The sequence below is a fragment of the Butyrivibrio sp. LB2008 genome (genome assembly GCF_000621565.1).
Classification (GTDB): Bacteria; Bacillota; Clostridia; order Lachnospirales; family Lachnospiraceae; genus Butyrivibrio.
This window is the reverse complement of the sequence record NZ_KK211308.1, coordinates 173,015-228,628: the sequence shown is the minus strand read 5'-3', so window position 1 is coordinate 228,628 and position 55,614 is coordinate 173,015. Positions and strand designations below refer to the sequence as shown.

Annotated in this window: 73 protein-coding genes (2 of these 73 only partly in view); 67 read left to right on the top strand and 6 right to left on the bottom strand. The window is 40.6% G+C overall.

What is annotated here, in order from left to right:
- The 22 genes from T356_RS0117595 to T356_RS0117490 form a co-directional block, all read left to right on the top strand.
- Positions 1-497, top strand: partial view of a hypothetical protein gene (locus T356_RS0117595; protein ID WP_026515637.1) — the end only. Its footprint begins 985 nt before the window's first position; 497 of the gene's 1,482 nt are visible here — the last part of the coding sequence; its start codon lies beyond the left edge, outside the window; the stop codon is at positions 495-497.
- 108 nt (positions 498-605) lie between these two features.
- Entirely contained in the window at positions 606-1,607 is a 1,002-nt protein-coding gene (locus tag T356_RS0117590; protein ID WP_026515636.1) for an asparaginase, read from the top strand.
- A gap of 42 nt (positions 1,608-1,649) precedes the next feature.
- A complete protein-coding gene (locus T356_RS0117585) occupies positions 1,650-3,302 on the top strand; it encodes a ribonuclease J (RefSeq protein WP_051563536.1) in 1,653 nt (550 codons plus the stop codon).
- 332 nt (positions 3,303-3,634) lie between these two features.
- Positions 3,635-5,074, top strand: coding sequence for an MBOAT family O-acyltransferase (locus tag T356_RS0117580; protein WP_026515634.1), 1,440 nt, complete (start codon positions 3,635-3,637; stop codon positions 5,072-5,074).
- Between the two features lie 16 nt (positions 5,075-5,090).
- Positions 5,091-6,104: a hypothetical protein gene (locus tag T356_RS0117575; RefSeq protein ID WP_026515633.1), complete on the top strand. Its 1,014-nt coding sequence runs from the start codon at positions 5,091-5,093 to the stop codon at positions 6,102-6,104.
- A 152-nt stretch (positions 6,105-6,256) separates the two neighbouring features.
- Positions 6,257-6,586 (top strand): PadR family transcriptional regulator, encoded by a 330-nt coding sequence (locus tag T356_RS0117570; protein WP_026515632.1) that lies wholly within the window; start codon positions 6,257-6,259, stop codon positions 6,584-6,586.
- 32 nt (positions 6,587-6,618) lie between these two features.
- The gene (locus T356_RS0117565; RefSeq protein WP_026515631.1) at positions 6,619-8,004 is read left to right on the top strand and encodes a permease prefix domain 1-containing protein; all 1,386 of its coding nucleotides are present in this window, start codon (positions 6,619-6,621) and stop codon (positions 8,002-8,004) included.
- A 68-nt stretch (positions 8,005-8,072) separates the two neighbouring features.
- Positions 8,073-8,255, top strand: coding sequence for a hypothetical protein (locus tag T356_RS0117560; protein ID WP_026515630.1), 183 nt, complete (start codon positions 8,073-8,075; stop codon positions 8,253-8,255).
- Between the two features lie 36 nt (positions 8,256-8,291).
- Complete coding sequence (locus tag T356_RS19980; protein WP_051563535.1) at positions 8,292-8,567, top strand: PadR family transcriptional regulator; 276 nt, start codon at positions 8,292-8,294, stop codon at positions 8,565-8,567.
- A 106-nt stretch (positions 8,568-8,673) separates the two neighbouring features.
- Positions 8,674-9,288, top strand: a complete 615-nt coding sequence (locus T356_RS0117550) for a permease prefix domain 1-containing protein (protein WP_026515629.1) — start codon at positions 8,674-8,676, stop codon at positions 9,286-9,288.
- Positions 9,267-10,142: a hypothetical protein gene (locus T356_RS0117545; protein ID WP_026515628.1), complete on the top strand. Its 876-nt coding sequence runs from the start codon at positions 9,267-9,269 to the stop codon at positions 10,140-10,142. The genes T356_RS0117550 and T356_RS0117545 overlap by 22 nt, the downstream gene beginning before the upstream one ends.
- A complete protein-coding gene (locus tag T356_RS0117540) occupies positions 10,127-11,536 on the top strand; it encodes a permease prefix domain 1-containing protein (RefSeq protein ID WP_026515627.1) in 1,410 nt (469 codons plus the stop codon). Before T356_RS0117545 ends, T356_RS0117540 begins: the two co-directional genes overlap by 16 nt.
- A 56-nt stretch (positions 11,537-11,592) precedes the next feature.
- Entirely contained in the window at positions 11,593-11,922 is a 330-nt protein-coding gene (locus T356_RS0117535; RefSeq protein WP_026515626.1) for a PadR family transcriptional regulator, read from the top strand.
- A 44-nt stretch (positions 11,923-11,966) separates the two neighbouring features.
- Complete coding sequence (locus tag T356_RS0117530) at positions 11,967-13,352, top strand: permease prefix domain 1-containing protein (RefSeq protein WP_026515625.1); 1,386 nt, start codon at positions 11,967-11,969, stop codon at positions 13,350-13,352.
- 68 nt (positions 13,353-13,420) lie between these two features.
- A complete protein-coding gene (locus tag T356_RS0117525; protein ID WP_026515624.1) occupies positions 13,421-13,750 on the top strand; it encodes a PadR family transcriptional regulator in 330 nt (109 codons plus the stop codon).
- Between the two features lie 50 nt (positions 13,751-13,800).
- A complete protein-coding gene (locus tag T356_RS0117520) occupies positions 13,801-14,934 on the top strand; it encodes a DUF3048 domain-containing protein (RefSeq protein WP_081777907.1) in 1,134 nt (377 codons plus the stop codon).
- A 173-nt stretch (positions 14,935-15,107) separates the two neighbouring features.
- Entirely contained in the window at positions 15,108-17,360 is a 2,253-nt protein-coding gene (locus T356_RS0117515; protein WP_026515622.1) for an ABC transporter substrate-binding protein, read from the top strand.
- Positions 17,361-17,475: 115 nt separating this feature from the next.
- The gene (locus T356_RS0117510) at positions 17,476-18,000 is read left to right on the top strand and encodes an RNA polymerase sigma factor (protein WP_026515621.1); all 525 of its coding nucleotides are present in this window, start codon (positions 17,476-17,478) and stop codon (positions 17,998-18,000) included.
- The gene (locus T356_RS0117505) at positions 17,997-18,410 is read left to right on the top strand and encodes a hypothetical protein (RefSeq protein ID WP_026515620.1); all 414 of its coding nucleotides are present in this window, start codon (positions 17,997-17,999) and stop codon (positions 18,408-18,410) included. The genes T356_RS0117510 and T356_RS0117505 overlap by 4 nt, the downstream gene beginning before the upstream one ends.
- Positions 18,400-18,966, top strand: coding sequence for a hypothetical protein (locus T356_RS0117500; protein WP_026515619.1), 567 nt, complete (start codon positions 18,400-18,402; stop codon positions 18,964-18,966). Before T356_RS0117505 ends, T356_RS0117500 begins: the two co-directional genes overlap by 11 nt.
- A 42-nt stretch (positions 18,967-19,008) precedes the next feature.
- Entirely contained in the window at positions 19,009-19,299 is a 291-nt protein-coding gene (locus T356_RS19975; protein WP_051563534.1) for a LiaF transmembrane domain-containing protein, read from the top strand.
- A 118-nt stretch (positions 19,300-19,417) separates the two neighbouring features.
- Positions 19,418-20,128: a GTP pyrophosphokinase gene (locus T356_RS0117490; protein ID WP_081777906.1), complete on the top strand. Its 711-nt coding sequence runs from the start codon at positions 19,418-19,420 to the stop codon at positions 20,126-20,128.
- Positions 20,129-20,339: 211 nt separating this feature from the next.
- Here T356_RS0117490 and T356_RS0117485 read toward each other — a convergent pair whose 3' ends face one another.
- A complete protein-coding gene (locus tag T356_RS0117485; RefSeq protein ID WP_026515617.1) occupies positions 20,340-21,206 on the bottom strand; it encodes a class I SAM-dependent methyltransferase in 867 nt (288 codons plus the stop codon).
- 477 nt (positions 21,207-21,683) lie between these two features.
- On the opposite strand from T356_RS0117485, the gene rpsJ reads away from it, so the two are divergent.
- The 34 genes from rpsJ to T356_RS0117315 all read left to right on the top strand — a co-directional run bounded on the left by rpsJ (position 21,684) and on the right by T356_RS0117315 (position 41,704).
- On the top strand, positions 21,684-21,995 hold the full coding sequence (gene rpsJ / locus T356_RS0117480; RefSeq protein ID WP_013279995.1) for a 30S ribosomal protein S10: 312 nt from the start codon (positions 21,684-21,686) through the stop codon (positions 21,993-21,995).
- A gap of 171 nt (positions 21,996-22,166) precedes the next feature.
- On the top strand, positions 22,167-22,850 hold the full coding sequence (gene rplC, locus T356_RS0117475) for a 50S ribosomal protein L3 (RefSeq protein ID WP_026515616.1): 684 nt from the start codon (positions 22,167-22,169) through the stop codon (positions 22,848-22,850).
- Positions 22,851-22,876: 26 nt separating this feature from the next.
- The gene (gene rplD, locus T356_RS0117470) at positions 22,877-23,500 is read left to right on the top strand and encodes a 50S ribosomal protein L4 (RefSeq protein ID WP_026515615.1); all 624 of its coding nucleotides are present in this window, start codon (positions 22,877-22,879) and stop codon (positions 23,498-23,500) included.
- Positions 23,500-23,799: a 50S ribosomal protein L23 gene (gene rplW, locus T356_RS0117465; protein WP_026515614.1), complete on the top strand. Its 300-nt coding sequence runs from the start codon at positions 23,500-23,502 to the stop codon at positions 23,797-23,799. Before rplD ends, rplW begins: the two co-directional genes overlap by 1 nt.
- 122 nt (positions 23,800-23,921) lie before the next feature.
- Complete coding sequence (gene rplB / locus T356_RS0117460; RefSeq protein WP_026515613.1) at positions 23,922-24,764, top strand: 50S ribosomal protein L2; 843 nt, start codon at positions 23,922-23,924, stop codon at positions 24,762-24,764.
- Between the two features lie 11 nt (positions 24,765-24,775).
- Entirely contained in the window at positions 24,776-25,066 is a 291-nt protein-coding gene (gene rpsS, locus T356_RS0117455) for a 30S ribosomal protein S19 (protein WP_026515612.1), read from the top strand.
- Positions 25,067-25,094: 28 nt separating this feature from the next.
- Positions 25,095-25,490 (top strand): 50S ribosomal protein L22, encoded by a 396-nt coding sequence (gene rplV / locus T356_RS19970; RefSeq protein WP_420314844.1) that lies wholly within the window; start codon positions 25,095-25,097, stop codon positions 25,488-25,490.
- A 19-nt stretch (positions 25,491-25,509) separates the two neighbouring features.
- Positions 25,510-26,181 carry a 30S ribosomal protein S3 gene (gene rpsC / locus T356_RS0117445; protein WP_022778093.1) on the top strand — a complete coding sequence of 224 codons (672 nt, stop codon included), beginning with the start codon at positions 25,510-25,512 and terminating at the stop codon, positions 26,179-26,181.
- Positions 26,181-26,618, top strand: coding sequence for a 50S ribosomal protein L16 (gene rplP / locus T356_RS0117440; protein ID WP_026515610.1), 438 nt, complete (start codon positions 26,181-26,183; stop codon positions 26,616-26,618). Before rpsC ends, rplP begins: the two co-directional genes overlap by 1 nt.
- On the top strand, positions 26,608-26,817 hold the full coding sequence (gene rpmC, locus T356_RS0117435) for a 50S ribosomal protein L29 (RefSeq protein ID WP_026515609.1): 210 nt from the start codon (positions 26,608-26,610) through the stop codon (positions 26,815-26,817). The genes rplP and rpmC overlap by 11 nt, the downstream gene beginning before the upstream one ends.
- 33 nt (positions 26,818-26,850) lie before the next feature.
- Positions 26,851-27,105: a 30S ribosomal protein S17 gene (rpsQ, locus tag T356_RS0117430; RefSeq protein ID WP_013280005.1), complete on the top strand. Its 255-nt coding sequence runs from the start codon at positions 26,851-26,853 to the stop codon at positions 27,103-27,105.
- A gap of 21 nt (positions 27,106-27,126) precedes the next feature.
- Positions 27,127-27,495 carry a 50S ribosomal protein L14 gene (gene rplN / locus T356_RS0117425; RefSeq protein ID WP_022764361.1) on the top strand — a complete coding sequence of 123 codons (369 nt, stop codon included), beginning with the start codon at positions 27,127-27,129 and terminating at the stop codon, positions 27,493-27,495.
- 12 nt (positions 27,496-27,507) lie between these two features.
- Positions 27,508-27,837 (top strand): 50S ribosomal protein L24, encoded by a 330-nt coding sequence (gene rplX / locus T356_RS0117420; protein WP_026515608.1) that lies wholly within the window; start codon positions 27,508-27,510, stop codon positions 27,835-27,837.
- Between the two features lie 22 nt (positions 27,838-27,859).
- Positions 27,860-28,399, top strand: coding sequence for a 50S ribosomal protein L5 (gene rplE / locus T356_RS0117415; RefSeq protein WP_026515607.1), 540 nt, complete (start codon positions 27,860-27,862; stop codon positions 28,397-28,399).
- Between the two features lie 21 nt (positions 28,400-28,420).
- Positions 28,421-28,606: a type Z 30S ribosomal protein S14 gene (locus tag T356_RS0117410; RefSeq protein ID WP_026515606.1), complete on the top strand. Its 186-nt coding sequence runs from the start codon at positions 28,421-28,423 to the stop codon at positions 28,604-28,606.
- A gap of 189 nt (positions 28,607-28,795) precedes the next feature.
- Positions 28,796-29,197, top strand: a complete 402-nt coding sequence (gene rpsH, locus T356_RS0117405) for a 30S ribosomal protein S8 (RefSeq protein ID WP_026515605.1) — start codon at positions 28,796-28,798, stop codon at positions 29,195-29,197.
- Between the two features lie 15 nt (positions 29,198-29,212).
- Positions 29,213-29,752, top strand: coding sequence for a 50S ribosomal protein L6 (rplF, locus tag T356_RS0117400; protein ID WP_026515604.1), 540 nt, complete (start codon positions 29,213-29,215; stop codon positions 29,750-29,752).
- A 20-nt stretch (positions 29,753-29,772) separates the two neighbouring features.
- A complete protein-coding gene (rplR, locus tag T356_RS0117395) occupies positions 29,773-30,141 on the top strand; it encodes a 50S ribosomal protein L18 (protein ID WP_026515603.1) in 369 nt (122 codons plus the stop codon).
- Between the two features lie 17 nt (positions 30,142-30,158).
- A complete protein-coding gene (gene rpsE, locus T356_RS0117390; protein ID WP_026515602.1) occupies positions 30,159-30,668 on the top strand; it encodes a 30S ribosomal protein S5 in 510 nt (169 codons plus the stop codon).
- Positions 30,669-30,695: 27 nt separating this feature from the next.
- A complete protein-coding gene (gene rpmD / locus T356_RS0117385) occupies positions 30,696-30,890 on the top strand; it encodes a 50S ribosomal protein L30 (protein WP_026515601.1) in 195 nt (64 codons plus the stop codon).
- Between the two features lie 117 nt (positions 30,891-31,007).
- Positions 31,008-31,448 (top strand): 50S ribosomal protein L15, encoded by a 441-nt coding sequence (gene rplO, locus T356_RS0117380; protein WP_026515600.1) that lies wholly within the window; start codon positions 31,008-31,010, stop codon positions 31,446-31,448.
- Positions 31,448-32,767, top strand: a complete 1,320-nt coding sequence (secY, locus tag T356_RS0117375; protein ID WP_026515599.1) for a preprotein translocase subunit SecY — start codon at positions 31,448-31,450, stop codon at positions 32,765-32,767. Before rplO ends, secY begins: the two co-directional genes overlap by 1 nt.
- Positions 32,768-32,855: 88 nt before the next feature.
- On the top strand, positions 32,856-33,500 hold the full coding sequence (locus T356_RS0117370) for an adenylate kinase (RefSeq protein ID WP_026515598.1): 645 nt from the start codon (positions 32,856-32,858) through the stop codon (positions 33,498-33,500).
- Between the two features lie 15 nt (positions 33,501-33,515).
- Complete coding sequence (gene map, locus T356_RS0117365) at positions 33,516-34,268, top strand: type I methionyl aminopeptidase (protein WP_026515597.1); 753 nt, start codon at positions 33,516-33,518, stop codon at positions 34,266-34,268.
- A gap of 23 nt (positions 34,269-34,291) precedes the next feature.
- Positions 34,292-34,510 (top strand): translation initiation factor IF-1, encoded by a 219-nt coding sequence (infA, locus tag T356_RS0117360; protein WP_013280019.1) that lies wholly within the window; start codon positions 34,292-34,294, stop codon positions 34,508-34,510.
- 337 nt (positions 34,511-34,847) lie between these two features.
- Positions 34,848-35,645: a GGDEF domain-containing protein gene (locus T356_RS20680; protein ID WP_197020940.1), complete on the top strand. Its 798-nt coding sequence runs from the start codon at positions 34,848-34,850 to the stop codon at positions 35,643-35,645.
- Between the two features lie 144 nt (positions 35,646-35,789).
- A complete protein-coding gene (locus T356_RS0117350) occupies positions 35,790-37,175 on the top strand; it encodes a uracil-xanthine permease family protein (RefSeq protein WP_026515595.1) in 1,386 nt (461 codons plus the stop codon).
- A 121-nt stretch (positions 37,176-37,296) separates the two neighbouring features.
- Positions 37,297-37,863 (top strand): zinc ribbon domain-containing protein, encoded by a 567-nt coding sequence (locus T356_RS0117345; protein ID WP_026515594.1) that lies wholly within the window; start codon positions 37,297-37,299, stop codon positions 37,861-37,863.
- Between the two features lie 217 nt (positions 37,864-38,080).
- Positions 38,081-38,194 (top strand): 50S ribosomal protein L36, encoded by a 114-nt coding sequence (gene rpmJ / locus T356_RS0117340; RefSeq protein WP_013280022.1) that lies wholly within the window; start codon positions 38,081-38,083, stop codon positions 38,192-38,194.
- A 137-nt stretch (positions 38,195-38,331) separates the two neighbouring features.
- Positions 38,332-38,700 (top strand): 30S ribosomal protein S13, encoded by a 369-nt coding sequence (gene rpsM, locus T356_RS0117335; protein WP_026515593.1) that lies wholly within the window; start codon positions 38,332-38,334, stop codon positions 38,698-38,700.
- Positions 38,701-38,784: 84 nt separating this feature from the next.
- On the top strand, positions 38,785-39,192 hold the full coding sequence (rpsK, locus tag T356_RS0117330; protein WP_026515592.1) for a 30S ribosomal protein S11: 408 nt from the start codon (positions 38,785-38,787) through the stop codon (positions 39,190-39,192).
- Positions 39,193-39,395: 203 nt separating this feature from the next.
- Positions 39,396-39,989 (top strand): 30S ribosomal protein S4, encoded by a 594-nt coding sequence (rpsD, locus tag T356_RS0117325; RefSeq protein WP_026515591.1) that lies wholly within the window; start codon positions 39,396-39,398, stop codon positions 39,987-39,989.
- Between the two features lie 51 nt (positions 39,990-40,040).
- Positions 40,041-41,000: a DNA-directed RNA polymerase subunit alpha gene (locus T356_RS0117320; protein WP_026515590.1), complete on the top strand. Its 960-nt coding sequence runs from the start codon at positions 40,041-40,043 to the stop codon at positions 40,998-41,000.
- A 167-nt stretch (positions 41,001-41,167) separates the two neighbouring features.
- Positions 41,168-41,704, top strand: a complete 537-nt coding sequence (locus T356_RS0117315) for a bL17 family ribosomal protein (RefSeq protein ID WP_026515589.1) — start codon at positions 41,168-41,170, stop codon at positions 41,702-41,704.
- Positions 41,705-41,815: 111 nt separating this feature from the next.
- Here T356_RS0117315 and T356_RS0117310 read toward each other — a convergent pair whose 3' ends face one another.
- From T356_RS0117310 to T356_RS0117300, 3 genes are all read right to left on the bottom strand, one after another.
- Positions 41,816-42,808 carry a substrate-binding domain-containing protein gene (locus T356_RS0117310; RefSeq protein WP_197020939.1) on the bottom strand — a complete coding sequence of 331 codons (993 nt, stop codon included), beginning with the start codon at positions 42,806-42,808 and terminating at the stop codon, positions 41,816-41,818.
- Positions 42,809-42,824: 16 nt separating this feature from the next.
- Positions 42,825-44,816 (bottom strand): methyl-accepting chemotaxis protein, encoded by a 1,992-nt coding sequence (locus T356_RS0117305; protein ID WP_026515587.1) that lies wholly within the window; start codon positions 44,814-44,816, stop codon positions 42,825-42,827.
- Positions 44,817-44,921: 105 nt separating this feature from the next.
- The gene (locus T356_RS0117300) at positions 44,922-45,794 is read right to left on the bottom strand and encodes a M15 family metallopeptidase (protein ID WP_026515586.1); all 873 of its coding nucleotides are present in this window, start codon (positions 45,792-45,794) and stop codon (positions 44,922-44,924) included.
- Positions 45,795-45,874: 80 nt separating this feature from the next.
- Between T356_RS0117300 and T356_RS0117295 the strand changes: the two genes are divergently transcribed.
- From T356_RS0117295 to rpsI, 6 genes are all read left to right on the top strand, one after another.
- The gene (locus T356_RS0117295; RefSeq protein WP_026515585.1) at positions 45,875-46,723 is read left to right on the top strand and encodes an energy-coupling factor transporter ATPase; all 849 of its coding nucleotides are present in this window, start codon (positions 45,875-45,877) and stop codon (positions 46,721-46,723) included.
- Between the two features lie 13 nt (positions 46,724-46,736).
- Positions 46,737-47,585, top strand: a complete 849-nt coding sequence (locus tag T356_RS0117290; RefSeq protein WP_026515584.1) for an energy-coupling factor transporter ATPase — start codon at positions 46,737-46,739, stop codon at positions 47,583-47,585.
- A gap of 20 nt (positions 47,586-47,605) precedes the next feature.
- Positions 47,606-48,409: an energy-coupling factor transporter transmembrane component T family protein gene (locus tag T356_RS0117285; protein WP_026515583.1), complete on the top strand. Its 804-nt coding sequence runs from the start codon at positions 47,606-47,608 to the stop codon at positions 48,407-48,409.
- Positions 48,410-48,423: 14 nt separating this feature from the next.
- Positions 48,424-49,191, top strand: coding sequence for a tRNA pseudouridine(38-40) synthase TruA (gene truA, locus T356_RS0117280; protein ID WP_026515582.1), 768 nt, complete (start codon positions 48,424-48,426; stop codon positions 49,189-49,191).
- A 213-nt stretch (positions 49,192-49,404) separates the two neighbouring features.
- Positions 49,405-49,833, top strand: a complete 429-nt coding sequence (gene rplM, locus T356_RS0117275) for a 50S ribosomal protein L13 (protein WP_026515581.1) — start codon at positions 49,405-49,407, stop codon at positions 49,831-49,833.
- A 21-nt stretch (positions 49,834-49,854) separates the two neighbouring features.
- Positions 49,855-50,253, top strand: coding sequence for a 30S ribosomal protein S9 (gene rpsI / locus T356_RS0117270; RefSeq protein WP_026515580.1), 399 nt, complete (start codon positions 49,855-49,857; stop codon positions 50,251-50,253).
- A 156-nt stretch (positions 50,254-50,409) separates the two neighbouring features.
- On the opposite strand, the gene T356_RS0117265 is transcribed toward rpsI, so the two are convergent.
- Entirely contained in the window at positions 50,410-51,462 is a 1,053-nt protein-coding gene (locus tag T356_RS0117265; RefSeq protein ID WP_024865247.1) for a tyrosine-type recombinase/integrase, read from the bottom strand.
- Positions 51,463-51,516: 54 nt separating this feature from the next.
- Complete coding sequence (locus T356_RS19960) at positions 51,517-52,044, bottom strand: helix-turn-helix domain-containing protein (protein ID WP_049973101.1); 528 nt, start codon at positions 52,042-52,044, stop codon at positions 51,517-51,519.
- A 159-nt stretch (positions 52,045-52,203) separates the two neighbouring features.
- Between T356_RS19960 and T356_RS0117255 the strand changes: the two genes are divergently transcribed.
- From T356_RS0117255 to T356_RS0117235, 5 genes are all read left to right on the top strand, one after another.
- Positions 52,204-52,440, top strand: a complete 237-nt coding sequence (locus T356_RS0117255; protein ID WP_013280038.1) for a hypothetical protein — start codon at positions 52,204-52,206, stop codon at positions 52,438-52,440.
- A 129-nt stretch (positions 52,441-52,569) separates the two neighbouring features.
- Complete coding sequence (locus T356_RS0117250) at positions 52,570-53,544, top strand: AAA family ATPase (RefSeq protein ID WP_026515579.1); 975 nt, start codon at positions 52,570-52,572, stop codon at positions 53,542-53,544.
- 107 nt (positions 53,545-53,651) lie between these two features.
- Positions 53,652-53,885: a hypothetical protein gene (locus T356_RS0117245; RefSeq protein ID WP_026515578.1), complete on the top strand. Its 234-nt coding sequence runs from the start codon at positions 53,652-53,654 to the stop codon at positions 53,883-53,885.
- A 324-nt stretch (positions 53,886-54,209) separates the two neighbouring features.
- Positions 54,210-55,169, top strand: coding sequence for a plasmid recombination protein (locus tag T356_RS0117240; protein WP_242846641.1), 960 nt, complete (start codon positions 54,210-54,212; stop codon positions 55,167-55,169).
- Positions 55,170-55,472: 303 nt separating this feature from the next.
- Positions 55,473-55,614: the start of a Fic family protein gene (locus T356_RS0117235; RefSeq protein WP_024865252.1), read on the top strand. It continues 800 nt past the right edge of the window; the window shows 142 of its 942 coding nt (coding positions 1-142); it begins with the start codon at positions 55,473-55,475; the stop codon falls past the right edge of the window.

The window sequence follows — 55,614 nt, the reverse complement described above, 5'->3', positions numbered from 1 at the left end:
TGATCGTGCTCGCAATTCCGGGAGCGGCATATATCGGGCGACTTTTACAGTTGGCTCTAAAGAAATATTCAAAAGAAATACCGGCGGCCTTTTGCATCGCAGGATGTGTGGCAGTATTTGCAGCAAGCGTTCTTTTTGCTGCAAACACAACCATGAATGCAAACTACAGAAGCTTTAAAAAGGAAGACGTATGGCTTTTAAAAGCTGCGGAGCACCTTTCTGAAGATGACACACTTCTTGAACTTAATGCAATCGATCCGGGTTTGTATACCGTGACGGGGATTGTTCCGACATGCGAGTATTTTCAGACCAACGGGATCAATCTTGAGACCATGTTTGAGGAACAAAAGAAGTATCTCAAGGAAGGCAGAACGGATTATGTTCTTGCGGCACAGTATGAGCCGGAATTCATAGATGAACACTATACTCTTTTAGAGACTTATGAGTACCTTGAAAAAGATCACGAGGAAGTATTTTTCTTATATAAAAAGAGATAAACTTGCACTTTTCTTCGCTTTTTTTTATTCTTACATAGAGTGAATATTTAGGATTTACTCTTTTATATAATTTAGATTGAATAAAAGAAGTTATAGAAGGAAAGAATCGTGAGCAAGAGAATACTAATTATCAACACAGGCGGAACACTATCTTCGGTAATGAAGAAGAACGGACTTATTCCCGGGCTGTCCATTTATGATATGCAAAAAGAACTTAAGATGGTATCGGGAGATACGGACATTGAGATAGAAGACTTTTGTTCTTTGGACAGTGCAAATATATTTCCCGATGACTGGTCCGCACTTGCACAGCGTATCAGTGAATGCAGGAATGACTATGACGGAATAGTTGTTATACACGGGACGGACACGCTTGCATACACATCTTCAATGCTTTCATTTATGCTTAGGAACATAGCAATTCCCGTTGTGATCACCGGATCGCAGCTGTCTATCACAAATCCCGTTGCGGATGCCATGGAGAACTGCAGATGCGCCATACATATGGCGGCAAGCAATATACCCGGAGTTTTTGTTGCTTTCAACAGAAAGGTAATGCTCGGATGCAGAGCGTCCAAAGTAAGATCCCTTAGTTTTGATGCTTTTGAGAGCATAAACTATCCCAACATCGCGACGATAAGTTCTCTCGGAATGAAGATCGATACATCCGTAGTGCCTGAAAGGACGGGAATTTTTACGCTTTCAAATAAGTATTCTGATAAAGTATGCATGGTAAAAATGTTTCCCGGAATGCATAGAAGTTTTATAGAATCTATCGCAGACCAGGGATATAAAGGCTTATATATCGAGGGCTACGGAATCGGCGGAATGCCTTTTTTGAAGCATGATTTCATAGGAACGCTTGATAAGCTTATTTCCGGAGGCATGGCGGTCGTAGTCGGCACGCAGTGTAGATACGAAGGCACCAAGATGGATGTCTACGAGACGGGCAAAAGAACTCTCGATATCGGTGCGATGGAAGCTCATGATATGACTGCTGAGGCTGCGCTTACCAAGCTCATGTGGATATTGGGCATTACAGATAATCTGTCGGAAATCCGCGATTATTATTCAATAAATATGATCGGGGAGATGACTGTAAGAAAATGATGAAAAAAAGCATTCAGAATTATGGAAGGATCAGGAGATTACATGGAAGACAGTATTAAGATCATACCTCTCGGTGGTTTTGATAAGATAGGCATGAATATGACTCTCATAGAGTCTGAAAACAGCATTATCGCTATTGACTGCGGTATGTCTTTTCCGCCCAACAATCTTCCCGGAGTGGCGGCGATAATACCTGATATCAGCTATATAAAAGAGAATAAGGATAAATTTAAGGGCTTCATCCTTACGCACGGACATGAGGATCACATAGGAGCTCTGCCTTATGTTCTTGATGAAATAAAGGCGCCTGTATATGGCACACCGCTTACTATCGCAATGGTGGAAAAAAAGTTAAAAGACTTTGGGATAAAAGGCATCAAGACGAAAGTTATAAAATTCGGAAATACGATTATTGCGGGGGATTTCAAGGTTGAATTTATAAGAGTAAACCACAGTATACCTGATTCTGCAATGCTCGCTGTCTATACATCGCAAGGCGTTATCATAAACACAGGTGACTTTAAATTTGATATGTCCCCCGTGATAGGAAACACTTCAGATCTTGCCAGAATATCCGCCATCGGTGCAAAAGGCGTTCTGGCTGTTTTATCAGACAGTACCAATACAATGCACGAAGGCTTTTCAAGATCGGAGCTATATGTAAATGAGCAGCTTGACAGATTTTTTAATATATACAGCAGGAACAGGCTTATTATCGTGACATTTGCGACCAATATGGACAGGATCAGGCAGATAATCAATCTTGCGCAGAAATACGGCAGAAAGATCGCGCTTGAAGGAGACCTGATGCTGGACGTATTTTCAGCGGCTCAGAAGCTTGGATATATCGATGTTCCCGAAGGGATGCTTGTTGATACCGATATATTGAATAAATGCAAAGATGAGGAAATCGTATTCATCACAACGGGAAATCACGGTGAATCCGTTCGTTGCATTTCAGAAATTTCAGCCGGAAACAATCCGATGATCAAAATAAAGCCGAACGATGTCGTACTTTTCAGCTCAGTTGCAATACACGGAAACGAGGTTGAGTTTAGCCAGACACTCAACAGCCTTGAAGAACAGGGAGCGAGGGTTGAATTTCAGGACCTTCATGCCACGGGACATGCATGTGTTGAAGAACTAAAGCTCTTGTATACCATGCTTTGTCCGAAGTTTGTGATACCCGCCCACGGAGAGTACAGATATAGGAGAGAAGCCAAGAAGATAGCTACTGAGGTAGGCATTGCTCCCGATAATATCCTTCTTATAAACAACGGAGATATAGTGCGGCTTGATAAGGACAGCTGCGCTGTTGCGGGTAAAATAAGACTAAATGAGATACTTATCGACGGACGCGAAAAGAGCAAGATCGACAACTCGGTAATAAGAGACAGAGAATATCTTGCAGAATCGGGCGTTGTCATCATAGAGATGTGTATTGATAAAAAGACCGGAAGATGTGTATCGGATCTTAATATCACATGCAGAGGTTTTCTGGATAACGTTAAATTCATGGAATTATCCGATGGAATAAGAGAAATATCATTAAAAGAAATCTCGAGATTCCTCGGACAAGGCGTAAGAGATGAAAGAATAAGCAAGGGCGTAGCTTCCGCGGCTGAAGATTTTATTAAGAACAGAACAGGTAAGAACCCCATAGTTATTGCTATGATAACAAATGTCATGCTATAATTTGTATGCGATTAGAATTTGTTACAATATATAGCTGAAAGGCAAGGCTTTTAGGAGTCGGTTTACGTCGTTCTTCTTTTTAAGAGAATCGAGTGGATTGATTCGTGAAAAGAAATGTATATTTGTGGCAGAATATGAAAGGTTGGGCATTTTTTTATGCCTTATTTTTCATATTCTGCTTTTTTAATTGAATAGAAAATTCCTATTCAATTAAAAATGCTCCGCAGAGATGCGCAGCTCGCGGAGTGGTAGATAATTGCTTCGCAATACCGCTCGCGCGCAACATTTCGCGAGCGAAATGTTATTTTATACAAAAATAGACGGAGTTAATAATGTCGTTTTCCATAAATACGTTTTTGTTTGTTTCAATTGTTTTTTTACTTTTTTATTTGTTTAAAAGAGCCAGAGCATTTATCCTGCTTGTATCGAGTTTGCTATTTGTTTTCTTACTTGATAAGAGTTCATTTATCTGGATCGTAGCGGTTACGACAATCGTGTATTTATTGGGGATTGTCGAAGGAAAGCTGTTAGAGAAAAAGCGCACGAAAGCACTTTGGATTGTGACGGTATCGGGTGTTTCATTCTGTGCTTTGACGCTTTTTGTTCTCAAGAATGTTGCAAAATGGCGGGCAAATGATGAAACGCTTGTAAAGATTCTTTTGCCCATTGGATTCTCGTATTACATATTCCAGGCAATATCCTATCTTGTGGATGTGTGTAGGGCGAAGACCGGGGCGGAAAAGAATATCATACATTTTGCGCTTTATATGTGTTACTTTCCTAAATTTGTCAGCGGACCGATCGAGAGAGCCGAAAACTTTTTGGGACAGGTAAAGAAGCTTGATAAGGTCAGGCTGTTTGATAGCGGGCGAATATCGATTTCATTTGCGACTATCCTTTACGGATATTTTATGAAAGTGGTTATTGCTGACAGGCTCGCTTTTTTTACGACGAGACTGCTCAATGAACCGGCAAGGTTCGGGGCATTGTGGCTTTTCTTTGGAATGCTGATGTATACACTTCAGATCTATTGCGATTTTGCCGGATACAGTGCGGTTGCTGTCGGGATATCCAAACTTTTCGGAGTTGAACTTACCGAGAACTTCCATGCGCCGTATCTTTCCAAAAGTGTTGGGGAATTTTGGAGAAAGTGGCACATCTCGCTTTCAATGTGGCTTAGGGATTATATATATATTCCGCTTGGAGGAAGCCGCAAGGGAACTGTTCGAAGATATATCAATACCATGGTAGTCTTTGTGATATGCGGTATCTGGCACGGCGCAGATGCAAGCTTTCTTGCTTGGGGAATCATACACGGTCTGTACATGATCGTATCCGGACTTTATCTAAATCCCAAGAAGAAAGAGGCTGAGAAAAAAGTGGATTCGCCCATAGTCAATATCGCAGAGATCCTGGCGACATTCCTGGCTGTATCTTTTGCATGGATATTCTTTGGAGCGCCAAACTTAAGCGCAGCACTGTGTTATATAGGCAGAATGTTGTCCTTGACTTCCGGTGTTGATTCGTTTGCTGCTCAGATGGCAGACATCGGTGCTTCCAGAAGGGATATTATCATTCCTGTTTACGGGGGGATAGTTCTTTTATTTGATATTTTGATAGTAAAGAAGAATAAGAGAATAGGAATGGCATTGCAGAGCCTTCCTGTTGTAGTGCGATATTCTATTTTTTACTGTATGATAATTGCTATTTTTCTGCTCGGCATTTTCGGTCCGGGGTATGATGCGAGCAGCTTTATGTATGTGAATTTTTGATTTTGGATGGGGTTTGATGTTAAAGAAGTTTTGGAATCACAGATACAGAATTATATTTTTGGTTGTCACTGTTTTTTCACTGTGGTATCTGGATGGGGTTTTGAGTATAAAGAATGATGACGGTATCATGCAGGCTTCGGCCATGTATTATCAGCCGCGAAATACAGTGGATGTGGTGATGATGGGGTCAAGCCATGTTCACTATGACATAGATACGGGGAAACTTTGGAAGGAACACGGAATTGCGGCTTACGATTACAGCGCAGCAGAGCAGCCGCTTTGGATGACATACCATTACCTTAAGGAAATCTGCAAGTACCAAAAGCCCAAATTGCTTGTGCTTGATGTTTATTCTCCTGCGCTTCAGAAGGATGATTATCAGTACAAATGGATGCTCCCGAATGTTCTTGGGATGAGATTTTCGTTGAATAAATTGGAAATGCTGAGAGTGAGCTGTGAAAAAGAGCATTATTTTGAGTATTTTCCAAGCTTTGCCGTATATCATGGACGGCTTAACGGTCTTACAAAGGATGATTTTGCATATCCGATACGGAAATTCACGTATCTTAGGAACTTCAAAGGCTTTAAGCCGATGACAAAGGTGGCGCCGCAGCCTATGCCGCAGATCACGCAGACAGGCGTCGGAGAACTGACGGAGAAGTCGGAACTTTACCTTCATAAGATAATCGATTATGCCAAGAAAAACGGCATTGAATTGTATTTCATTGTGACTCCGTATGTCATCAATGACGAGCAGGAACTTGTCTTCAACAGGTTAAAAGAAATTGCTGGGGAAAACGATATCGGATTTACCAATGCAAATCATGACTACGACGCCATCGGACTTGATTTTGAAAAAGATTTCATGGATGAATCGCACCTTAATTATTACGGCGCCGAGAAGTTTACAGAATATCTGGGAAAAGATATTGCAGGCAGATTCGACCTTCCCGACCATCGCGGAGATAAGAGGTACAAGTCATGGGATGCGAATTGTCGCGAGATAGAAAAGGCTGTAAATGCCGGATAAATACTGATATAGAGTAAGTTACAGAAGCATGCTTCATACTGTTTTGGAGCATGCTTCTTTTTTCTTGACATATATCGGCTGCCGATATAATATGTAGATGAACGATATATATAGACTTACGATATATAGATGTACGATATAAGGAGGTTAATATGGCTGTAGATAAGTCTCTTTTGACAGGTAGCAGTACAATGCTGGTTTTAAAACTACTCTCGGAAAAAGATATGTACGGATATGAAATGATAGACACTTTAAGAAAAAAATCCCAGAACGTCTTTGAGTTTAAGGCAGGTACTCTTTACCCCCTTCTCCATGGACTTGAGGAGAAAGGAATGCTCAAATCATATGAGCAGGAATACCTTGGTAAGACAAGAAAGTATTACAGTATCACCAAGGAAGGAAGAAAGCTCTTAAAGAGCAAGACAGAGGAGTGGAAGGAATACTCGGGGGCTATTGTGAGTGTTCTGGCATATGGAACTTGATAAATGATAAAAGTATTGTTTGGAGTGTAAAAATGGAAGAATATATAAAGTTGTTGTTGGAGCAAGTAAGGTTTCAAAAGGCTCACAAGACAATAGCAGAAGAGATAAGGTCGCATATCGAAGATCAGATAGAAGCGAATCTCTCCGAAGGAATGGATAGAGACACTGCTGAGAAACAAGCCGTTGAAGATATGGGAGATCCCGTAGAAGCCGGAATCGCTCTTGATAAAGTTCACAGACCTAAACTGGCGTGGGGAGTGGTACTGGCTGCTATAGGAGTAGGATTGATCGGAACCATGATACAATTTTTCCTTGCTAACGATACAACAATGCAGTATTTTTCGGTGCAGATGACATCTAGATCGGTTAATCCTTTAAATGGGTACACCTTTTTGGCAAGAACTGTTGTAGGAATTGGAATAATGCTTTCTGTGTATTTGCTGGATTATACGGTGATTTCAAAGTATTCAAATGTTATAGCGACAGTATTTGTAATGTTTTTTTTGATCACATACCTTCCTCTTAAATTATATTGGTTCGTTAAGACTGCAGGTACAGGTGTGGATCTTGGTTATTATGAATATCCTAAACTACTTCGTTTTCTTGGTGAGATTGGGTATCTATTAAGATCAAATATGGGAATGTTGTTATTGGTTCCGCTATATGCAGGAATAATCTATAAGTACAGAGGACAGAGTTATAAGGCACTGTTTAAGGCTCTTTCCTGGATGATACTCCCATTTATTTTTTCTTTTTCTCGAGGTGTGTACTATGCTGCGATTTTGGGAAGTATGCTTTTACAGCTTTCAATCGCGATAAAGAAGGAATGGATAAAGGTAAGGAAGACTCCGGTACTTATCTGTATGTGGTTAGCTTATGTTTTATTGATAATTTTGAACATAAGAGCCGGGATTGCAGAGTCAGGAGATGAATCCCTTTATATGTCATGGAACAGATCAATTAAATATATTATTGATTCAATGTATTTGTTCGGCGGAGGCATGTATAAAGGTTGGGGGAATGTGCATATACCGGCAAGTTCATTTGTTCCCAATCCTGATGAATCTTTTGTCCTGACTTACATTTCGACAACTTGGGGTGTGGCTGCCGGGGGGGCGGTATTTATGATCGTGATCGGCCTTATTGTCTGTGGATTGGTTGCTATATCCAAATGTAAGAACCAATTGGGATATGTTATGGGCATGGGATGTATCATGTGGCTTGCTGCAAATGCGATAATCAATATTTGGGGATCATTTGGGATGTTGCCGCTTAATTGTGCATACGCAACTTTTTTACCGTTCATATCATCATCTTCAATGAGCCTGTATGCTTATGTGGCACTTGGAATATTGCTAAGTATATATAAATACAAGGATGCATATTCCAAACATGTGGATATCAGTATCCGTACTTAAATCAGAGATATGGGAACATGAAATATGAAATAAAACAAAGGCGAGCATATTGAAGGAGGACGTCGATAATGACGGGATGTATGTTAATTATTGCCATAAGCAATTATATGAATTTATTTGATGTGTTCTTGGTATTGGTTTTATTGATGTGGTTATTCGCGATTCTTCTTACGTTTAATGTTTATGACATGAGAAGTGATATCCTTGCGAGTATGGAAGATAAGCACAAAGGACAGGATATTAAGGCATAATAACAAAGCGCACGATACAAGGAGGATAAAAAAGAAATGGCGGAAGAAAAATCGTTGTTGAATGAAAACAATGCAGCGTTGGTGTTAAAATTACTTTCAGAAAAAGATATGTATGGATTTGAGATGATAAGGACTCTCAGAAAGAGATCGCTGAATGTTTTTGATAAAAAAGCCGGAATGCTTTATCCCCTTCTTCATGGTCTCGAAGGCGACGGGACGCTCAATTCATATGAGCAGCTCTGTTGCGGGAAAATGAGAAAATATTATAGTATATCAAAAGATAGAAAAGAGGGAAATGATACAGAAATATAGTGTGCTGACACGTTGACAATTTGATAAATTACTTGTGAAATAATTAATCAAAAGTCAGCGTGTCAACACATTAGTGGGGGCATCTTGGCAAATGAGGTTGTGATAAATGGAAGAGTATATAAAGAAATTACTTGAACAGGTCAGGTTTGAAAAATCTCATAAAGCTATTGGGGATGAAATCAGATCGCATATAGAAGATCAGATAGAAGCCAATATTTCCGAAGGTATGGACAAAGAAACTGCTGAGAAAAGTGCTGTTCAGGACATGGGAGATCCTGTTGAAACAGGAGTTGCACTTGATAAAGTTCACAGACCGCAGATAGCGTGGGGCGTAATAATTGCAGCAATTGGTGTAGGCATTTTGGGAGTAATAATACATCTCTTTTTAAATAAAGTGCCGACATCGTATAGCTCGGAAATTGAAATATTGGGAAATATAACTGTAGATGATACAGGTTATTATATTTACAACGTTGTGTGCGGAATCGCTGTAATGCTTATCTTTTTTCTTATAGATTATACGGTGGTTGCAAAGTATTCCAAGGTAGCAGCAGTCATATTATTGATTTCTTATACGATAAAGAACTATGCATTATGTAAAAGAATGGAGAACATGGATGCATTTTTAAATAATGAGCCAATCGAGTATACTTCTTTGGAGAAATTCTTTAGCTGGTCGGGACCGCGAATTTTTTACTTGTGCCACTTTTTGCAGGAATAATCTACAAGTATAAAGGGCAGAAGTATGATGGATTGATAAAATCGCTTATCTGGATAATAGTTACCGGCATTGTGGCGGCAGGAGCGGGAGTAAACAATCAGGAATATCGTTCGCTTGTGATTGTAATCTGCTTACTTGTTGAACTTACAATCGCGATACAGAAAGAATGGATAAAAGTTCCAAAGATACCGGCAATTGCGGCGGTATGGTCATTGTCTACAGTGATACCTGTAGTTTTGGTTAGATTCTTGTATAACAACAAAATTTTAGATTTGAGAAAAATGACCATGGTCAGATCAATTTTTGGACCGGATACTTCCAAAAGAAATGTAAAAGAATTATTGAGCGGAACAAAGCTTTTTGGAAGCGGCACGGTAAGTTATTTGGATGGAGATATCACTGTATCGACACTAAAACTTATCAATTCACGGATTAGCGGCGGGGCCGATGAAAAAAGTTATGTGATAACAAAAACTGCAGCAGCTATGGGAGGAGCATTTGCATTTGCAATTATTTTTGTGGTTGCGGCTCTGATCATTTTTGGATTTGTCGCCACTTCAAAGACAAAGAATCAATTGGGAGTTGTAATGGGAAGCGGCTGTATGATGTGGCTTACGGTTAATGCACTTTTTAATATATGTGTCAGTTTTGGATTATTGCCGTCATTTTATCACACATCTTTTTTCCCATTTATATCAAATCACAAGGTGGTTGCATCCTATGCTCTGCTTGGAATAATACTGAGCATATACAAATACAAGAATGCTTACCCAAAGCATGTAGATATAAGAATTCGCAGTAACATAAAAGTTTTGAGTCGTAATACGGAGTTTGACACATGGAAGAATACATAAAGAAATTACTTGAACAGGTGAGATTTGAGAAAGCTCACAAAGCTATCGGGGATGAGATCAGATCGCACATAGAAGACCAGATTGAAGAGAATATTTCAGAGGGGATGGAAAAGGAGGCTGCTGAGAAGGCCGCAGTCGAAGACATGGGAGATCCTGTAGAAACTGGAATCTCTCTTGATAAGATACACAGACCGCAGATTGCTTGGGGAGTTATGGTAACTGCGATAGTTTTAGGCGTTATAGGGCTTGTGATCAATATACTGTTGAAAAAAGAAATAGAAGGTGGCTATAGTCAATATTTTGTTTCGGGATATAATGACCGGGGATATGCTTCATTTATCATTAATGTTGTTTTGGGAATAGCAGTAATGATGATCTTGTATCTTATAGACTATACAGTTATAGCAAAGTATTCCGAGATAATAGCTATTTTTGTGATCGCAACCAGAATAGCCGTTTACTTTGCTTATAAAAGTACAAGAGAGATGATTATTGCAAATTCATTTGCAGAGATACCTTTTTTGCACAGATATTTATCGTTTTTTGTGACATTACCTATGTTGATATATTTTATGATTCCGCTTTTTGCAGGGATTTTATATAAATATAAAGGTCAGAAGTACACTGCACTTTTTAAGTCGCTTGTTTGGATAGTTCTAACATATATGTGTGGCTCATTCGGGAGCATGTATTCTTCAGCCATTATAATAGCAATCTGCATGCTCATTGAGCTTTCGGTTGCAATAAAAAAAGAGTGGATAATAGTTCTCAAGATACCGTCAATGATTTCTGTATGGACATTACTTACGGTAGTTCCGGCCGGAATCACAATGTTCATGTATAAACACACCCTTTTTGATCAAGATACAATGAATGGTCTTAGATGGGTATTATCGCTTAGATTTGATTATAAAAGAGCTGCAGATACAGTTAAGGCGATGAAGCTGTTTGGAAACGGTACTATAAATTATTTTGATGGTACGGTGCCTGTGCTTACCAAACTGTATATTGTTGATGTCGGCGATATAACTTTTGATATTGCGGCAGTTTGGGGACTGGTTGCGGCATTTGCTGTTATTGCAGCTGTTGCGGGGCTGATTGTCTTAGGATTTGTTGCTGTATCAAAGACAAAGAATCAATTGGGACTCATTATGGGAAGCGGTTGTATGATGTGGCTGGCAATGAATGCGGTCTGCGGTATTAGTTCGGACTTTATAACACTTCCTGCTATTGTAGATGGCTTTATTCCATTTTTTTCAAACTATTCAAGCGCGGTAGTTGTTGTGCCGTATGCTTTTCTTGGAATAATACTGAGCATTTACAAATATAAGAACGCATATCCGGAACACGTGGATATTTCAATTCGCAGCAAAGATAAAGATTTTGCAGTTTAAAATGATAAACATGTTTATAAAAGGTCACGAGAGGCACAGCGCAAGGAGGAATAAAAATGGCTGTAGATAAATCTCTTTTAACGGGCAGCAGCACAATGCTGGTTTTAAAATTACTTTCGGAAAAAGATATGTATGGATATGAGATGATAGACACCTTGAGGAAGAAGTCACAGAACGTCTTCGAGTTCAAGGCGGGGACTCTTTATCCTCTTTTACATGGCCTTGAGGAAAAGGGAATGCTCAAATCATATGAGCAGGAATACCTTGGCAAGACAAGGAAATATTACAGTATCACAAAAGAGGGAAGAAAGCTCTTAAAGACTAAGACTGAGGAGTGGAATGAGTATTCGGGCGCTATCGTCAGCGTGCTGGCATACGGTATGTAACGGGAGTTTTGATAAATATACAGGGTTCAGAGGGTTTTACAAAAATGGAAGAGTATATAAAAAAATTACTTGAGCAGATACGATTTGAAAAAGCTCACAAGGTTATAAGCGATGAGATAAGATTGCATATAGAAGATCAGATAGAAGAGAATATTGCAGGTGGAATGGATAAGGAAACCGCAGAAAAAAGTGCGGTTGAAGATATGGGAGATCCCGTCGGTGTCGGGATTGAGCTGGATAAGGTTCACAGACCTCAGATAGCGTGGGGCGTTATAGTTGCAGCGGTACTTGTCGGTGTGATCGGAACAATGATTCATCTGTATATCGCGAATGATTCACTTATACACAGTATTTATGATATGCCGGGGTTCGAAACTGATGGCAGATCGTTTATTATCTACACTGTTTTGGGGATAACTGCAATGTTATTTTTGTATCTTGTGGATTATACAACGGTTGCTAAGTATTCCAGGAGAATTGCGGTTATAATTGTGGTTGCTTATCTGGGCACGTTTTACGGAAGTGACTTTCTTAAAAACTTTTTTACTGAGAAAGGGCCCAATGGTGAATTATTCTTTACTAATCAGGGAGAAGCAATAATTCATTTATTGAGTAAATGTATCAGTTTTTCATATGCGCTGATGTTTTTGCTTATTCCTCTCTATGCCGGAATACTCTATAAATACAGAGGGCAGTCATACGGAGGACTTATAAAGGCTCTTCTTTGGATATTTATACCAAGGATCATACCGTTTGTTCCGTTCAGATATTATAATATGCGTGCATTTATAGTAGTCGGAAGTATGCTTGTTCAGCTGACTTATGCAATAAAAAAGGACTGGATAAAGGTTCGAAAGATTCCTTCGATCATATCTGTATGGTTAGCTTTTATTATATATTTGCTCTATTTTACCCGAAATGTATTTGGCGGATACATAACTGCACAAAGTAATAATATGAAATCGGTTATGGATGCTATGAAGTTATTTGGAGGAGGAGAACTGCATTTTTGGGGCGGAGACAAGGTTATGCAATTAAGAGGTTGTATTACTTCTCCGATAGATACGTATGTTTTGACCTATGTCTCGGCGGCCTGGGGACTGATCGTTGGATTTTTGGTTGTAATGACAGTGGCGTCGCTTATTGTTTTTGGGTTCGTCAGTATATCAAAGTCAAAGAATCAGCTGGGACAGGCCATGGGATGCGGCTGCTTGATGTGGATCGCGGTAAATGCTATTGCCAACATTATTGTGGGATTTGGAATAATTCCGGAGTTTTATGTATCTTTTTTCCCATTTATCTCAAGCAACAATATTGTGATCTCGTATGTATTCCTGGGAATACTGGTAAGCGTGTACAAATATAAGGATGCTTATTCGAAACACGTGGATATCGGAGTTTCGGGTAAGGTTAAGGATCTTGAATCTTGAGATGGGTTATTGGAAAAGTTGAGTTTATTGATTGATAAGTGCCCGGGGCGGTGCTTTAGGAGGATAGAATGGCAGTAGATAAATCTCTTTTGACAGGCAGCAGCACAATGTTGGTTCTGAAATTACTTTCGGAAAAAGACATGTATGGTTATGAAATGATAGACACATTAAGAAAGAAATCGCAGAACGTCTTTGAGTTTAAGGCGGGAACTTTGTATCCGCTTCTTCATAGTCTTGAAGAGAAGGGAATTCTCAAGGTTTACGAGCAGGAGTATCTTGGAAAAACAAGGAAATATTACAGCATCACGAAAGAAGGCAGAAAGCTGCTTAAGGAAAAGAAAGAGGAATGGGAAGTATATTCCGGTGCAATAGCAAATGTGATGGCTTTTGGGGTGTGATTTAATAAAAGAAATTTTGACAAAAAAATAAAGACGGGAGAAGTTATTGTATGAAAAAAATGAATAGGATCGTAGCGCCGGCATTGTGCATGATCATGGCGTTTTCGGTTATGGCTTGCGGTAAGGATAACGGGGCGGATGAAGCGTCACTTTCGGTTTCTTTTGAAGAGGTTGTCGAAGACAAAACAGCTTTGGCGGCGGCACCGGAAGATGGTGAGAACTACGAGATTCCGGAAGGAATGTACTTAAGTGAGATTACAGGTGAGCCTATAAGTGAAGAGATCAAGGATCAGCGCCCGCTCGCTGTAATGGTCGACAATGAGAAGATTGCACTTCCACACTATGGAACGGCAGAAGCGGATGTTGTTTATGAAATGATGAACAGTACACAGAATGACAGAATTACAAGACTTATGTGCATCGTGAAAGATTGGGGTAAGATTGAGCAGATGGGAAGTATCAGAAGTACACGTCCTACCAATATCCTTCTTGCTGCTGAGTGGGATGCGGTTCTCTGCCATGACGGAGGTCCTCAGGTTCATATTAATGCATACTTAAATAATCCCTGGGCGCAGCATTTTTCGGGAACATTTTCGAGGATCAATAACGGGAAGCCCAGAGAGTTTACCGAGTATATTTACAAGGGAGATATGGATAAGAACTTTTCTAGTATGAAAAGCGACCCGGCATATTCGACAACTTATACCGAGTACAGGAACGAGGGAAGTCACTTTAACTTTGCGCCTTACGGCAAGGAAGTTGACCTTACAAAGGTATATGACAAGACGTATCCCGTAACGGAGATCGCGCTTCCTTTCTGGCATAATACATCTACGCTTAAGTATAACGATGAAACAAAAGAGTATGAGTACTACGAGTACGGATCACGCCATGAGGATGCAGAGGACGGCGAGCCTCTTAGCTTTAAGAATGTATTTATCCAGAAGTGTGATTTCAATCAGCTTGATGCTAAGGGATATCTTATCTATAACTGTATTGATTCGGGGAAGCCCGGATGGTATATCACAAACGGTGTTGCCAAGAGCGTCACATGGGTTAAAGATGAAGCGACTCATCTGACCAAATTCTATGATGACAACGGTGAAGAGATTCAGATCAACACAGGTAAGACATATATCTCACTTGTTCCGTCAGATACATGGGATTCGATGAGTATGAAATAATAGAATATAAAAAAGTGTTTGTAAAGGAGCTGTGGCTTTTGCGCCGGGCTCCTTTTTCTGTGCGGGGGCATACGGGGGTATTTAAAAACTACATGTTGACAAAACCGTGGTCTTGGAGTTATTGTATTATTGTACTAAGAAACTAATACAGTAATACAATACGGAGAAGAGAAATGGGAAAAAGAAATATTATAGGGAAAACAACAAGCATAATCCTTGCTTTGACCCTTTGCATAACATCATTTACCGGTTGTGGCAAAAGGAAGATCACGGATGAGGATTTTGCGAACGCCAAACAGATAGATAAGAACTGCATCTTTAAGCAGGAAGATTTTACAGGGATCCTTGGTGAAGGAGACACTGTTAAAGCGCTTGGACGAAGCGGAGATAAGATAGCGGCTGTTTGCCAGACTGTGAGCGGAGAGTATAAATATATCTCTTTTAACCCTGACGGATCCGATGTTCAGACCGGCAATATCGGTGGTAAAGAAGATGATTACATAACCGCAACTGCCTTTGATAATGAGGGAAATGCCTATCTTATTTATCATGAATTCAAAGGTGAGGATGCTATTGCCGACGCTTTTATTGAAAAGATCGATCCTACAGGAAATGCGGTTTACAAAATCGATATTACCAAGGAAGTTACGGATGATCCTTCCTTTATCAGATGCCTGGGATGGAGTGACAAATACGGGCTTTTATGTGGCACAACGGCAGGTATCCAGACATGTGATGAGCAGAATGGTCTGAAAGTTCTTGCAGATAAAAAGCTTTTTGGCGGTATGGAGGCAATAACAAGCGTTGTTGAACTTCCGGACAATAAGCTCTTTGTAGGTTATTTTGACAGTGACTACAACGATTTCTTTGTGGCAGTTGACGCAGATAATAATAAAGCGGACAAAAAGCTTGCGGATTCCAAGGATAGCTACTACAAATTATTTAATGATAAAGATGGTAATATCTACGCAGAGGATTCCTACGGAATATATAAATATGATAATGAGGCGGACAAGTTTAATAAAATTCTTGATTACAGGGATTCGTCCATTGTTTCTGATGATATTGATATGATCGCATGGGTGGGATTTGCCGGATTGAGTGAAAAAGAGATCATTGCGCCTTATTCCAAAGATGAAAGCGAAAGCGTTTCTTTTGTAAAACTTACGAAAGTTAATCCTGAGGATGTCGGTGATAAGACTGTTATTACCTTATCGGGTATCGGAATAGACAATGATATTGTCAGTCAGATCATGGAATTTAACAGAACAAGTGATAAGTATGTGATCAAGATAATAGATTACAGCGAGTTCTATGATTATAACGATTTTGAACAGATGATAAAACAGTTTAACCTTGATCTTACGTCGGGGAATGCAGCGGATATCATTTGCTTTTCAGGCATGGATGCTTCTGTGAGAAACTATGTTGATAAAGGAATACTTCTTGATCTTACACCTGCCTTTGATAAAGGCGGACCTTTGGGAGATATTGAACTTCTTCCGAATATAGCCGAGATGATGAAGTATAACGGTAAAACTTATACATTTATACCTTCTTTTGATGTAAATACATATGTGGTTAAATCAGAAAATGCAAACGGAAAGACTTCTTTGACATATGATGATTGCGACAAACTGATACAGAGTGCGGGCACCGATTATAAAGACGCATTTGGATCCATTAGTGACAGGACAGACCTGTGCTCTTATTTATGGGCATTCTACGGAGATGAGTTTTTTGACCTGAAAAATAAAAAGTGCAATTTCGATACACCTGAATTTATAAGCTTTTTGAATTTTGTAAATAAATTTCCGGAGGAAGAAGAGGAAGTCGATTATGTTATGGAGGGCGACATCGAGCAGGTATATATCGAAGGAAGAGGAATCTTTTACCACGCTGATTTTAGGGATATATGGGAATATGCTAGGCTTAAGCAGGTTGTGTTTAACGGAGATGTTGAATTTGTCGGATGCCCGAATGACAGTGGTAAGAATCTGGCAGTAATCGCCGGAACCACACTTGGAGTAAACAGCAAAACAGAACACAAGGACGTTATCTACGATCTGATCAAAGAGCTGATGAATTCAGATCAAAAGAGATCGAGTGGATTTTCTTCGGTAAAGGCTAAATTCGAAGAAGAATTACAGGAAGCTACCAAGGAACCCGCTGATAATAACAGTGACGCTGAAGTATACGATCCCGCGAGTGGAGATTTTGTAAAATTAAAACCTCTTTCTCAGGAAGATATCAAGAAGTTTTATGATTATGCCGTTTCAATAAATTCGTCGATTGAATTTGATACTGAAATTTCGGGTATAATCTGCGAAGAGGCATCGGCATTTTTTGCCGGACAAAAGTCTGCGGAAGAAGTTGCCAAGATTATTCAGAAGAGAGTTACAATTTATATAAACGAAAACAGCTGATAAAGCTTTTTTGACCGGGTAATTAAAAGGTCTGCAAAATTTTTTAAAAATCTTGCAGACTTTTTTCTGTTTGAATCGTTATATTATATGAAGAGAGAAAAAGTAGGAGAACAAGTTGGGGAAGAATGATTCTAAAGAAAAGTTAATACAACTTATGAATCGGTACCAAAATCTGGTCTTCTCGGTTTGTCTTAAGCTTACCGGTGATTATTTTACCGCAGAGGATATCGCACAGGAAACGTTTATCGCTGCTTACCGGCATCTTGACGATTTTGACGGACAGAACGAAAAGGCATGGATATGCAGAATCGCAAGCAACAAATGTATCGACTATCTACGAAGCAGTGAAACGAAAGAAGTGGCACTTGCAGACGACGAGCTTGAAGCTTCAATGGAAATCGCCGGGTACGGACCTCTTGAGACGTACATGGCCAAGGATGTGGAAAAGAGATTTTTGGTAAGCTGCAACAAACTTGATGAGCCATACAGAACTGCGGCTGTCGGGCATTTTATCCAGGGGAAGACTGCAAAGGAAATAAGCCTTGAAAAAGGGGTACCGCTAAAAACGATGCAGTCTCACATCTACAGAGCCCGTGAGATGTTAAAGAAAATAATCAGGAAGGAGGAACTGTTGGCATGAGTCATGAATATCTGAGTGATGAAGAATTACAGAAGCTTATTTCGGATGTTGAACTTAATGATATTGTACAAGCTCCTGTACATCTTCAGGAAAAAGTGCTTGATGCGGTAAGCACCGCAGACAGAGCAGGTAATGTCGCGAAAACCAAAAAGCAGAAGATAATCGAATGCAGATTATACAGCCTGAAAGTGGCTCTCGCTGTCGCTGCAGCAATAGCGGTAATGTTCATTGTTCCTTACGTTCCTGTTGCACATAGAGATATTGATCTGATGGAAAAAATCAGTTCTCAAAGAGATGCTTCTTTTAGTGATGCTTCGTTCAGAGATGAGATCTTAGAAAAAAAAGAAAATATAAAAAGTAAAATACACAGCTTTTTTGTAGATAATTTGGAGGTTGAAGATGGAATATAAGAAAAGAAACGGATTTTTTGTTTTTTGCTTCTCGTTTATACCCGGAGCGGTTGAGATGTATATGGGATTTATGAAAAACGGTGTGTCGCTGTTTACATTGTTTGTGCTGGCGTCTATTGGGCTGATGCTGGATGTGCCGTTTATTTCGTTATTTGCGGCAGGTTCAATTGCAATAATTTGGATCTACGCTTTTTTCCACGCATGGAACATGTATAGATTAAACGGGGATGTGCTGATGGGAATGGAGGATAGATATATCTGGACGGAATTCGGACTTCCCGGAAAAGTTAAGATACAAGATGAAAAGTTTCGCAGAGTTCTGGCTATAGTATTTATATTTGGCGGAGCAAGTGTGCTGTGGGAAAATGTTTATGTCTGTGTCAGAGAATTTGTTTCTTCAGAAATATGGAACAGTTTTGCTCCTATTTTGAGAAATGTGCCTCAAACTATTATATCTATAATATTTATATATTTTGGTATAAGGCTTATTAAGGGCAAAAAGAAAGAACTTGGAATTGATGATAATTCTGTTGATGTACCCGAAGGAAGTAATTGATTTGATTTTTCGGAATACGATCATTATAAGCGGGAGGAAAAAATGGAGACGATAAGAATACACAGAGTGGGCACTGTAACTGCAGGGATTACTCTTATAGTTTTTGGAGCCGCATTTATTCTTAATTCATTTGGCGGTTATTTTGATATCGCAATGATAACAAGGCTGTGGCCAATCATATTGATAGGCGTGGGCATTGAGATACTTGTTTCAAGTTTCGAGAAAAACAAAGTAATCTATGACAAAGCAGCTATGCTGATGATGTTTGTGATGGTGGCGTTTGCAATGTTTATGGCATGTTGGGATAAATGCGTGATACAAGAATTCATGTGATTTTTTATAAAAAAAGAGGTCCAAAGATTTGGAGAATTTTTATAAATCGTTCATATTGCGTTTAACGGATGCTGTTATACTAACAATATAAGTAATACATGAAAGTGAGTTATACAATATGGCAGCAGAGCATTTCGACTATTCCAAACTCAATTACAGTAAAAATGATGATTGGGATGAGGTGAGCCTGGTAGATCTTGAGAACATTCTCCGGATGAAAGGCCAGGTCAAAGAGTTTCGACTTCTTATGATGAAGTACGACAGTGCATTGTCTGAAGTTCGTACCAAGCTTGATGTGTTAAACAAGGAATTATCTCTTAGGAATAACAGGAATCCGTTTGAAGCGATCAAGATGAGGATTAAGACTCCTCTTAGTATATATAAGAAACTAAGCAGCAAGGGAGTGGAGTTTTCGCTTGAAAATATTGAAAGCCATATATCGGATATTGCCGGAATCAGAGTAGTTTGTTCTTTTGTGGATGATATCTATATGTTGGCGGATTGTCTTGCAAGTCAGGACGATATAAGGGTTCTTCAGAGAAAAGACTATATAGATAAACCGAAGAAAAGCGGCTATCGCAGTTTGCATCTTATAATAGAAGTTCCGATCTATCTTGTTAAGGAAAAGGAGTACATGAAGGTCGAAGTGCAGTTCAGAACGATAGCAATGGACTTCTGGGCAAGCCTTGAACATAAGATGAAATACAAAAAAGACATTATCGATCAGGATGTTATTTCCGATGATCTTAAGTTCAGCGCAGATCTTATAAACCAGCTTGACCTTAGAATGCAACAGATAAGGCGCAAGATAGACGGTGAAGAAGAATGATTTGGTAGGGAGATTTATTTTATATAAAACAACCCCCGTATTGCTTATAAAAGAGCTTTACGGGGGTTGTGCTTTTATATCATAGGAAATAACTTTCCTATGATATAAAAACGCTCCGCTATGATGCGCGGTTCGCGGAATGGTAGATAATTGCTTCGCAATACCGCTCACGCGCGAAAGAGTCGCAAGCGACTCTTTATTATATTGCGTATCAATTTTTTGCTGTCCAGCGTCCGCTTGCGCCGCAGGGAAGTACAAGTCCGTTTGACTTTACCGGAAGACCGATCTCATTAGCTTCGATCGTACCCGGGTGAATCGGGTCAAGTACCGTGTGCAGCATATATGAGAGCACAGCGGGCTGCAGGCCTGTTGTGTATGAGTTTATAAGGAAGAAAAGAGGATTGTCTGATAAGAGATTAGATGTCAGTTCGATAAACGGAAATACCGAATCTTCAATCTTCCAGATTTCGCCTTTGGGGCCTCTTCCGTAAGAAGGAGGATCCATTATTATTCCATCGTATTTGTTTCCTCTTCTTATCTCACGTTCGACAAATTTCACACAGTCGTCTACGAGATATCTTATAGGTGCATCGGCAAGTCCTGAAGATGCCGCATTTTCTTTTGCCCAGGCTACCATACCCTTGGCTGCGTCAACATGTGTGACCTTGGCACCTGCTTTAGCGGCAGAAACGGTAGCTCCGCCTGTGTAAGCAAAAAGATTTAAAACTTTTATCTCGCGATTCGCTTCCTTTATTAATGAAGAGAACCAATCCCAGTTCGCAGCCTGCTCGGGGAAAAGACCCGTGTGCTTGAAGCTGAAGGGCTTAAGATTAAAAGTAAGTTCCTTATAATTAATAGTCCATTCTTCGGGGAGGTTTCTGAATTCCCATTCGCCGCCGCCCTTGCTGCTGCGGTGGTAGTGTCCGTTCCATTTCTTCCATCCGAAATGTTTTTTGTCCGTTTTCCATATTACCTGAGGATCGGGTCTTACGAGCATGTAGTCGCCCCAGCGCTCAAGCTTTTCACCTGAAGAGGTATCGATTACCTCATAATCTTTCCATCCGTTTGCAATCCACATATTTTTTTCCTTCTGAGTAAAATTTTCATTGCCTATTATAATATAAAGAAGCTTCTATATGATATAGAAATCGAGAGATAGGAAATGATGTTAAAATACATCAAGAAAAACTAGCTAAAAACACTGATTTTTGCGTAAAAGTCATTAATTTATAAAAAGTGGTTGCATATACTTTTAAAATGTTTTACAATCATAAACGCTGTGACATGATAGCTATGAAGCGTGAGGTTGCTGCTTTCATCCAGTTAAGCAGGTTTTCCGTGGAGCGAATGTCTAGAGACCACTAATGTGGTCAAACAAACTGACGACAAGTCACTGTACAGACAATTAAGTCTGCCGACTAACCCAAGGCAGAAACGACGTGTAGGGATTCTATGGCCTTAATTTGTGTTAAGACGTAGGACACACACGGGAGAGTGTACAGTCACCGCTTGTCGTACTTGTATATAAAAGTGCGAAAAGGAGGCGACTTTTTTTATGGCAAATCAGGTAATGAGAATTACACTTAAGGCTTACGATCATCAGCTTGTTGATGCATCAGCCAAGAAGATTATCGAGACAGTCAAGAAGAACGGATCTCAGGTTAGCGGACCGGTACCCCTTCCTACTAAGAAGGAAGTTGTTACTATCTTAAGAGCGGTTCACAAATACAAAGATTCCAGAGAACAGTTCGAGCAGAGAACACACAAGAGACTTATCGATATCATCACACCTACATCAAAGACTGTTGAGGCTCTTCAGAGACTCGAGATGCCTGCAGGTGTAAATATCAACATCAAGATGAAATGATATAAAACATATCATATTTATCGAATACAGTAACTAATCACACCTCTACTAGTATGATGCAAGGCGCATGATGCCGTGATAACTGGAGAATTACCAAAAACGTTGCAGGTAATTAAACGACATTGCGATCGTAGTACGCATCCGCTGTAGATGTAATAAGGAGGTAAAAACATGAAGAAGGCTATTTTAGCTACTAAAGTCGGAATGACTCAGATCTTCAAAGAGGACGGATCACTTATTCCTGTAACAGTTCTTCAGGCAGGACCTTGTGTAGTAACACAGATCAAGACTGTTGAGAACGACGGATACAGTGCCGTACAGGTTGGCTTTGTTGACAAGAAGGAAAAGATTGTTAACAAGGACAAGAACGGAAATAAGACAATTATTCATCGCCATGGAGCAACAAAGGCTGAGCAGGGACATTTCAAGAAGGCAGGAGTTTCTTGCAAGAGATATGTAAGAGAGTTCAAGCTTGAGAATGCTTCTGAGTATGCACTTGGTGCAGAAATCAAGGCTGACGTTTTCGCTGAAGGCGACAAGATTGACGCAACAGCTATTTCAAAGGGAAAAGGATTCCAGGGCGCTATCAAGAAGAATGGTCAGCACAGAGGACCTATGGCTCACGGTTCCAAGTTCCACCGTCATCAGGGTTCTAATGGTTCAAGTTCAGATCCCAGCCGCGTATTCAAAGGCAAGGGAATGCCCGGACACATGGGTAGTGTTAAGGTAACAGTTCAGAATCTCGAGGTTGTAAGAGTAGATGCAGACAAGAATCTTATTCTTGTAAAGGGCGCTATTCCGGGACCTAAGAAGGGACTTGTTACAATCAAGGAAACCGTTAAGGTTATCGGTTAATAGAACGCGAAAGGAGGACCAAACAGATGGCAAACGTATCTGTTTACAATATGGAAGGCAAAGAAGTTGGTAAGCTTGATTTAAGCGATGCTATCTTCGGTGTTGAAATAAACGAACATCTCGTACACATGGCAGTTCTTCAGCAGCTTGCTGACAAGCGCCAGGGTACACAGAAAGCTAAGACACGTTCTGAAGTTTCAGGAGGCGGAAGAAAGCCTTGGAGACAGAAGGGAACAGGTCATGCAAGACAGGGTTCTATCAGAGCTCCTCAGTGGAAGGGCGGCGGAGTTGTATTTGCTCCCGTTCCGAGAGATTATTCTTTCAAGATGAACAAGAAAGAGAAGAGAGCTGCTCTTAAGTCTGCACTTACAGACAAGGCTCAGAGCAACAACCTCATCGTTGTTGACGAGCTTAAGTTCGATGAGATCAAGACTAAGAAGTTTGCAGAGGTTATGAACAACCTCAAGGCTACACGTAAGGCTCTTGTTGTTCTTGCTGACAATGATAAGAACGTTGTTCTTTCCGCAAGAAATCTTGCAGAAGCAAACACAACACTTACAAACACACTTAACGTGTATGATATCGTAAACGCTAAGACACTCGTTCTTACAAAGGACGCAGTTGCAAAGATAGAGGAGGTGTATTGCTAATGGCAGCATTACAGTATTATGACGTAATCCTTAAGCCTGTTCTTACAGAGAAGAGCATGGCCGGCATGGGCGAGAAAAAGTACACTTTCCTTGTTAATCCTGAAGCTAACAAGACACAGATCAAGGAAGCTGTAGAGAAAATGTTTGAAGGAGCTAAGGTTGCTAAGGTTAACACTCTTAATGCCAACGGCAGAAAGAAGAGACGTGGAATGACAATCGGTTTCACAGCTAAGACTAAGAAAGCAATCGTTCAGCTTACAGAAGACAGCAAAGATATTGAGATTTTCCAGGGACTATAATGAGTCGGGCATTTAGCTTGGCTGGCTAAACCTATAAAATATACGTGCGAATCCAATAAATAGTCCGGGATTCAGGCGCTGTAAGCGCTAGTCACGTGATAAACAAAAAAGGAGATATAATCATGGGAATTAAGAAGTACGGCCCATATACCCCATCCAGAAGAAACATGACTGGATCTGATTTCTCAGAGATCACAAAGAAGTCTCCCGAGAAGTCACTCGTTGTTTCTAAGAACAGCAAGGCTGGTCGTAACAATCAGGGTAAGATCACAGTAAGACATCGTGGATGCGGCGGCAGAGTTAAGTACAGAATCGTAGACTTCAGAAGAAATAAGGACGATATGCCTGCAAAGGTTATCGGAATTGAGTATGATCCTAACAGATCAGCAAATATCGCACTTATCCAGTACGAGGATGGCACAAAGGCTTACATCCTTGCACCTAACGGATTGACAGACGGTATGACAGTTATGAACGGTGCTAACGCAGAAATCCGTGTTGGTAACTGCCTCCCTCTTTCAGCTATTCCTGTCGGTGAAAACGTACACAACATTGAGCTTTATCCCGGAAAGGGCGGCCAGATGGTTCGTTCAGCCGGAAACGCTGCACAGCTCATGGCTAAGGAAGGTAAGTATGCAACACTTCGTCTTCCTTCAGGCGAGATGAGAATGGTTCCCATCGAGTGCAGAGCAACAATCGGTGTTGTAGGAAATGGCGATCACAACCTTATTAACTATGGTAAAGCCGGAAGAATCCGTCACATGGGTATTCGCCCTACAGTTCGTGGTTCTGTTATGAACCCCAACGACCATCCTCACGGTGGTGGTGAAGGTAGAGCACCTATTGGACGTTCAGGCCCTTGCACACCTTGGGGTAAGCCTGCTCTTGGTTATAAGACACGTAAAGCTAAGAAGGCTTCAAACAAGCTGATCGTAAGAAGAAGAAACGGTAAGGCCATCAAATAAGGAGGAATAAAATGTCTAGATCACTTAAAAAGGGACCTTTTGCAGACGCAAGCCTGCTCAAGAAGATAGATGCTATGAACGCTGAGGGCCAGAAGCAGATAGTTAAGACTTGGTCACGTCGTTCTACAATTTTCCCGTCTTTTGTTGGACACACAATCGCTGTTCATGACGGAAGAAAGCATATTCCTGTATATGTTACTGAAGATATGGTTGGACACAAGCTTGGTGAGTTTGTTCCTACAAGAACATTCAGAGGACATGCTGGAAGTTCTCCCGTTGAGAGAAAGAGCAGCGTTCACTAAGTAGTGCCAATGAAAGGAGGTCAAATCCATGGAAATGGAAATCAAGCATAGATCTAAAATTAAAAGAGAAAGAAATCGTGACAATAAAGAAACAAGACCTTTTGCAAAGTTATCTTACGCAAGAATACCTGTTCAGAAGGCATGCTTTGTCATGGATGCTATCAGAGGTAAGGATGTTGAGTCAGCACTCGCAATCCTTCAGTATAATCCCAGATATGCTTCAAGCGTAATCTACAAGCTTCTTAGCAGCGCAGTAGCAAATGCTGAGAACAACAAGGGAATGAACAGAGCAAATCTTTTCGTTGCTGAATGTACTGCAAGCAATGGCCCTATCATGAAGAGAATTCAGCCTAGAGCACAGGGCAGAGCATACAGAATCAACAAGAGAATGAGTCATCTGACTGTTATTTTGGACGAGAGATAATTGAAAGGAGAAGCGAAGAATGGGACAGAAAGTTAATCCTCATGGACTCAGAGTCGGTGTTATCGCTGATTGGGATTCCAAGTGGTACGCTGAATCTGGCGATTTCGCCAATAATCTTGTAGAAGATTACAATATCAGAAAATTTCTGAAGAAGAAGTTATATGCAGCTGGTGTTTCAAAGATTGAGATCGAGAGAGCATCAGATAGAGTAAAAGTTATCGTTTACACAGCTAAGCCCGGTGTTGTTATCGGTAAGGGTGGTGCTGAGATCGAGGTAACTAAGAAGGAACTTTCAAAGCTTACAGATAAGAAGGTTCTTGTTGATATCAAAGAGATCAAGAAGCCCGATAAGGATGCACAGCTTGTTGCAGAGAACATTGCACAGCAGCTTGAGAACCGTGTATCTTTCAGAAGAGCTATGAAGTCTTGCATGAGCAGAACAATGAAGACAGACGCTCTTGGTATCAAGGCTTGCTGCTCAGGCCGTCTTGGTGGAGCAGATATCGCTCGTTCAGAGTTCTATAGTGAGGGAACTATTCCTCTTCAGACACTCAGAGCAGATATTGACTATGGTTTTGCTGAAGCAGATACAACCTACGGTAAGGTTGGTGTTAAGGTATGGATCTACAAGGGTGAAGTACTTCCGACCAAAGCAGGTGAGAATTCAGATAAGGAAGGGAGCGATAAATAATGTTAATGCCGAAGAGAGTTAAGCACCGCAAGCAGTTCCGCGGTACAATGGCTCATAAAATTACTCGTGGTACTAAGATCACTTACGGTGAATATGGAATTGTTGCGCTTGAGCCTTGCTGGATCAATTCAAACCAGATTGAGGCAGCCCGTGTTGCTATGACACGTTTCATCAAGCGTGGTGGTCAGGTTTGGATTAAGATTTTCCCTGACAAGCCTATCACATTAAAGCCTCTCGGAACTCGTATGGGATCCGGTAAGGGTGCTGTTGATAGATGGGTAGCTGTTGTTAAGCCTGGTCGTGTAATGTTCGAAATCGGTGGAGTTGCCGAGGCCGATGCAAGAGAAGCTCTTCGTCTTGCTACACACAAGCTTCCTTGCAAGTGCAAGATCGTTTCAAAGGCTGATTTGGAAGGCGGTGTATCTAATGAAAACTAATAAGTATGTAGACGAGCTGAAAGCTAAGACTGCTGATGAACTTCAGACTGAGCTTGTATCAGCTAAAAAGGAACTTTTCAATTTAAAATTCCAGAACGCTACAAACCAGCTGGATAATACAGCAAGAATTAAAGAAGTAAGAAGAAATATTGCAAGAATCCAGACTGTAATCACACAGAATGCTAAGGCTGCTAACTAAGCCTTTTGCTTGGTTTAAAAAGGAGAAATGATCGTGGAAAGAAATTTAAGAAAAACGCGTGTTGGAAAAGTAACAAGCGATAAGATGGACAAGACCATCACAGTTTCCATTGAGGACCATGTGAAGCATCCTCTTTACAAGAAGATCGTAAAGAGAACATATAAGCTTAAGGCTCATGACGAGAATAATGAGTGCCGTATTGGTGACACAGTTAAAGTCATGGAGACAAAGCCTATCTCCAAGGATAAGAGATGGAGACTTGTATCCATTATTGAACGTGCAAAGTAATACAAAAAAAGGAGAAATATCATGATTCAGCAGGAAAGTAGACTTAGAGTCGCTGATAACACTGGTGCAAAAGAACTTCTTACAATCCGTGTTATGGGTGGATCTACAAGAAGATATGCGAGAATCGGCGACACAATCGTTGCATCTGTAAAAGAAGCAACACCCGGTGGAGTTGTAAAGAAGGGTGATGTTGTTAAGGCTGTTGTCGTTCGTACTGTAAAAGAGACACGTCGTAAGGACGGTTCCTACATCAGATTTGATGAAAACGCTGCTGTTGTTATCAATGAAGATGGTACGCCTAAGGGAACACGTATTTTTGGACCCGTAGCCAGAGAGCTTCGTGAGAAAAAATTCATGAAGATTCTTTCTCTTGCTCCGGAAGTATTATAAGGAGGCGCCCAGATGTCAACAAGTAAGATTAAGAAGGGCGATATGGTTAAGGTTATCGCCGGAAGAGAAATCGACAAGGAAGGAAAAGTCCTTTCTGTTGATACAAAGAACGGAAAGGTTGTTGTAGAGGGTCTTAACAAGGTAACTAAGCACGAGAAGCCTTCTGCAAAGAACCCCAATGGCGGAATTGTAGAGAGCGAAGCAGCTCTTGATATCTCCAACGTTATGTATCTTCACAAAGGAAAACCTACCAGAATTGGATTCAAGGTTGAGAAGGATAAGACTGGTAAGGTTGTAAAGAAGAACCGCATCGCAAAAAAGACCGGTGAGGTTATCGACTAATTAAGGAAGGAGGTATTTAACGTTGAGTAGATATAAGGATTTATACAAAAACGAGATCGTTGATGCTATGACAAAGAAGTTCGGTTACAAGAACGTAATGCAGGTGCCTAAGCTTGACAAGATCGTTATCAATATGGCAGTAGGCGAAGCTAAGGAGAATGCTAAGCTTCTCGAGAACGCTGCAAATGATATGGCTATTATTTCTGGTCAGAAGCCTGTTTACACAAAGGCTAAGAAGTCAATCGCTAACTTCAAATTGAGAGAGGGTATGCCTATCGGATGTAAGGTTACACTTCGTGGCGACAAGATGTACGATTTCCTTGATCGTCTTGTAAACCTCGCACTTCCTCGTGTACGTGACTTCAGAGGAATCAACCCTAACTCATTCGATGGAAGAGGAAACTATGCACTTGGTATCAAGGAGCAGCTTATCTTCCCTGAAATCGAGTATGATAAGATTGACAAGACAAGAGGTATGGACATTATTTTCACAACAACAGCTAAGACAGATGAAGAGGCACGTGAGCTTCTCACACTGTTCAATATGCCTTTTGCAAAGTAATAATAGGAGGGAAACACACACATGGCTAAATTATCCATGAAGTTGAAACAGCAGATGAAGCCCAAGTTCTCTACACGTGAGTACAATCGTTGTAAGATCTGTGGTCGTCCTCATGCTTATCTTAGAAAGTACGGAATCTGCAGAATTTGCTTCCGTGAGCTTGCATACAAGGGCGAAATTCCGGGAGTACGTAAAGCATCTTGGTAATTCTGTAGAATTCCCCCTTTGGGGGATGAATAACATAGCGGTTCAGGATGGGAGCCGCATATTTACAAAGTTATTATTCTTCGTATAATAAAAAAAGAGAAACACATAAGCGCGCATTGCGGCTTCGTGTCTCTGCTCAATTCGGGGAGTAGTAAGGCGAAGCAAAAATAATTAAGGAGGCAATTTAAAATGGCAATGAACGATCCTATTGCAGATATGCTTACAAGAATTCGTAACGCAAATACTGCAAAGCATGACACAGTTGACGTTCCTTCTTCAAAGATGAAGCTTGCTATTGCAAACATTCTTCTTGACGAGGGTTATATTAAGAAGCTCGATGTTGTTGAGGACGGAGCTTTCAAGACTCTTCACATCACTCTTAAGTATGGCGTTGATAGAAATGACAAGGTTATTACTGGTCTTAAGAGAATCTCTAAGCCCGGTCTTCGTGTATACGCAGGCAAGGACGAGCTTCCCAGAGTATTAGGCGGACTTGGTATCGCAATCATTTCAACAAACCAGGGAGTTGTAACTGACAAAAAAGCAAGAGAGCTGCAGGTTGGTGGCGAAGTTCTTGCATTCATTTGGTAAATTGGAGGTACGGGCATGTCACGAATTGGAAAAATGCCAATCGCAGTTCCTGCTGGAGTAACAGTAGAAGTTGCAGAAAATAATAAGGTGACTGTTAAGGGACCTAAGGGTACCCTTACAAGAGTTTTCCCTGCTGAGATCTCTTTCTCACAGGAAGATGGTCAGATCGAAGTTAAGAGACCTGACGATCAGAAGAAAACAAGAGCATTACATGGTCTTTCAAGAAGCCTTCTTAACAACATGGTAGTTGGTGTTACAGATGGTTTCGAGAAGAAGCTCGAGGTTAACGGTGTAGGTTACAGAGCTGCTAAAAATGGCAAGACACTCTCTCTTACACTTGGTTATTCTCACCCTGTTGAACTTACTGATCCTGAAGGAGTTGAGACAGTAGTTGAGGGACAGATAATCACTGTTAAGGGAATCGACAAAGAGGCTGTTGGCCAGCACGCTGCTATCATCAGAGAGAAGAGAGCTCCCGAACCTTATAAGGGCAAGGGAATCAAGTACGTTGATGAAGTTATCAAGCGTAAGGTTGGTAAGACAGGTAAGAAGTAATAAGATAAGGAGAGTGCAAAATGGTTAGTAAAGAATCAAGACAGAAAATTCGTGCTAAAAAGCATATGAAGATTCGTAATCGTTTCAGCGGTACAGCTGAGAGACCACGTTTAGCAGTATTTAGAAGCAATAGTCATGTATATGCACAGGTTATTGATGATGTAGCCGGCAAGACAATTGTATCTGCTTCTACTCTTGAAAAAGACATCAAGGCAGAACTCAAGAATACAGACGATATTGAAGCTGCTACAAAAGTTGGTGATATTGTAGCAAAGAGAGCATTGGAAAAGGGCATTAAGGCTGTTGTATTTGACAGAGGTGGTTATATCTACCACGGAAAAGTTAAAGCTCTTGCTGATGCTGCCAGAGAAGCTGGCCTTGAATTCTAAGAAGGGAGAAAACACAAATGAAGCGTACAATAGTTGATGCAAGTCAGCTCGAATTGACAGATAAAGTTGTAACCATCAAGCGTGTTACAAAGGTTGTTAAGGGTGGACGTAACATGAAGTTCACTGCGCTCGTAGTAGTTGGCGATAACAACGGACACGTTGGTGTAGGTCTGGGTAAGTCTACTGAAATCCCGGATGCTATCCGCAAGGGTAAGGAAGATGCAACAAAGAACCTTATTACTGTTCCTCTTGACGAGAACAACAGTATCACACATGATTTCGTAGGTAAGTTCGGCTCTGCTGAAGTTTTACTTAAGAGATCTCCTGAAGGTACAGGTATCATCGCCGGTGGTCCCGCTCGTTCAGTTTGTGAGCTTGCAGGTATCAGAAACATCAGAACAAAGTCACTTGGTTCAAACAACAAGCAGAACGTTGTTTATGCAACAATCAACGGTCTTGCTCAGTTGAAGACACCTGAAGAAGTTGCTGCAAAGCGCGGTAAGTCCGTTGCTGAAGTAACCGCATAAGGTTTAGTAAATAAGGAGTATAAATCAATGGCAAAGAGTAGTGAAAAGAAGCTTAAGATCACATTGGTTAAGTCCACAATCGGTGCTATTCCTAAGCAGGTGGCAACAGTAAAATCAATGGGATTTAAGAAACTTAACAGCTCTGTTGAACTTCCTGATAATTCCGCTACAAGAGGACAGATTCAGCAGATCAGACACCTTGTAAAGGTTGAAGAGATCTAATCTCTAAAGTAAAATGTAAATGTATCCGGAGCTGCAGTATGTATACGCGAGTGGTGAGCAGCGATGTTCACTGCGTGTAGCGGTATAAGCTCCGGAGTTAAATAAAGGAGGATTATCATGGAATTATCAAACTTAAGACCTGCTGAAGGTTCTGTACAGAGCGATAATTTTAGAAGAGGCCGTGGTCATGCTTCAGGAAACGGCAAGACTGCAGGTAAGGGACACAAAGGTCAGAAGGCTCGTTCAGGTGCTCCCAGACTTGGCTTCGAAGGTGGACAGATGCCACTTTTCAGAAGACTTCCTAAGAGAGGCTTCAAGAATATCAATCATAAAAACATCGTAGGAATTAACGTAAGCGCTCTTGAAGTATTTGAGAACGGAGCAGTTGTAGATGTTCAGGCACTTAAGGATCAGGGAATCATCAAGAAAGAGCTTGATGGTGTAAAGATTCTTGGAAACGGAGAATTTACCAAGAAGCTTACGGTTAAAGCAAATGCGTTCAGCGCATCAGCAAAAGAGAAAATCGAGGCACTTGGTGGAACAACAGAGGTGATCTAATGTTTAAGTCCCTAATGAATGCATTAAAAGTCAAAGAAATCAGAATGAAAATTCTCTTTACTCTTGCAATGCTTGCTCTTATCAGGTTTGGCTCAACTATCCCGATTCCGGGAATGAATGTTGCTAAGTTCAAAGAGTGGTTTGCAGGTTTAACGAGCGGAACCGATGCCTTTGGCTTCATGGATCGATTTACTGGTGGATCTTTTGAGAGCGCATCAATCCTGGCGCTTAATATCACACCTTATATTACTTCTTCCATTATTGTTCAGCTCCTTACAATTGCAATTCCCAAGTTTGAGGAATGGCAGAAGGATGGAGAAGACGGAAGAAAGAAGCTTACAGCAATGACAAGATACATTACTGTAGTTTTGGCACTTATCGAGTCCATTGCAATGGCTGTCAACTTCTATAAATCTGGTTCCCTTACAGAAAATTCTATTTTCTTGGCAATTCAGGTTGTAGTTGCACTTACAGCAGGTAGTGCATTCCTCATGTGGATTGGTGAACGAATCACGGAAAACGGGGTTGGGAATGGTATTTCTATAGTTCTGACGATCAATATTCTTTCAAGAATTCCGTCAGACTTACATTCACTTTTCGAGCATTTTGTGAGTGGGAAGCCTATTGCAAGGGGAGTAGTATCAGCTGTAATAATTATAGCGGTTATTATTGCATTGGTAGTACTGATTGTAGTTCTTAACGGCGCAGAGCGCAGAATCCCTGTTCAGTATGCAAAGAAGATTCAGGGAAGAAGAACTTATGGTGGAAATCGTTCCGAAATTCCGCTTAAGGTCAGCACAGCAGGCGTTATGCCTATCATTTTTGCAATGTCATTGTTCCAGTTTCCCGGTGTTATAACTTACTTTGTAGGTTATAAGGGAACAGGTATCTGGGCAACGATATTGGAATATTTAAAGCAGGACAATTGGTTTGATCCAAATCACTGGAATTATTCCATCGGTCTTGTAGTATACATATTATTGCTTATCTTCTTCGCGTATTTCTATACGTCAATTACTTTCAATCCTATTGAGATTGCAGAGAATATGAAGAAGCAGGGCGGTTTTATACCGGGAATCAGACCCGGAAAGCCTACCAGCGATTATCTTACAAGCATTTTGAACTATATCATATTTATCGGAGCATGTGGACTTATTATCATTGCGATAATTCCTTACTTCTTCAGTGGTATGTTTAAAGCAAGTGTTTCTTTCGGTGGTACTAGCCTTATCATCGTGGTAAGTGTTATACTTGAAACAATAAAACAGATTGAGTCACAAATGCTTGTACGTAATTACAAGGGATTTTTGGAAGACTGATTGAAAAAATAAGGTAAGAGGTACAGGGACCTACTATGACAGTGGGCCCTGCAACCTCTTGTTTCTACTTTATGGAAGGGATTATAGTATGAAGATTATTATGTTGGGTGCACCAGGTGCAGGAAAAGGTACACAGGCACAGATGATTGCGGAGAAATATAATATTCCGCATATCTCAACAGGAGATATTTTCAGAGCCAACATCAAAAATGGTACAGAGCTTGGTAAGAAAGCCAAGGAATTTATGGATAAGGGACAGCTTGTTCCCGATGAGCTTACAGTTGAGCTTCTTCTCGACAGAGTTGCAAACGATGACTGCAAGAACGGTTACGTACTTGATGGTTTTCCGCGCACTATTCCCCAGGCTGATGTTCTTGATACAGAACTTACAAAGCTTGGTGATAAGGTTGATTTCGCAATTAACGTTGATGTGCCGGATGATAACATCGTTCGCAGAATGTCAGGTAGAAGAGCTTGCCTGAAGTGTGGTGCAACCTATCATATTGAACATATTAAACCACAGAAAGACGGAATCTGTGATAAGTGCGGTAGTGAGCTTGTTCAGAGAGATGATGACAAGCCTGAGACAGTTCAGAACAGACTTAAGGTTTATCATGATCAGACACAGCCGCTTATCGACTACTATGAGAAAAAGAACATTTTAAAGACTGTAGACGGAACAAAGGATATGCAGGAAGTCTTCAGTGATATCGTTAGCATATTGAATGCATAATCTTGGTGTATTAAAATGGCTATAAGTATCAAAACAGATAAAGAAATCGATCTTATGCGACAGTCAGGGCATCTATTGGCAAAAGTTCATGAAGAACTTCATGCTGCTCTCAGACCCGGTATATCAACACTTGAGCTTGATGAGATTGGTGAGAGAACTATCCGTGCTCTGGGCGGGATTCCGAATTGCAAAGATTACGAGGGATTTCCTGCTTCTGTATGCATTTCTGTGAACAATGAAGTGGTTCACGGAATTCCAAGCAGTGAGCGAATCCTGCAGGAGGGTGATATTGTTTCACTCGATACAGGACTTATATACAAAGGTTTTCATTCTGATGCTGCCAGAACTTGGGGCGTCGGTAAGATAAGCGATGAAGCACAGAAGCTTATTGATGTTACAAGAGAAAGCTTTTTTGAAGGAATAAAGAAAGCTAAGGCAGGGAACAGACTTTATGATATATCCGCTGCCATAGATAAATTTATCAGGCCTTACGGATACGGCATTGTAAGAGAACTTACAGGTCACGGGATTGGAACAAGTTTACATGAAGATCCTATCGTTCCTAATTTCAGGAAATTGACAAGAGGCCCCAAACTTCAAAAGGGCATGACCATATGTGTTGAGCCGATGATAACAATGGGTGATCGTAAAGTCGGATGGCTTGAAGATGACTGGACAGTTGCAACGCTTGACGGGTCACTTGCGGCACATTATGAAAACACAATAGCCATCACGGATGGTGAACCGGAGATATTAACTATATTATAGAAGTAGATAAAGAGGAGATGTAGATGTCAAAGGCTGATGTAATTGAAATTGAAGGAAAGGTTATTGAGAAGCTTCCCAATACAATGTTCCAGGTTGAGCTTGAAAACGGACATGTTGTATTGGCACATATAAGTGGCAAGCTTCGTCAGAATTTTATTAGAATTTTACCCGGTGATAAGGTAACATTAGAGTTATCACCTTATGATCTTACAAAAGGAAGAATAATTTGGAGAGATAAGTAATAAAATAATCTAATGACTGTATGTGTGTGAGGGATTTATGATACAAAAAATTCTGGATAGGCATTTCGATAGTATTTCGTTCATACATTATAACAAGAATAAGATAGCGGAGGATAATATCCGAAATACGGCTGACACTGTGATGTTTTTATCCGGTGTTAGCACGTTTCTGCTTTTTCTTATTGTTTTGTTATCGGGAAGTTATTATTTTTGTTTTTTTCTAATTGCAATATTGTTTGTTCTTGTTGGAATACATTTAGTACAGAAAGTTTTTCTTAGTAATATATCTGAGAGCTTTAAATTATCTAGAGTGTATTCCTTCTTTTTTTATGGAGTGATGATACTTTGTTACTCCTATGTTGATATTGTCATGAATATGACATCAAGGTGTATCGTTTTCCCTTGTGCGATTATCGTGATAACTGCTGTATATATGGACACTTTTTTGTCTACAACGGTATATAAAATTGTGCTTACCATTATATATTGCATAATGGATCATATGATACGTCCCCATTATGGAATAAAAAGAGATCTGTTTGTGGCAGGCGTGGCTATTATTGCTTCACTGTTCAGCTATTTTGAAATTGTCGATCTGGCAATCAATAAAGGCGAAGACAGACGTATACTGGAAAAAAAGAGTACGACCGATCTTTTGACCGGAATTTACAATAAGCTTTCGTTCGAAGAAAAGTGCAATGAATATCTTAAGAAAAGAAAGCCCGGTGCCAGATGTATTTTGTTTATCTTTGACCTTGATAATTTCAAGGAAGTAAACGATACATACGGACATCAGACTGGCGACAATGTGCTTAAGAAGTTTTCTGAGATACTTCAAAGCTATTTTCATCCGTATGATATTCTTGGAAGAATCGGCGGAGATGAGTTTATGGTGCTTGTAATGGGCGAGATGCCTGAAGGATTTGCAGAGAAAAGATGCAGAAGCATTCTTCATGAGTTCAAGACGGCCCGTATCAATCAGGTTTCAGGTCTTACTTGCAGTATAGGTATTGTGAGTGATAACGACTGTGCAAGCTTTAGCGATCTTTATAAGAAAGCGGATGAGGCACTTTATGTTGCCAAAGAGGGTGGAAAAGCTACTTTCAACCTTTTTGAAAAGGAGAAATCTTCATAATAATTTACGTTAGTTTCACTTCTTCATTTTCCCTTCAGTATGCTGGGGCTCTCTGTGATGATATTTGCAGGGAGCTTCAGTATGAAGCGGTTATGAGGGAGTTCTTTTTATAAGATGAAAAAAGACATATTGTGGAGGAGAGTCATGGGAGAAAAGAAACAGGCAATTTATGATGCATCGGTACTTGGTAAGCCGAAGATGGCTGTTTTGGGATTACAGCACATGTTCGCAATGTTTGGGGCAACGATACTCGTTCCCATCCTGGTAAACGGCTATTTTGGAGGCGACGGACTTTCAGTTCAGGTTACTTTATTCTTTGCGGGAATCGGAACACTTCTTTTTCACGTATTTGCCAAATTCAGGGTTCCGGCATTTTTGGGATCATCATTTGCGTTCCTTGGTGGTTTTGCTACTGTTGCAAATTTAAATACAGGTAAGTATGCTAATATGTCTTACGCGGATAAACTTCCCTATGCCTGCGGAGGAATAGTCATTGCGGGACTTATGTATCTTTTGCTTGCGGTTGTGATAAGGCTTGTCGGAGTAAAGAGAGTAATGCACTTTCTTCCTCCTGTGGTAACGGGACCAATCATAATCTGCATAGGTCTTTCACTTGCGCCTTCGGCTGTCGACAATGCATCGGCCAATTGGGGACTTGCGCTTATAGCTTTGATAGTGGTCATAGTGTTTAATATATTCGGAAAAGGAATGTTTAAGATCATTCCTATTTTGATGGGCGTTGTAATATCATACGCTGCGGCACTTGTTATGCAGGCAATGGGAATTACGAATGCGGATGGAAGTGCGATAATAAATTTTGCTCCGATCGCCGAGGCAAAGTGGATTGGAATACCGCCTTTTATCCATGCCAAATTTGATCTTACATCGATCTTTGTAATGGCGCCTATTGCCATTGCAACAATGATGGAGCATGTCGGAGATATGTCAGCGATTTCTGCGACGACAGGTAAGAATTTCATTGAAGATCCGGGACTTCACAGGACACTTTTCGGTGACGGACTTGCAACTGCACTTGCAGGATTGTTCGGCGGACCTGCAAATACGACATATGGTGAGAATACAGGAGTACTGGAACTGTCCAAAGTATACGATCCGAGAGTCGTAAGGATTGCGGCTATTTACGCTGTCATCGTGAGCTTCATTCCCAAGATGGCAGATCTTATAGGAACAATGCCGACAGCGATAATCGGGGGAATAAGCTTTATTCTGTACGGAATGATCTCTGCTATCGGTGTCAGAAATGTTGTTGAGAACAAGGTTGATTTTACCAGATCGAGAAATCTAATTGTTGCGGCAATTATTCTGGTATCCGGGCTTGGGTTTAAGAACGGCATTACCTTTAATGTCGGTGCAACGGATATTACATTTACATCTCTTGCCATAGCTGCAATACTTGGAATCTTGCTTAATGCGATCCTTCCCGGAAACGATTACAGTTTTGGAGAAAATTACAGCGGTGATATCAACAGAGGAGTAAGCTTTAATAACAGTGTGGCTGAAGAAGACTGAAGCAAAATTATAGAGTTTATGGGTGTTTTCATAATGAAAAAAATATTGGATGATTATTTTTTTCATTGTGATATAATATCCAATTGTGTAGAGATTAACGTTTATATATGGAGGTTTATTTATGAACAAGAAAACAAAGTTGGGTATTTCCGCAACAGCGCTTTTGGCACTTGTATATGCAATGGGAGCGGCAAGTACATTGGGGATGATCGCGCTTATTGTATTCATTCTTATTTTGGAAGAGGATGAAGATCTTAAAGCTGCAACAAAAAAAGCTGCAACAGTTCTTTTGATATTGCTTCTGATAAGTGGATGTGAGCGTGCACTTATTGAGATCCTTCGTCTTTTCGCAGATGGCTACAGCAGCGTGCTGTATACAATAACAGACAAGATGGACTACTTTTTTGAATTCGCGATCAATGCGGCATATATGGTATTTGCATTCTTGGCTTTGAATGGTGCTTTCTTCAACAAGCCTAACAACGGAGCTCCTTACTATCCACAGCAGCCCAATCAGGGGTACGGACAGCCGATGCAGAACCAGGCTCCGAAAATGCAGAATCCCGGGATGCAGAATCAGGGAGCACAGGGAAGCTCTTATGTGCAGGATCAGGGACGCAGATGCCCTAAGTGCGGTAATCCTGTAGGAGATGAGTTATTCTGCACATATTGCGGAACTAAGCTTTGATCATATAAAGAGAATATATAAGAGATTATCTGGACATGCCTTTCAGGTGTATTGAAAGGCATGTTTTTTCTTTTTACAGAATAAAAAGAAAAATTGTGAAAACAGCTTGCGTATTGACTATTTATGTGTTATGATATCAAATGGTCTTTTTAGATAGAAGGGGATATTATGCCCTTCTTTAAGCATTAGCTGTTTACCATGCAGGAAAGGAGTAACAATGAAAGTAAGGTCTTCTGTTAAGCCTATGTGCGAAAAGTGCAAGGTTATTAAGAGAAAGGGCGTTATCAGAGTTATCTGTGACAACCCTAAGCACAAGCAGAGACAGGGATAATCCGAGCCGTTTAGGTGGATTACTTTTTGATACCAATGTGTATTGGAAAGATCGGATCATTCTTTGTCCGGTTGGGCTGTGATCATCGGCCCCAATCAAACAAGTAATATTATTTTTAAGTTATGGAGGAATAAAAAATGGCTCGTATTGCAGGTGTAGATTTACCTAGAGATAAGCGAGTAGAGATCGGTTTGACATATATCTACGGAATCGGTAGAACAAGCTCAAACAAGATCCTCGAAGCAGCAAAAGTAAGCCCGGACACACGTGTTCGTGATCTTACAGATGAAGAAGTTAAGAGAATTGCCGAGATTATCGGTAACGACTACGATGTAGAAGGTGACCTCAGAAGAGAAGTTGCTATGAACATCAAGAGACTCACAGAGATCGGATGTTTCAGAGGCATGCGTCATAGAAGAGGACTTCCTTGCCGTGGTCAGAGAACTAAGACAAATGCAAGAACTAGAAAAGGACCTAAGAGAACAATCGCTAACAAGAAGAAATAATTTTTCTTGATGTCTGAGCATGGCAGATCAGTGATGTAACAATTATAACCAGTAATTATTAGGAAGAAAGTAGGTTAGTTTAAAATGGCAAATCAGAAATCAAATGCAGCTAAAAAGTCAGCTGCAAAGAAGCGTGTCAAGAAAAACGTTGAACACGGACAGGCACACATCCAGTCATCTTTCAATAACACTATCGTTACTTTGACAGATGCTGCAGGAAACGCTCTTAGCTGGGCAAGTGCCGGCGGTCTCGGATTTAAAGGTTCAAGGAAATCTACTCCTTATGCTGCACAGGTAGCTGCAGAGACAGCAACAAAGGCTGCGCTTGTACATGGCCTTAAGACTGTTGATGTATTCGTTAAGGGACCAGGATCAGGAAGAGAAGCTGCAATCAGAGCTCTTGCTGCAAGTGGACTCACAGTTACATCTATCACAGATGTAACACCTGTACCGCACAACGGATGCAGACCTCCCAAGCGTCGTAGAGTGTGAGCGATAAATTTGGTCGTTGCGGCATAAAATTTTGTATTTATACAAAATTTTATGTTATTGCAGACCGTATTGTCGCGTTGTTCTCACAATGCAGAATACATGTGCAAATAGATATGTATTTATACGCGTTGGATGAAGGTGTATGACACTGTAAACAACATCAAACGACAGAATGTCGTTTGAGAAAAAGAAAGGAGCCTAAAATGGCAGTAAACAGAGTTCCCGTATTAAAAAGATGCAGATCACTTGATTTGGATCCTACATTTCTTGGATATGACAAAAAGTCCAAGAGAACATCAGCTAGAGCTGGTAAGAAGATGAGTGAGTATGGACTTCAGCTTCGTGAGAAACAGAAGGCTAAATTCATCTATGGCGTCCTTGAGAAGCCTTTCAGAAATTACTACGACAGAGCAGACAGAATGAAGGGTCAGACAGGTTCCAACCTTATGACTATTCTTGAGACAAGACTTGATAACGTTATCTTCAGAATGGGCTTTGCAAGAACAAGAAGAGAAGCTAGACAGGTTGTTCTTCACAAGTTCATTACAGTAAATGGAAAAGTAATCAATGTTCCTTCATACCTCATTAAAGCCGGTGATGTCATCGAAGTTAAAGAGGCAGCAAAGAACATCCAGAGATTTAAGGATATCTCAGAAATCACTGCAAGCAGACTTGTTCCTGAGTGGCTTGACGTTAACAAGGAAGGACTTAAGGGTACAATAAAGGAACTTCCTTCAAGAGAAGTAATCGACGTTCCCGTTGATGAGATGCTTATCGTCGAGTTGTATTCTAAGTAATCTAAGATTAAATAGAAACTTGTTAACTAGTCACATAAGGAGGGTATATCAGTGTTTGATTTTGAAAGACCAAATATTGAAGTTGCTGAAATCTCAGATGATAAGAAATATGGTAAATTCGTAGTGGAGCCTCTTGAAAGAGGTTACGGTATTACACTGGGCAATTCCCTTCGTAGGATTATGCTCTCTTCATTACCTGGTGCAGCAGTAAGTCAGGTTAAGATTGAAGGCGTACTGCATGAGTTCAGTTCTATTCCCGGAGTAAAGGAAGATGTAACTGAGATTATTATGAATATCAAGAATCTTTCTATAAAGAATTCCTCTGATACTAATGAGCCTAAAACTGCATATATTGAGTTTAACGGTGAAGGTGTTGTCAGAGCATCAGATATTCAGGTAGACCAGGATATTGAGATCATGAATCCTGATCAGGTTATCGCTACACTTTCCGGAAAGGATGCTAAGCTCTATATGGAGCTTACTATCACAAAGGGAAGAGGTTATGTAAGCTCTGATAAGAATAAGACAGGCGATCTTCCAATCGGAGTTATCGCTATCGATTCTATCTACACACCTGTAGAGAGAGTAAATATAACTATCGAGAATACTCGTGTAGGTCAGGTAACTGATTATGATAAGCTTACATTAGATGTTCACACAGACGGAACACTTGCTCCCGACGAGGCTGTAAGCCTTGCAGCAAAGGTTCTCAGCGAGCATTTAAGCCTATTCATCGACCTTTCTGAGAATGCTAAGACAGCAGAAGTTATGATCGAGAAGGAAGACGATGAGAAGGGCAAAGTTCTCGAGATGTCAATTGATGAGCTTGAACTTTCAGTTCGTTCATTCAACTGCCTCAAGAGAGCAGGCATCAATACCGTTCAGGAGCTTGCAAACAAGACTTCTGATGATATGATGAAGGTTCGTAATCTTGGACGTAAGTCACTTGAGGAGGTTCTTGCTAAGCTTGACGAGCTTGGACTTTCACTTAAGTCAGATGGCGAGCAGTAATATTACGAAACATACAGTATGAATGTCCGCAGAAGATAAATCCGATGCGTACTGAAGCGGATTCTCATAGGATCTAAAAACTGCATTGTAAGAGTAAGCCCGATGAGCATCTTATGATGTACCTACAGCGGAGGGAACTCCGCAAATGAGAAAGGATGTAAATAATTATGGCAATGTACAGAAAGCTTGGAAAAGCAACAAAGCCCAGAAGAGCGCTTCTTCGCAACCAGGTAACAGCACTTCTTTACAACGGAAAGATTGTTACTACAGAGGCAAGAGCTAAGGAAATCAAGAAGATCGTAGAGCCTATGATCACTCTTGCAGCTAAGGAAAAGGACAACTTTGAGACTGTTTCTGTTGAAGTTAAGATGCCTGAAAAGGATGCTTACGGAAAGAGAGTTAAGGAAGTTGTTGACGGTAAGAAGGTAACAAAGTTCACAACTGTTACTAAGGAAATCAAGAAGGATCTTCCTTCACGTATGCACGCAAGAAGACAGCTTCTTAAGACTCTTTACCCTGTTATCGATGTTCCTCAGGAGAACAAGGGAAGAAAGAAGAACACAAAGGAAGTTGACCTCGTAGCAAAGCTTTTCGATGAGTACGGACCTAAGTACGCAGATCGTAAGGGTGGTTATACAAGAATCATCAAGATCGGTCAGAGAAAAGGTGATGCAGCTATGATGGTTGTTCTTGAGCTTGTTTAATAGCTTTTGATTATTTAAACCATAAATATAGAGGTTTCAGAGTATATGCTCTGAAACCTCTTTTTTCTTCGCTTATTTAGATTTTTATTAAATATCTGCAGTGTAAATCGTTTAATTGTACTGATCGACGTTCTGAGGGGTTACAGGAACAAATGGAACCCAAATATATTTGTGATCTTCTGAAGCACCTGAAACAGATGCTACGGATCCGCCTTTGGCAAGTGCAACAGCACTTTCTACAGCGGCATTACCCTGACCGGTTGTGTCCTGAAGTACCGTCATATACAGATCGCCGTCCTTTACAGCGGCACATCCTTCAGTTGTGGCATCAATACCCGCTACGAGCAATTTGTGAGTATCATATCCGTTATCTTTCATCCATTTAATGGCACCCATTGCCATAGTATCGTTATTGCAGAAGATACAATCAAACGGCTGTCCTGTTATCTTAAATACATTAAGCTTGTCATATGCCACGGAATCGGACCAATCTCCGTTATCAACAAATACATAATTTACATTTACTTTGTTATCAAGGAAATAGTATTTAACGGCATTTGTTCTCTTAGGAGCAGCGGCATGAAGTTTTTCACCCATCAGGATAATAACATTTAAAGTTGAAGGCTTTCCGAGACCGCTCCATATATATTCAGCCTGGAATGCTCCTGCGTCCTGCTCGTATGAACCTACATAGACAAACTGATCGCCTTTTAGATAGTCGCTTTCAGGCTCGTTGTTTATAAATACGACAGGAAGATTACCGGCTGCATTTTCCATCTGCAGAGCAGTACTTGTATCGCATAATCTGCAGATTATCGCATCGTATCCGCCGGAAGCGGCACCTGCAATCTGTTCCATCTGAGTTTCTGTACTGTTCTGGCTGTAAACAATGTCGATTGTAGCACCGACTTCTTTTGCTTTAGCAACGATTGCATCGGCAAGAGTATTAAGGAACCCGTCATCATCTGCATGTAGTACCATAAGTATCTTTACGCCGTTGCCTGAAAACGATCCTGAACCGGATTTGCCGCAAGCTGTGAGTGAAACAGTTAATAGAACAGCGCAAAGTAGAAAAGCCATTGAGCGTTTAATTCGATTTTTCATAATATGTATCTCCTTATCAAATCTTGAACTTCTGAACATAGGATGTAAGCATTTCTGATGTGTTAGCCAATTCATGGGAGTTGTCGGCTACATCCTGGCTGTTCTTGGTTATGCTGTTAGCCTGTTCAACCATTCTGCGGCTGGTCTCGAGGATTTCATCTGTACTTGCAGCCTGTTCTTCAGAGATGGCAGCAACATTGCTGGCAACATCATCAACCTTTTCAACATCTTTGATCATGAGTTCGATAAGTTCATTGGACTTTTCAATGTTCTGGTAGATCCTATCAAATGTCTGAACAGCAGTCTGAATAAGCTCGCTGTTTGTATCAATATTCTTTGCACTTGTCTGAGCCTGTGCGACAACACTGTCAATTGCTTTTCCGACATCATTGATCAGCTTGGCAATGTTATCTGCGCTGGAAGCTGAGTTCTGGGCAAGCTTTCCGATTTCAGTAGCAACAACAGCAAATCCCTTTCCGGATTCTCCGGCGCGCGCAGCTTCGATAGAAGCGTTCAAAGAAAGCAGATTTGTCTGTTCAGCAATCTCGCTGATAAGACCGACAATATTGGTGATTTCTTCAGACGCCTTACCAACTTCATTGATGGAAGTGACAAGGTCATCGTTGCTACTCTTGATATATTGCATTGCATCAGCAAGCTGTTCCATATCATTACGGCCTTTTTTACTGATTTCGACAGTTTCTTTCATGCTCTCATTGGCCTGATTTGAATTATCTCTTGTATCTGCAACTACCATTGCAAGAGTAGTTGCACTCTGGGCAATCTCATTAACTGCAACAGCGAGCTGATCCACAGTTGAATTAAGATTCTTCATTGCTTCAGACTGTGACTGGGAAGCTTCGTACATGCTCTTTGATACGGTGTCAGAGTTGTCAGACTGCTCTTTAAGCTTCTTGGACTCATCATTGATAACCGAGAGCATATTTCTCATTGAATAAACGAATTCGCTCACCTTATCGCTCATGAGACCGATCTCATCATTGCCTTCATGTCTGACATCAATAGTGAAGTCACCTGCTGACATATCTGTAATGTTCTTGGTGATTCCGCCAAGAGGTGCAATAACCTTGGTAACCATGAGATTGATAAGTAAAACAATAAGTACGATTGCGATAACGCCTATCAAGGCAAGCGTAGTAACAAGCTTTGTTACGTCTTTCATGATAGTGCTGTTATGGACATACGAAATAAGAACCCAGTCTGTTCCGGCTATTGGCTTAAATGCAACTACATTATTTGCAAGTGTGACTGTTGAGTAATTTCTTTCATTAACCTTTTTGGCTATAGCGGACATGAGGTTGTCGCTGTCACTTGTGTCAAGCTTGGTAGAAACCCTGTTTTTATCACGGTGTGCAAGGATAGTTTTGTCAGTGATGTCAACAAGGAACGATGCAGCCTGATCCATCTTTACTTTTGAATTTACAATGATACTGATCTGGTCAAGAGAAAGATCGGCAGCCATGATCTTGAGTTCTCCGGAACCGTCGTTGATTATACCTGAAGCGCTTATTACATTAGTTCCGTCAACATCCTTGTAGGTACTGCCATACACCATGTTTACACGTGTCATGCCTTGCTTGAACCATTCTTGTTCTGTGACATTATCCGTGTTTTTGGTTGATTCTGAAGCTTTAAAAACTTTTCCGGCCTTGGTTGCGACATATGGTCCGTTTTTGCAATACGGATTGAAACCATAATATGCGTCCATTATTGCGGATAATTCGGAATCCGATGGCTTATCTTTTTCAACAAGCTGTTTTACTGTGGAAAAATTTTGAAGATTGTAATTGAGCCAGGCTTCGATATTGTCTGCCTGATTGGAAATAGAAGAATTTAGTGCTGATGTTGCCATTTGGGTCATGCTTCTGCTGGACAGATACCCTGAAATGAGCACCAAAATAAGAATGGTGGCAACTACGGCAGGGACTAAGAACAAAAGAAGCTTGTTTTTGATCTTTGCATGTCTCTTTCCATTTACTTTTTCCATTAGAAAAATCTCCTTAAAATTATATAAAAACAGATTATATACAATATTTTACTATATTCTACGATTTTGTGTGCGAAATAATATAAAAAACATTAAATTGTGTCATTATTTCTTTTTTTCAAAGTGCTGGTAATCCTTGGAGGAATTCCAATTGCCGCCCCAAGAGAAACCGTGTTCTTTAAAAAGCTTATATGCAAGATCGTCTTTATCAATTTTATAAGGAAAATCAGCGTTTCTGTCTGCGTATTTTTCGCCGCCTGAAGGTGCTATTACGGTCGCGCCGTTTTTGTATTTAATTTGCGGATTATAAAGCGGATTTATATCAATAGCCAGTCCCTGGGAGTGCTTGGAAAGTTTTTTTCCGTTCCCGATAGGACGGTAATTGAAGCAGGAAGTGTTGTTCGCTTCCATAGAAGCCTCATCGTCGGCGTCAAATTCATCGATAAGCTTTATACTTTCTATTTGGTAGTCATTGTCGTAGAGCTCGTAAAAAATCTCCATAATGTCATCGGCAATTGCTTTATTGCATATCAGTTCACCTGATTGCTCTTCACCGTCAAAATCGACATAGAGAACAGAACAATATCTTAGTTCATCAAGTGAAAAAGGACAGTCTTTTGGATATGATACGTCTGTTATCTTGGATACAATTGAATCCGGAATTTCCTCATAGTAGAAGCCTTCAGAGTATGTGACTCTTGTGTCATATACGTCAATGTCAAAAGGAGTTTCGGTTGAATTTGTGACACTTGAATTGACTTGTCCGGTCGAAGATGATGATGCACTCATTTGAGCATTGTCAACTGTAGATCCGGTGCTTGTTGCATATGATGAAGCATTTTCTGTGGGTATTTCTGACGGATGTAACTTGGCGTAATCTTCGAGGGTTTCGTGTCCGGCGAGGTGCCTTGCCATAATGGCGCAGAATAGAATTATTCCTAAAAGAAGAAGTAGCTCTTTTGCATATTTTCTGTTCATTTGTAAATCTCCGAGTTTAATTTTATAAATAAATAGTACCACATTTATGCTATAATATTTCGAATGGTAGGTAAAAAGAGATGATACGTACAGATAAACTTGTATTTGAATACATAAGAAGAGATGACGAGGGAAATGTCGAGGGTATTACAAGAGCTGTCGATGATGTCAACATTGATGTCAAGCCGGGACAGTTCATTGCAATCCTGGGGCATAACGGTTCGGGAAAATCGACTCTTGCCAAGCATTTCAACGCTTTGTTATATCCGACAGAGGGTGAAGTGGTCGTAGATGGCATGAACACTCGTGACAGTAATAAATTGTGGGATATCAGACAGGAAGCCGGAATGATCTTCCAAAATCCCGATAATCAGATAATCGGGCAGGTTGTTGAAGAGGATGTCGGTTTTGGTCCTGAGAATATGGGAGTTCCAACGGAAGAAATCTGGGAGCGTGTTGACGAGAGTCTTAGAGCAGTCAATATGCTTGAATTTAGAAAATCATCACCCAATCATCTTTCCGGAGGCCAGAAGCAGAGAGTTTCTATTGCAGGAGTCATCGCTATGCATCCTAAGTGCATAATCATGGATGAACCTACTGCGATGCTTGATCCCAACGGACGAAAAGATGTCATAAGAGCCGCAAGGGCGCTTAACAGCGTTGAAGGAATAACTGTCATCCTCATAACGCATTATATGGAAGAAGTTATCTACGCCGATAAGGTGTTTGTCATGGATAAAGGGCATGTTGAGATGCAGGGCACGCCTAAAGAGATTTTTTCTCAGGTTGATAAGCTCAAAGAGCTAAGACTCGGCGTTCCTCAGGTGACTCTTTTGGCACATGAACTTAAAAAGAGCGGTCTTCCGCTTCCTGACGGGATTCTCACAAAAGAGGAGTTCGTCGAGGAACTTAAGAAATTAAAGAGATGATACGGAGAAGGAAATGTCTATAATTCTCGACCATGTAAACTATATATATGATGAAGATACTGCAATGGCGCATGCCGCGCTGACGGACGTGAATATAAAGATTGACGCGGGTGAATTTATCGGGCTTATAGGACACACGGGTTCAGGTAAATCAACGCTTATCCAGCATATGAACGGTCTTGTCAAGCCTACAAGCGGTACGGTATATTTTGACGGAAAAGATATCAGCGATCCCGAGTTTGACAGGAAAGCGCTCAGAGCTAAGGTGGGACTTGTTTTCCAGTATCCCGAGCACCAGCTCTTTGAGACGGATTGCTTTAAGGATGTTTGTTTTGGACCAAAGAACCTAGGTCTTTCCCAGAAAGAAGTGGAACTTAGAGCTTATGAGGCGCTTAAACAGGTTGGTTTTGACGATGACTATTTTTACCAGTCACCGTTTGACCTTTCGGGCGGACAAAAGAGAAGAGTCGCAATTGCAGGTGTTCTTGCAATGAAGCCTGAGATTTTGATTCTCGATGAGCCGACAGCGGGACTTGATCCCAAGGGAAGAGAGGATATCCTTAATCTTGTAAAAAAACTTCATGACGAAGTAGGCATAACTATCATACTTGTAAGCCACAGCATGGACGATGTTGCGGATTATGTGGACAGGATAATAGTTATGAACAAGGGAAAGGTCGCATTCGATGATGTGCCCAAGGAAGTTTTCAGACACAGACAGGAACTTGAGGCCATTGGGCTTGCAGCTCCTCAGGTCACGTATGTTATGCAGGAACTTAAGGCGTCGGGATTTGATGTTGACATAGATGTCACAACGCTTGACGAGGCCAAAAACGAGATATTGAGAGCTTTTTCAAAATAAAAGATATGTAAGGCAAAAAGATGCTTAGAGATATTACATTAGGACAATATTACAGAACTGAATCCATAATACACAAGCTGGACCCGAGGGTTAAGATAGTCGGCACGTTTGTATTTCTTATTGCTATTTTCATGGTAAATAACGCATTGGGATATGTCATTGCGGGACTTTTTCTTGCCATGAACATCAAGCTGTCGAATGTGCCGGTTAAGTTTATTTTCAGGGGAATGAAGTCAATCTTTTTACTGCTGATGATATCGGTGGTATTTAACCTTTTTCTGACTCCGGGAGAACCGCTTCTTACTGTGTGGAAGATAAAGATTACAGACGAAGGGCTTAAACTTGCCGTAAAGATGGCGATAAGACTGGTGTTCCTGATAACGGGTTCATCACTTATGACACTTACGACAACTCCAAACAACCTGACAGACGGACTTGAGAGCTTGCTTAAGCCTCTTAAAGTTATTCATGTTCCGGTACACGAGATTTCCATGATGATGTCTATCGCGCTTAGATTTATTCCTATTTTGCTCGAAGAGACAGATAAGATTATGAAGGCTCAGATGGCAAGATGCGCGGATTTTGAAACGGGATCGGTTATAACCAGGGCAAAAAATATGGTTCCTTTACTGGTACCTCTTTTCATATCGGCGTTCAGAAGAGCAATGGACCTTGCAATGGCTATGGAAGCAAGGTGCTATCGCGGCGGCGAGGGCAGAACCAAGATGAAGCCGCTTATTTATAAGAAAAGAGACAGATTGGCATATATTGTACTTGTTCTTTTCCTTATAATATGTGTTGTGGTTGGAAGAATGAAATTTTGAGAGATAATCGGGAAATGACAAAAAAGCGCAGAATAATGCTGACAGTTTCATATGATGGTACGAATTACAGCGGATGGGCGCTTCAGAATTCAACTCCTAATACGGTTGAGGGCGTGCTGAACAGGGCAATTCACGGTCTTACCGGAGAGGAAGTTGCGGTAATAGGCGCAAGCAGGACGGATGCAGGTGTTCATGCCTACGGAAATGTCGCTGTTTTTGATACCTGCTCGACGATTCCGGGAGACAGGTTTTCTTTTGCCCTGAATCATATACTTCCGGAGGATGTGCGCATCGTTGAGTCTATGGAAGTTGCGCCGGAGTTTCATCCGCGCCATTGTGATACCGAGAAGACCTATGAATACAGGGTTTTAAATACCAAGATGCCTGTTCCCGTAAGGCGTTTTTATACATATCATTTCAGTATACCCCTGGATGAAGAGAAGATGCAGGAAGCGGCGAAATACCTTGTGGGAGAGCACGATTTTACAAGCTTTTGCAATGTTGAATCGCAGGCACTAAGCCATGTCAGGACAATTAAGGACATAACGGTGAAAAGACACGGCGATGAAGTGATAATCAGCGTTACAGGCAATGGTTTCCTATATAATATGGTCCGCATAATCGCGGGCACGCTCATACTTGTTGGGCGCGGGAAAAAAGAGCCTTCGGAAGTCAGGAATATGCTTGAGAGTAAGGACAGGAAGGCAGCCGGTCCGACAGCACCGCCGGAAGGGTTGTCCCTTATAAAATATAAGTTCCTTGATGGTGTTCCGACTGTATAATATTTGGCGCTCAAACGTTGGAAATAGAGTTGACAATAAGACTAAATGCGATATATAATATCTTACTGTGTGACGTCATGTCCACAATTAGGTGAAAATGTCATATTGTTGTCCCGGTAAGCTTCAATATGTACATCATATATAATGTGAGAATCAGGTGAAGGGTTTTCACATAAGTAACCAATCAAGTAATTATTTACTGGAGGAAATACAATGAAAACTTATATGCCTAGTGCAACTACAGTTGAGAAGAAGTGGTATGTAGTTGATGCTACCGATATGACACTTGGACGTCTTGCTTCAAACGTAGCAAACGTACTCAGAGGTAAGAACAAGCCCATCTATACTCCTAACATTGATACAGGCGATTATGTAATCGTAATCAATGCTGAGAAGATCAAAGTTTCTGGTAAGAAGCTTGATCAGAAGATGTATTGGCATCACACAGAGTATGTTGGACATCACAAGGAGTTCTCACTCCGTCAGATGCTCCAGGACAAGCCTGAAAGAGTTATCGAGCATGCCGTTAAGGGAATGCTTCCTAAGGGCTCTCTTGGTAGAGAAATGTACACAAAGCTCCATGTATACGCAGGTGCAGAGCATCCACACGCAGCTCAGAAGCCTGAAGTATTAACATTTTAATCGGAGAGGAGAATAGTAAAAATGGCAAAGTCATCTAATTATTACGGAACAGGTAGAAGAAAGAAATCAATCGCTAGAGTATACCTTGTATCCGGAAATGGAAATATTACAATCAACAAGAGACCTATCGATGAGTATTTCGGACTTGAGACACTCAAGGTTATCGTTAGACAGCCCCTTGTAGCTACAGAGACATCTGAGAAGTTCGATGTTGTAGTAACAGTTAGAGGTGGCGGCACAACAGGTCAGGCTGGTGCTATCAGACACGGTATCGCAAGAGCACTTCTTCAGGCTGACTCAGATGAGTACAGACCTGTACTTAAGAAGGCCGGATACCTCACAAGAGACCCTCGTATGAAGGAAAGAAAGAAGTACGGTTTGAAGAAAGCTCGTCGTGCTCCTCAGTTCTCAAAGAGATAATATTTCGAGATTTAAAAAGAATTTACAAACCTCAGAGACTCAGTGTTTCTGGGGTTTTTCTTTTATCTATAATTGTATTCAGTTGTGGTGAAACGCAGAAAATTTTGTACCGTAAACAGCGAGTAAACAGCAGGTAGACAGCAAAATTATCAAGTCTTAGATTTTATTTATTGCTTCTACCAGAGACTGGATATCAAGGTGTGTGTACACTTTCTCTGTCAGAGACATTGCTCCGGAGTGTCCTACGATTTTCTTGATCATTGTAGGATCCACATGAGCTTCCGCCAGCATTGATATGCAGGTGTGCCTAGTATCATGAGGATTGTGCTCCATACCAAGGTTTTCTATTAGTGGTGTCCAGTAGCTGTCTTTATAGTTCCTGTAGGTGAATTTTTTGTTGTCATCTGTGTGAAGAAGGTATTCACAGTCAGAGGATTCATACCAGGCTTTGTAGAATGGTAGAACCTTATCTGCTATAGGAACCTTTCTGATACCATTTTCAGTCTTACTTAGTATCACATCGAAATACTGTTCTTCAAGATGAACATTTTTCTTTTCCAAATCCAGTAGTTCAGATATTCTACAGCCGTTGTAAATCAGCATCAGTACTGTCTGGTAGAACGGATCATCCTTGAGTTCCCATAACCTGTCAATCTCAGCTTTTGAAAAGATATCTCTCTCAACCTTGTTTGGATTTTTATCCTTATACTTGAGGATATCTACAAATTCGGAATAGTCCTTGTTACAGATATCGTTCTTAAGAGCGTAATCGTAAAGCTGATTGAAAAGGACTTTGATCTTACGGAGTGTAGGATAATTTTTTCCGCAGGTATCAATGACATTCTGAAGCTCTGCCAGCCTTATATCTCTAAAAGTTTTGTTGTAAAGGGTGCCACATACGTTATATGAGGCTGTATACCCATGCACATTGGATTTAGAGATGGTAGGATACTTTGCTTCAGACCAGGCATTATATACGTCTGTGAATGTCATTTTGGCTGCTTTTGTATCAAATGGATTCTGATGATAATCTGATAGCATTTGCAATCCTTCCTGCTTGGTTTCAGCATATCCTATGACATTGTACGTCTGCTTTTTGGTACCTTTTTCCGGATCAATGGTCCATCCGGTGGTTACTCTTACCATATAGGGCTTTCTGCGTTTCCCGGACATTTTCATAACACTTCCATATCCGTTTGGTAATTTCAAGTATTATCGACCTCCTTTGATGCTCAGGTAATTTATGAAAAAGGGGATAGTCCCTTAATCACCTTTCTTATCGGGCAATGCTACATTTGCGTAGTATGCAAGTTCTGTTTCAAACCAGTGATTAAATCTATCTTCATTTGATAGGCCTTGTTCAAGGCTTTCTCGTTCATCTGCGTATCTTTCCAGAAAAAGGCAGAGATCTGCGTTGTTTTCTGCTATCTCATCGTTTCCCATGAATTTAAGGCTACAGCTCCACTCTTCAGTTTTTGGTGGGCGATTTACGTCTATATTGAAGTGAAGACCTGCTTTTTTATTTAATTCGTTTAGAACATAGAGGACATCTGAGAGAGTATCTAAAGTGATGTTCTTCTTCTGATATCCAATTAGTTCTGCTGGGGAGATATTAAGAATATTTGCGATCTCATTCAGTATACCTATTGAAGGTTCTATTTCACCGCTTTCATATTTCTGTACGGTACGCATAGTTTTGCCTAGCCTGTTAGCCAGTTCAGTCTGACTGAGGTGCTGAGCTTTGCGGGCCTGCTTAATTCTATTTCCAATATCAGATCTATTATTCATCATACTGACCTCCTTGTGTGAATTGTAACATGTAGTAATACGAATTGCAAGAACGTAATACGAATTATAAATACATATTTTGTGTTGACAAATGAATTACTAAGACGTATCATCAAAATACGAACTGATAATTCGTATTTTGAAAGAAGGGAGGTGAAAAGTATGGAAGACAAAAAGTTATATGTAGAACTACCAAGATTTACCGGTAGAAATGTTCCTATAACTGAGGTTGCCGAGGCAATGCACAAGGATGCACAGTTTGTAAGAATTGGAATCCAGCAGGGGATATTCAAATTCGGATATGCCATGAAGAAAGAGAATTCCAGTGAATACAACTACTATTGTCCAGACAGAAAGGTGTGGGAAGAGATTGGATACTTTAGTCCAGAAGCAGTCTAAAAAGAAAAAACTCTCTTGCTGGTAACAAGAGAGTAAATGAAAAGCCGGAGCTTTTGTAAATTCGATTAAATAAAGTATAGCAAGGGTTCCGGCCAAGTTCAACAAAAAAGTAAGATTGGAGGAATCTAAATGGAAACAAGCAAACCAGAATTAAAGCTTATCCAGATGTCAGATGTAGAAGCTGAGGAAGTTTCCTGGCTATGGTATCCGTTTATACCATATGGAAAGCTTACCATCATTCAGGGAGATCCCGGTGATGGAAAAACAACTTTTGTACTAAATGCAGCAGCGAAGTTATCAAAAGGTATTTCGTTAGATACAGGTCTGCAGAGTGAGGAACCAATAAACATCATATATCAGACAGCAGAAGACGGACTGGCTGATACGGTAAAGCCAAGACTTGAAGGTGCCGGGGCTGACTGCTCCAAAATCCATGTGATAGATGAGAGTGATAAATCGCTATCAATGGTAGATGAGAGAGTTGAACAGGCAATCATAAGGACTGGAGCAAAACTCTTGATTCTGGATCCACTACAGGCATATCTCGGAGGCGGAATGGATATGAATAGAGCTAACGAAGCAAGAGATATGACTAAGAAGCTGGGAGCTCTGGCGGAGAAGTACAAATGTGCAATCATCCTAATCGGACACATGAACAAGGCTTCCGGAAACAAGGCAGCCTATAGAGGGATGGAATCAATTGACTTCTACGCAGTAGCAAGAAGTGTCCTGCTGGTAGGAAGGATAGAAGGAGAACCGGAACTAAGGGCAATAGTCCAAATAAAGAACAACTTAGCAGCATTTGGACATTCAAAGGCCTTCAGATTATCAGAAAAGGGATTCGAGTGGATTGGAGATTATGAAATAACCGCAGACGAAGTTCTCGGAGGAATTGCACCGAAAGCGAATAAGCAGGAAAAGGCGATAGCTCTTCTGAGAGAATTGGCTGAAGACCATAATATGATCCCAAGTAACGAGGCAGTAGAACTGGCTAAAGAAGAGGATATATCAAAAAGAACTCTGGAGATAGCAAAAAATGAACTTGGGATAAAAGCCAGGAGAATCAACAATACCTGGTACTGGATATTGAAAGAGAACGAATGATAATCAAGACCGCAACAATGTAAGGTATCTGAAGTTACACTCTTAAGATTGCAAGGTTGTAAAAAGATAAAGACACTGCATTGTTGCGGACTAGAAGAAAGGGACGAATGAAAAACGTACAGATATCACAGGAATTATTTATAAGGCTGATACGATTACTGGTCTTTGAGTTCGACGAAGATACTGATCTGATCAAAAAAGAACTTGAGGACAAGATGGAAAAATTAGCAAGGCACGAAATCTATTCAAAGTTCAAAACAGCACCCACAGAAGCGGAGAAAGAAAAAGCTCGTCAGGACTACCTCGACATGGTGGGAATGCACAAGGATTTTAGATGGTGATTTCCCTTGATGGATTAAACGGGAGCGTGACACGCTCCGGTAATAATCAGCCAAGGAATGAATGGTTTGGCAGGCGAGCGGAGCGAGCTTCCCCATAACGTGACGTTATGGGTAACCCCCTATGGATAATGACATTACACATCATTATCCGGGGGCTCTCCGAGGGGCCTGCCGGCGGCAAAAAAATACGAAAGGATTTAGTTTATGATAACAGTGACATTTCACATTTCATGTAAAAAGCATTCGCTCACTAAAACACGAGATGTGGTTTCGGTGAGCAAACACAATCTTCGATTATTTCAAAGCGAAGAGTATAACGAAGAAATGATCGAAGTGGAAGTCGGGAGTGAAGTAAATATTCTCGATGATGTAAAAGAGATTTATGAAAGGGAATTTTCTGAGGCACTTTCGGAATACAACAAAGGTAAAAGAAGTGACAGACAGATTCATGACTATCTGGAGTATGTATCCGAAAGTAAAAAGAATGATGTGGCTACGGAGGTAATTCTCCAAGTAGGGGATAAGGAATTCTGGGCGGATAAGACGAGAGAACAGTGGAATGCAATGAAGCCACTCTTGAGGGAACAGCTTGAATATGTAAAAGAGATAGTTCCGGAATTCAAAATCGCTTCAGCAGTAACACACTTGGATGAGGATTCACCTCATATGCACGTAGTAGGAGTTCCGGTAGCAACAGGATACAAACGAGGACTAAGCAAACAGGTGGCAAAAACAAAAGTATTCGACCAGAAAAGATTAGAAACGATACAGAATCAGATGCACGATTTTGTAGAACAGCAGATGAAGGACCATCCGGAGATCTTTGGAGATGAAACACTTAAGCCAAAAGAAAAAGGCAGGAATAGTGACTTCTCAAAAGAATTCTACTTAAGGCTAAAGCAGCAAGAATATGAAAAGCTGGAAGATAAGTGCCAGGAGAAGGAGACACAGATTGAAGCTCTGGACGGAACGGCTAAAGAAATGAAGGAGGACATTGAAAGCACAGTTAACCAATATGTGGACTCAGTGGTAAATACAGAAATGAAAAAGGAATTCATGAGATACGCAACACTCGAAAATCCTAAGACCACACTGGGAAAACTAGTCTCGAAAGCCTTCAGAACATTCAAGGAATGGTGGGATAAGACCAAGAAGCCTGAGGTAGCTGAAAAGGCTAAAACAAGCATTTTGCAAAAGCTAAGAGAAAGCCAGACGATAGTTGATCAGAGGAAGGAGCAGCAAAGTCCAAATCTTAATAGGAATAATCTAAGACCTGAGAGATGAATAACTGATAGTGCAATAGGCAGGGGCGTGAAAACGCCCTTGTTTTATGCACATAATATTGAACAGGATGGTAGATATAGGTATAATTATAAACAGTTGCTACAAAGAAAAAATTTAAGTATTTCTGAATAGATTAACTTTCAGTATTATAGACGATGTTAAGTCGGAGGTAATAATTCTTTTCGAGACATTTTAGGGAACTTTCCTTGCTGATTATCGAAAAAAGTTCCCTATTTTTTATTTGAACTATAGGGAACTTTTTGATATATTTCTATTAGAAAGGTTCCCTAAAAGGAGAAATCGATGGATAATAAGTTGGAAACAATTAAGAGCCTATTGCAGGATAAAGCTGACCTTCAGGCCCGTCTAAATCTCATACCTTATGACGGCTCACCGGAAGTGAAGGAAAACTCCAGTGGCAAATACTTGTATATAAGAAAAAGAG

Bases quoted from the DNA above. Each gene is read 5' to 3' on its own strand.
- rplW (WP_026515614.1), top strand. From the start codon at position 23,500: ATGGCAGCATTACAGTATTATGACGTAATCCTTAAGCCTGTTCTTACA.
- T356_RS0117285 (WP_026515583.1), top strand. From the start codon at position 47,606: ATGCTTAGAGATATTACATTAGGACAATATTACAGAACTGAATCCATA.
- T356_RS0117535 (WP_026515626.1), top strand. From the start codon at position 11,593: ATGGCTGTAGATAAATCTCTTTTAACGGGCAGCAGCACAATGCTGGTT.
- T356_RS0117240 (WP_242846641.1), top strand. From the start codon at position 54,210: ATGATCGAAGTGGAAGTCGGGAGTGAAGTAAATATTCTCGATGATGTA.
- T356_RS0117500 (WP_026515619.1), top strand. From the start codon at position 18,400: ATGGAATATAAGAAAAGAAACGGATTTTTTGTTTTTTGCTTCTCGTTT.
- T356_RS20680 (WP_197020940.1), top strand. From the start codon at position 34,848: ATGATACTTTGTTACTCCTATGTTGATATTGTCATGAATATGACATCA.
- rpsM (WP_026515593.1), top strand. From the start codon at position 38,332: ATGGCTCGTATTGCAGGTGTAGATTTACCTAGAGATAAGCGAGTAGAG.
- T356_RS0117245 (WP_026515578.1), top strand. From the start codon at position 53,652: ATGAAAAACGTACAGATATCACAGGAATTATTTATAAGGCTGATACGA.
- T356_RS0117310 (WP_197020939.1), bottom strand. From the start codon at position 42,808: ATGAAAAATCGAATTAAACGCTCAATGGCTTTTCTACTTTGCGCTGTT.
- T356_RS0117485 (WP_026515617.1), bottom strand. From the start codon at position 21,206: ATGTGGATTGCAAACGGATGGAAAGATTATGAGGTAATCGATACCTCT.
- T356_RS0117370 (WP_026515598.1), top strand. From the start codon at position 32,856: ATGAAGATTATTATGTTGGGTGCACCAGGTGCAGGAAAAGGTACACAG.
- T356_RS0117315 (WP_026515589.1), top strand. From the start codon at position 41,168: ATGGCAATGTACAGAAAGCTTGGAAAAGCAACAAAGCCCAGAAGAGCG.
- rpsJ (WP_013279995.1), top strand. From the start codon at position 21,684: ATGGCAAATCAGGTAATGAGAATTACACTTAAGGCTTACGATCATCAG.
- rplP (WP_026515610.1), top strand. From the start codon at position 26,181: ATGTTAATGCCGAAGAGAGTTAAGCACCGCAAGCAGTTCCGCGGTACA.
- T356_RS0117505 (WP_026515620.1), top strand. From the start codon at position 17,997: ATGAGTCATGAATATCTGAGTGATGAAGAATTACAGAAGCTTATTTCG.
- T356_RS0117490 (WP_081777906.1), top strand. From the start codon at position 19,418: ATGGCAGCAGAGCATTTCGACTATTCCAAACTCAATTACAGTAAAAAT.
- rpsS (WP_026515612.1), top strand. From the start codon at position 24,776: ATGTCTAGATCACTTAAAAAGGGACCTTTTGCAGACGCAAGCCTGCTC.
- rplX (WP_026515608.1), top strand. From the start codon at position 27,508: ATGTCAACAAGTAAGATTAAGAAGGGCGATATGGTTAAGGTTATCGCC.
- rpsI (WP_026515580.1), top strand. From the start codon at position 49,855: ATGGCAAAGTCATCTAATTATTACGGAACAGGTAGAAGAAAGAAATCA.
- rplF (WP_026515604.1), top strand. From the start codon at position 29,213: ATGTCACGAATTGGAAAAATGCCAATCGCAGTTCCTGCTGGAGTAACA.
- T356_RS0117560 (WP_026515630.1), top strand. From the start codon at position 8,073: ATGACGGGATGTATGTTAATTATTGCCATAAGCAATTATATGAATTTA.
- rplN (WP_022764361.1), top strand. From the start codon at position 27,127: ATGATTCAGCAGGAAAGTAGACTTAGAGTCGCTGATAACACTGGTGCA.
- T356_RS0117250 (WP_026515579.1), top strand. From the start codon at position 52,570: ATGGAAACAAGCAAACCAGAATTAAAGCTTATCCAGATGTCAGATGTA.
- map (WP_026515597.1), top strand. From the start codon at position 33,516: ATGGCTATAAGTATCAAAACAGATAAAGAAATCGATCTTATGCGACAG.
- rplC (WP_026515616.1), top strand. From the start codon at position 22,167: ATGAAGAAGGCTATTTTAGCTACTAAAGTCGGAATGACTCAGATCTTC.
- rpsC (WP_022778093.1), top strand. From the start codon at position 25,510: ATGGGACAGAAAGTTAATCCTCATGGACTCAGAGTCGGTGTTATCGCT.
- T356_RS0117540 (WP_026515627.1), top strand. From the start codon at position 10,127: ATGGAAGAATACATAAAGAAATTACTTGAACAGGTGAGATTTGAGAAA.
- T356_RS19960 (WP_049973101.1), bottom strand. From the start codon at position 52,044: ATGATGAATAATAGATCTGATATTGGAAATAGAATTAAGCAGGCCCGC.
- infA (WP_013280019.1), top strand. From the start codon at position 34,292: ATGTCAAAGGCTGATGTAATTGAAATTGAAGGAAAGGTTATTGAGAAG.
- secY (WP_026515599.1), top strand. From the start codon at position 31,448: ATGTTTAAGTCCCTAATGAATGCATTAAAAGTCAAAGAAATCAGAATG.
- T356_RS0117530 (WP_026515625.1), top strand. From the start codon at position 11,967: ATGGAAGAGTATATAAAAAAATTACTTGAGCAGATACGATTTGAAAAA.
- T356_RS0117255 (WP_013280038.1), top strand. From the start codon at position 52,204: ATGGAAGACAAAAAGTTATATGTAGAACTACCAAGATTTACCGGTAGA.
- rplR (WP_026515603.1), top strand. From the start codon at position 29,773: ATGGTTAGTAAAGAATCAAGACAGAAAATTCGTGCTAAAAAGCATATG.
- T356_RS0117410 (WP_026515606.1), top strand. From the start codon at position 28,421: ATGGCTAAATTATCCATGAAGTTGAAACAGCAGATGAAGCCCAAGTTC.
- T356_RS0117305 (WP_026515587.1), bottom strand. From the start codon at position 44,816: ATGGAAAAAGTAAATGGAAAGAGACATGCAAAGATCAAAAACAAGCTT.
- T356_RS0117515 (WP_026515622.1), top strand. From the start codon at position 15,108: ATGGGAAAAAGAAATATTATAGGGAAAACAACAAGCATAATCCTTGCT.
- rplM (WP_026515581.1), top strand. From the start codon at position 49,405: ATGAAAACTTATATGCCTAGTGCAACTACAGTTGAGAAGAAGTGGTAT.
- T356_RS0117525 (WP_026515624.1), top strand. From the start codon at position 13,421: ATGGCAGTAGATAAATCTCTTTTGACAGGCAGCAGCACAATGTTGGTT.
- rplV (WP_420314844.1), top strand. From the start codon at position 25,095: ATGGAAATGGAAATCAAGCATAGATCTAAAATTAAAAGAGAAAGAAAT.
- rplO (WP_026515600.1), top strand. From the start codon at position 31,008: ATGGAATTATCAAACTTAAGACCTGCTGAAGGTTCTGTACAGAGCGAT.
- T356_RS0117580 (WP_026515634.1), top strand. From the start codon at position 3,635: ATGTCGTTTTCCATAAATACGTTTTTGTTTGTTTCAATTGTTTTTTTA.
- T356_RS0117520 (WP_081777907.1), top strand. From the start codon at position 13,801: ATGAAAAAAATGAATAGGATCGTAGCGCCGGCATTGTGCATGATCATG.
- T356_RS0117565 (WP_026515631.1), top strand. From the start codon at position 6,619: ATGGAAGAATATATAAAGTTGTTGTTGGAGCAAGTAAGGTTTCAAAAG.
- truA (WP_026515582.1), top strand. From the start codon at position 48,424: ATGACAAAAAAGCGCAGAATAATGCTGACAGTTTCATATGATGGTACG.
- rpmJ (WP_013280022.1), top strand. From the start codon at position 38,081: ATGAAAGTAAGGTCTTCTGTTAAGCCTATGTGCGAAAAGTGCAAGGTT.
- T356_RS0117350 (WP_026515595.1), top strand. From the start codon at position 35,790: ATGGGAGAAAAGAAACAGGCAATTTATGATGCATCGGTACTTGGTAAG.
- rpmD (WP_026515601.1), top strand. From the start codon at position 30,696: ATGGCAAAGAGTAGTGAAAAGAAGCTTAAGATCACATTGGTTAAGTCC.
- rpsK (WP_026515592.1), top strand. From the start codon at position 38,785: ATGGCAAATCAGAAATCAAATGCAGCTAAAAAGTCAGCTGCAAAGAAG.
- T356_RS0117345 (WP_026515594.1), top strand. From the start codon at position 37,297: ATGAACAAGAAAACAAAGTTGGGTATTTCCGCAACAGCGCTTTTGGCA.
- T356_RS0117585 (WP_051563536.1), top strand. From the start codon at position 1,650: ATGGAAGACAGTATTAAGATCATACCTCTCGGTGGTTTTGATAAGATA.
- rplD (WP_026515615.1), top strand. From the start codon at position 22,877: ATGGCAAACGTATCTGTTTACAATATGGAAGGCAAAGAAGTTGGTAAG.
- T356_RS0117295 (WP_026515585.1), top strand. From the start codon at position 45,875: ATGATACGTACAGATAAACTTGTATTTGAATACATAAGAAGAGATGAC.
- rplB (WP_026515613.1), top strand. From the start codon at position 23,922: ATGGGAATTAAGAAGTACGGCCCATATACCCCATCCAGAAGAAACATG.
- T356_RS0117290 (WP_026515584.1), top strand. From the start codon at position 46,737: ATGTCTATAATTCTCGACCATGTAAACTATATATATGATGAAGATACT.
- T356_RS0117570 (WP_026515632.1), top strand. From the start codon at position 6,257: ATGGCTGTAGATAAGTCTCTTTTGACAGGTAGCAGTACAATGCTGGTT.
- T356_RS0117575 (WP_026515633.1), top strand. From the start codon at position 5,091: ATGTTAAAGAAGTTTTGGAATCACAGATACAGAATTATATTTTTGGTT.
- T356_RS0117550 (WP_026515629.1), top strand. From the start codon at position 8,674: ATGGAAGAGTATATAAAGAAATTACTTGAACAGGTCAGGTTTGAAAAA.
- rpmC (WP_026515609.1), top strand. From the start codon at position 26,608: ATGAAAACTAATAAGTATGTAGACGAGCTGAAAGCTAAGACTGCTGAT.
- T356_RS19980 (WP_051563535.1), top strand. From the start codon at position 8,292: ATGGCGGAAGAAAAATCGTTGTTGAATGAAAACAATGCAGCGTTGGTG.
- T356_RS19975 (WP_051563534.1), top strand. From the start codon at position 19,009: ATGGAGACGATAAGAATACACAGAGTGGGCACTGTAACTGCAGGGATT.
- rpsD (WP_026515591.1), top strand. From the start codon at position 39,396: ATGGCAGTAAACAGAGTTCCCGTATTAAAAAGATGCAGATCACTTGAT.
- rpsE (WP_026515602.1), top strand. From the start codon at position 30,159: ATGAAGCGTACAATAGTTGATGCAAGTCAGCTCGAATTGACAGATAAA.
- rpsH (WP_026515605.1), top strand. From the start codon at position 28,796: ATGGCAATGAACGATCCTATTGCAGATATGCTTACAAGAATTCGTAAC.
- T356_RS0117300 (WP_026515586.1), bottom strand. From the start codon at position 45,794: ATGAACAGAAAATATGCAAAAGAGCTACTTCTTCTTTTAGGAATAATT.